We start from the raw sequence: 49,960 nt of genomic DNA on the forward strand, positions 1-49,960 counted from the left end.
GGTCCTCCTTGTATCTCATAATAGGCTGCCTCATACAAAATGCGGTTAATCTCGCGCTTACTTTTCTGTAACGCCTGAGTCACTGCCAGTGTGGGGCATTTACAGCCTAATTGAAACTGCCAAAGCAAATAGTCTTTAACCATACTGGTATCTTTGTTCCCTCTGGAAAAACTCCTCGATACTTATAATCAAGGATGATTACAAAACCTTGTTGCCTCACTATCTCGATATGCCCAGTCTTGCAGGTCCTCTTTATATCGCATAACGAACCGTACTTGCCAAGGTGTGGTTTATTAAGCGCTTACTGAGATACTTTAATCCGCGAATTTCTCCCATTGCTGCTATGGCTGCACGGGATCCTCCTCCGGAAAGACAAACCCCCACATTTCCCGGTGTACTGTTTTCAGAGAAATCGACGAAATCATTAACTTGCAGCCCCCCGGGTTCCGAAGTGCTAATGTACTTAACAGACCAAGGTTCTGATATCGTTGCAGAGGAAAATATGATTGAACTTTCTTCATAACTGTTCCAGGCGCAATACAGCTTATCCTGAAAAGAAGTCATGGACGGAGCCCCCCTAAAGGCCATTGTAGTATTATTTTGAGTGGAAGCGGTTTCTTTTAAAAGCGGGATGCAACACGCTGTTTCCCATTCCAATCCGTTCAGCGAGCATAAAATATTGAGGTATGGTTTTTCGTTTATCTCTACTTTATAACTGCAATACATGCGGTTATTTGTGCAAATCAGCACAGGAGGTTCAGAACGTAAACATGAGTTGTTCTGATCGAAAACCTGCGATCCTGTGATCTGTTGCACAGTGCTTACATGGTTCGGCAGTGAAAAATAGGAAGCGTTGATGCTGGTGTTCTCCTGATTCCAAATGAGATACAATAAATTTCCAAATACTGCTGCTGATGGTTGAAGACTTGTTTTTACAGATTTGATGTCCAACAAATCATAGTATTTCCATTCGGTATCTTCCCTGCGTGAAGCAAAACTGATCCGGGAGTCGCTGTTGGTCCAAATGCAAAAGAGTTTGCTTTCATACACAACCAGCACCGGTGACTGATTTCTGATTATCTTTTTTTGTGTTTTAATATTTTGCGGACTGCTCCAGGTTTTTTTTGAGAATGTACTAAAGGAGATTCCATTTGTGTCGTTCCAGGCACAACATAGTTCTCCGTTATATACTGCTAATGATGGAACACCGGTTATGTTAACAGAATTGAGGGCATCAGCTTTTTCCCACGTCAGGCCATCAGACGAATAGATTAACTGAATGGACGAAAGTTTTCCCCCTTTTTCAGCCCAGGCACAGTATAGCAGCTCGTCGAAACTTACCATGCACGGTCCGACACTTTTGTCTTGGAATTCAGATGTCGGGTAGGAAATGGTTTCAGGAAAATGTAATTTATCAGAAAATGTAAAAGAGAGATTGGTTGTTTTTGATTTGGTATCCACCCAGGTACAAATCAGTCGTTTTTTCAATCCCGCAAGTGCCAGGCCTGATATTTCATGGCTCAGGTTCAATTTGGGTTGGGTTTGCCAGGTTTCGCCGCTGTGTAAAATTACAATTCCGACTTGGTTAATGCTTAGGTTGCTGCGGGCTCTTGCACAATACAATTTCTGATTAATATTTTGCAAAACAGGCGGATATGCACGTCCATCAGTTTCCAGTCCTTCCAGTTTTGACTGGTTAGACCAAATTTTTCCATCAAATAAAGAATAAAACACACTTTCATTATGATAGCCATTCCAGGCGCAATATACGTCATTATTGAAACAGGCAATTGAAGGCGCCAGTTTTGTACCAATACCCGTCAAAACGGCTTCTTCTTTTTCAATCCACTTTTTACCGTCATTTGTCCACAGCAAATGGATGTGCTGTTCTTTTCCCGGCTCCAGGCATGCGCAATACAGACTGTTCTTGTCCGCTGCAAGGGAAGGAGATTGATCATTATTCCAATTTTCGGTATTTGGTATCTTTTGAGAAAGGCCCCAGGTCTCGCCGTCATAGACCGCATACCCAATTCCTTGTTCCGGACCAGCATTCCATGCACAATACAGCTTGTCATCGAAAACGGCTAAACCGGGAGAGCAGTCGGTATGAATATTTTCTAAATTTGCATAGGCATCAACCCATGCTTCTCCGTCAAGAGTCCAGGCAAGGATCAATGAGTGTGAGTCAAGGATTACAGTGTACAAACGATCATTAAACACAGCTAAAGGTTGTGGTTGATCAGGTTGAACGGCAGAAATCACACCAGGGATTTCCATTTGGCGAGATGCAAGCCAATCATTATCAGAATTTCTCATTTTCTTTTACCTTTATACGGAGTTAACAGAATTTGTTTTTTAAGGAATGGGTTTTAAATAACTTGCCCATTTCAAAACAAGCGACCATTGTAGGTTCTACGTTTGAAGATTCTAATTGGGCATCTTATTTCGTGCTCATTCCTAAACGTAAGAAACCGACTAATGCAAAATTAACTTCCTCAGATTCAAAAAAAGCGAATGCCAAAATCATAATAAGGCGAATGAAACGACAGATTGGATTTGATACGACCATGCCGGACAAAATAGTTCCCCATACCTGATTACAGGTATGGGGAACTACCCGTTGACACGTTATGATTAAGCGGTATGTACTTCAACTATGGTATCACCCACAGTTGTAAGGCAAAGGTTGATGATTGTAAGTGTGGCACCATACCAGTTATAAGTTACATCCCAGGTATTGCCACTTACATTTGAAAAATTAGGGACATCCTGATAGACGGGAGGAAGGTTGTCAGAAGGCGTATTCAATGCAATGAAATTGGGTTGACTTCCACCCTGAATGACTGCGACCAGCAATGAATTTGAAGTCCGGTTCGTCAGGCTCAGGGTCATGGGTGATGTTTTGGTTTTGATGCTGCACAATTGATACTGGCCCAGTTTCGCACTGGAAACAGGGTCCGTGACAACCTCGGGCATGCCAAAATATCCCACAAAGATATTTCCTTCGCTGGCCTGGCTGAGATTTTTAATTGTAACGGCATTGTTGTCCCACTTCTTGGAAATCGGATAAGGGATCGGTGTTCCGGAAGGAATCGGTTTTGAAAAGAACGTGGAACCATATTGCACCTGGTAATTGGCTGCAATATTGGTAGGCTGAACGGTAAAAATACTTGTAGACGCCACAGGAACAGGGTTATCTGAGCTTACGCTTCCATTGGGGCCGACCTCAATTGGGGGCCTGTTAAAGTATACACTAGCCATTTTCAATCTCCTAGGTTCGGTTAATTTAGACGGTTGGATTTTCCGGGTGAAATAATATCCGACGCAGTATCACTAAGCCGTGGTGACTTCGATGACAGTGTCTCCCACCGTGGTAAGGCACAGATTGATAACCGTCAGTGTGGCGCCGTACCAGTTGTGGTCAACACTCCAGTTATTGCCGGGCACACTTACAAAATTCGGCACATCCTGGTAAACCGGCGGAAGCGTATCGGAAGGCGTATTCAGCGCAATAAAATTCGGCTGGCTTCCGCCTTGAATCACCGCGACCAGCACGGAGTTGGAAGTCCGGTTGGTCAGGCTCAGGGTCATGGGGGCTGTGGTGGTCTTAATACTGCACAATTGATACTGGTCAAGGTTTGCACTTGTAACCGGGCGGTCCACATATTCCGGCATGCCAAAGTACCCGGCAAAGATCTCGCCTTCACTTTTCTGGCTCAGATTTTTGATGGTAACGGCATTGCTGTTCCATTCCTTGGACATGGGATAAGGGATCGGTGTTCCGGAGGGAATACTTTTTGAGAAGAAATTGGATCCGTATTGGACCTGGTATTCTGCGGCAATATTCGTGGGTTGAACCGTAAGAATGCTTGTGGATGCAACAGGAACTGGATCCGTTGAAGTGACGCTTTCATTGGGGCCAACATTCATCGGGTATCTGTTAAAGTATAGATTCGCCATTTTTGTTCTCCTTTATTACAGTCATTTTATTTCGTTGCGTTTAGTATATTGTGCATGCGTGTGATTTATCGCGGATAACCATTTAACGTTTACTAAGGCGCTCTGATCATATGACCTCCTCGTGTAAAGGGTGGTAAAACAGGGACAAAAAATCGGAGTGCCCCATCCTCGTGACACAGGGAATCTGTGGAGGGATAGTTTTATCAGCCTCAGAAAGACATGCCGGAAATTTTTTCAACAAAAAGAAAAAAGACAAAGAATGATGATGAAGACTTAATAAATGAATTGTACAAGCAGATCTGTCAGTTCAAAGTCCTGGAGACCCAGCAATACGTTTGAAAATACGTTTTGCATCGATGCCCTGAACAGGCTTTGGATATTGCTACACCCGAAATCTTTAACACAGATCAGGGTAGTCAGTATAAGGAATTTGAACTGTGGGATTGGGTAAAAATCAGACAGGTTGGTTGGAACAGTCAGGAAACTGCATATGCCGATATCTTGTCGGAGGGATGGGTAATCTTGAAATTATCAGATTACGGTCTCCATACAAGCTCAAATTTGGCCGGAAACTTATTTAAACAAATTTTAATGTGGTTAGGTTCAGGGCCTGCATGGGCACAGCAGCATTGGCACCACTATGGAATTTTCCCATTTTGCCTGATCAAGAACGGTAAAGAAATTTTAGAACAATAAAGGAATGTCAGAGCCTGCTTGGCTTGGAAATATAGCTCCGCACGGTCCTTTACAAAGAGAAGTGTTCTGAAGTTCATATAAAATTTTTTGGGAAAAATCAATATGTAATTTTCCTCTTAAAATGCCTCCTTTGTCCTGAAATATGTCACAACATTGGGGGTAGAAGAGAATGAACATAACTTTTTTGTCATTTGACACCACATTTGCGCGCACTATATTAGGACGAAAAATATTGTTCGTTCAGGGCCGGGCCTTTTCTGCGGCCCCCGAAATAATGGTCAAAAGCAGCAGTACAAAGGATTGGTACGTTATGGAAGAAATCACAAAGCAGATCGAGAAAGCCCATCTTCTGGTGAACCGTATCCGCAGTGAGGTGGGCAAAGCCCTGGTGGGCCAGGAAAAACTGGTGGACAGCCTGTTGACAGGGCTTCTCACCGGAGGGCATGTACTCATTGAAGGGGTGCCGGGCCTTGCAAAAACCTCGGCGGTCAAGGCGTTGGCCGCCGCTGTCCAGGCAGATTTCAAACGCATTCAGTTTACCCCGGATCTTTTGCCTGCGGATCTGACCGGCACCGAGATATACCGGCCCAAAACCACGGATTTTATCACCCGCAAGGGCCCGTTGTTCAACAATATTATCCTGGCCGACGAAATCAACCGGGCCCCTTCCAAGGTTCAGTCTGCACTTTTGGAGGCCATGGAGGAAAAACAGGTGACCATCGGCGACACCACCTATGCCCTGCCTTCCCCCTTTCTGGTGCTGGCCACCCAGAACCCCATTGAGCAGGAGGGGACCTATCCGTTGCCCGAGGCCCAGGTGGACCGCTTCATGCTCAAGGTGCTGGTGGAATACCCTACCCGGGCCCAGGAGCTTGAAATTCTTAAAAAGACAAGCTTTTCCGCCGTGGAAGAGATCTTGCCCGTTGTCTCTTGTGAGGAGCTTGCCGGATTAAAATGCCTGGTAGATCAGGTGTATGTGGATGAAAAACTCAAAGAATATATCGTTAACCTGATCTTTGCCACACGAAACCCGGAATCCAGCAACATGCAGACAGGCCATTACATCGAGTTCGGGGCCTCGCCCAGGGCAACCATTTTCCTGGCCAAGGCCGCAAGGGTTACTGCCTTTCTTGCCGGTCGGGCCTATGTTACGCCCCAGGACATAAAACTTGCCGGACCGGATGTGCTGCGCCACAGAATCCTGCTCTCCTTTGAGGCCGATGCCGAAGAGATCTCAACCGGGCAGGTGGTGGCGGACCTGTTCGACTCCGTGGAAGTACCATAAAAAATGGTTACAGAATAAATTGTTACAGGTGATCATGGAATGATTCCTGCCCATATTATAAAAAAGATCAAGCAGATTCATATAAAGTCCCGCAAAACCGTCAACACCCTGATGGCAGGACAGTACCGGTCTGTGTTCAAAGGCTCGGGCATTGAATTTGAAGAGGTGCGCGAGTACGCCCCGGGCGATGATGTCAAGTCCATTGACTGGAATGTTTCGGCGCGTACGGGCAAGGTGTTTGTCAAGTTGTTCAGGGAGGAGCGCGAATCCATTGTCATGCTGCTCATCGACATGAGCGCATCTTTGGATTTCGGCACCCACTGGGGCAGCAAACTTGAAAAGGTGGCGGAACTGGCATCGGTTCTGGCATTTAACGCCATTAAAAACAATGATAAGGTGGGGGTGGTTTTTTTCACGGACCAGGTGGAAAAATATATCCCGCCCAAAAAGGGTTCTGCCCATATCTGGCGGGTGATCAAGGAGATTTTTACCTTTGAGCCCAGGGGCGTGGGCACGGATATCGCCTGTGCCCTGGATTTCATGGCAAAAATCAGCAAAAAACGCTGTTTTGCTTTTGTGATTTCCGATTATCTCAGTCCTTCCTACGAAAAAAGCCTGGGCCTTTTAAACCGGCGGCATGAGGTGGTGGGCGTGCGTGTGTTTGATGAAGGCGCCTTTCATCTGCCCTTTGCCGGTATTGTGCGGGTAAAGGATTTTGAAACCGGGGAAGAGACGCTGATGGATGCAGGCAGTAAAAGGATGCGGCAATGGTATACGGATCAACGGCTCAAAATTCATACCCTGACAGAGTCGGTGTTTACCAAAGCCCGGGTGGATCTTGTGGATATCACCACCACTGACAGTGTATCCGACGTGTTGACCCGGTATTTCATGCTTCGGGAGAGCAGGCGCTGATGCTTGACGATATTCATGACATACGGCCTCCGGTGATGACAGGCCTGGACCCGGGACTGGTCCGGGGGCTTCTCTGGTTTGCCGGGGCAATGGTGCTTTGTGCGCTGATTGTCCTGGTTGTCCGGTACTGGCTTAAAAAAAGAAAGCATAAGAGACAAGAGGCCCTGGCCCTTCCCCTGCTTTCTCCATATGAAACCGCAGTCCGGGATCTGGAACAGTGCATGGCTGGCTTTGGCACGGATGCCAAAATTTTTTATTTTGAACTGGGCCGTATTGTGAAAGCCTATGTGTCTGGCACGTTTCAAATCAATTGTTCCGAAATGACCTCCCAGGAGATGGCCAGGGCCGTAAAAAAACTTCGTTTTTTGGATCCAGGGCTTAAAACAGAATTGATCCGGTTCCAGGACCAGTGCGATCCCATCCGCTACATGCCCCTGGCTGCCCAGGCCTCCCTGGATGCCGGGCGGATGCAGCAGGATTTGGCCCTTGCCGGCAGCCTTGTGGCCCGGATTGAACAGGCTGTGGCAGATGCGGCAACCAGAAGCGACGCGGAGGATGCCTGATGTTTCGATTTGCCTCTCCCTGGTTTTTGCTGCTGCTTATCCTGCCCTGGATCTGGCTGCTGGTTCACACGGCCAGACATACAAAACGGTTTTCATTTAAATGGATGTCCAACGCTTCGGGCCACAGTCTCCGGGTGTCAAGCCTGACCGGTACTTCCCGGGTGCCTTTCAGTTTCGCTGTTCTGGGGGCCCGTCTCATGCCCCTGGTGAAGGTGGTGGGCTTAAGCCTGATGATTATTGCCCTTGCCCGGCCCCAGGCCGGAGAGCGCAAGATCAATGTGGAGACCCAAGGGGTGAATATTGTGCTGGCCCTGGATCTGTCCGGATCCATGAAAGCCCTTGATTTCAAACGCGACAACAAGATTGTCACCCGCCTTGACGCGGTCAAGGGGGTGGTTTCCGACTTTATCATGAAACGGGAAGGGGACCGCATCGGCCTTGTGGTGTTCGGCACCCATGCCTTTACCCAGGTGCCGCTGACCCGGGACTACAACACCATTGCATTCATGCTGGACCATTTGAAGATCGGTGCGGCCGGACCCAGCACCGCCATTGGCGATGCCCTGGGCATTTCGCTCAAACGCCTGGAAGATATTCCGGCCAAATCAAACATTATTATCCTGCTCACCGACGGTAAGAGTAATGCCGGGGAGCTCTCCTGGCAGGAGGCCGCCAGGATCGCGGCCCAGAGAAAGATAAAAATCCACACCATTGGCGTGGGCTCCAGGGGCAAGGCGCCTTTCCTTGTGGAGGGGCTTTTTGGTCAGCAGTATGTGTACCGCCAGGTGGACATGGACTGGGATGCCCTTGATTCCATTGCCAAACAGACCGGGGGCACCTTTTTTAAGGCCAAGGACACGGACAGCCTTGCATCCATTTATAAAATGATTGATTCAATGGAAAAGACAACGGTGAAGATGGACAAATGGGTGGATTACAGGGAGCTTTATGCCCTGTTCCTGGTCCCGGGACTGCTGCTTTACCTTGGGTGTCTGGTTCTTGGCAGCACAAGACTGCTGGAACTGCCTTGAGGAGTTGAAAAGATATACATATGAAATTTGACCATCCGCATATTCTGTTTTTTCTGTGGGGGCTTGTGCCCCTGGCAGGATTGCTGGTGTATGGAATTTTCCGGCATAAAAAAATTCTTGCCCGGTATGCTGGGGTTTCCATGCTTGACCATATCCTGCCCGGATTCTCCCATGGCCCCAAATGGGCAAAAGCGGTTTTGGCCGTACTTGCCACAGGATTTGCCATTGTGGCCCTGGCAGGCCCCCTGGCCGGGTACCGCTGGGAAAAAACCACCCAGAAAGGGGTGGACATCATGATTGCTTTGGACTGCTCCCGCAGCATGCTGGCCCAGGATGTATCCCCCACACGGCTGACCCGGGCTAAACGGGAGATCATTGATCTGACCCGGCTGATGCATTCGGACCGGGCAGGACTTGTGGCCTTTTCCGGGGCTGCGGTGCTGCAATGCCCGTTAACCCTGGATTATAATGCATTCGGAATTTTCCTTGATGCCCTGGACCCTGATTATCTGCCGGTGGGGGGCACGGATTTGACCGCAGCCCTCGGGACCTGTTACAACGGATTCGATCCTTCATCCACTGCAGGAAAAGCCATCATTCTCATCACCGACGGTGAAGATACAGCCGGTGATGACGCCGCCCTGACCCAGGTGGTGGAAAAATTTTCCAAGGAGAAAATCCGCATTTTCGCCATTGGGGTAGGGGACCCGGCCGGTGCCCCGATTCCGGCCAAGGGCGGGGGATTTAAAAAAGATGCCGCAGGCAATATCATTTTGTCAAAAGTGAACGAAACCATGCTTAAAAAAATTACTGCCATGACCCAGGGCCGGTATGTACGGTCCGTGGCCGGGGACATGGACCTTGAACAGATCTATTCCGGAGATATCCTGGGCACCATGGAGCGAAAGGCGCTGACCCAGGGCCGCAAAAAGGTCTGGGAGAAACGGTTCCAGTGGGCCTTGCTTCCCTGTGTACTGCTGTTGCTTGCTGAAGCTTGCTTTCCCCGGGGGCCCCGCCGGAAATCAGGCGTAAAAAACGGACGGTCACTGATTTGCCTGGCCATTGCCATGGGTCTTATGACACCGGGTTTTGCCAGGGCCGGATTATGGACCTCCCCGGTAAAGCAGGGCATGCAGGCCTGGGACAACAAGCAGTTCCAGCAGGCAAAAAAGCATTTTATTGAGGCCCAGCTTGAAAACCCGGAAGACCCTCGTCTTTATTATAATATCGGTGCGGCTGCCTATGCAGCCGGCGAATATGACCTGGCTGAATCCAACTTTTCCCAGGCAATGAATGCAACGGACAGGGAACTTAAACACAATGCCCTGTATAACCTTGCCAACACCCGTTACCGTCAAAATCATCTGGACAAGGCCATTGAGGATTACCAGACCCTGCTCAAGGAATTTCCCGATGATGCCCAGGCCAAAGAAAACCTTGAATTTGTAAAGAAAAAACTTGAGGCGCAAAAACAGCAGCAGCAAAATCAGCAGGATAACGACCGGAAAGATCAGGATAACCCGGATAAAGACAAGCAAAACAAGGATCAAGACCAGAACCAGCAGGGCAGCAAGGATCAAAAAAATCAGTCCCCCAAACAGGATCAGGATCATAACCAAAACCAGAAAAATCCGGACCAGAAAAATCAGGAAGATATAAATCGGCAGACTAACCCTGGAAAAAATAACCAGCCGCCCAATCAGCTCCCGGAGAACCAGGATCAGAAAAATCAGGATCTGTCAGCAAAGGAATCCCAGGTCCAGGCAGGAAAAACCGGGCAAGGGCAGAAGGGACAGGATCACATGCAGCAGGTGCAGTCCAAAATGCTTGAAAACCGTCTCAACCGCCTGGAAGATAAACCCGGCATGGCCTTGATGCCCCAAACCGGAGTACAAAACAATGATAAAGACTGGTAATCTCACTAGGATGATCCGAACCTATTATATGGCAGGCTGGGCAATTGCCGTGCTGCTTTTCTGCCTGCCCGGCACTGCCCTTGCCTTTACCGCCACGGCCCAGGTGGACCAGACCCGTATTACGCCCCGGGATGTTGTGTCATTGCAGGTGATTGTGGACAGCGGTGAGGCCCAGGTGGATACATCCTGCATAACCGGGTTCCAGGTGACTCCGGCCGGCACCCAGTCCAGCAGAAGCTATATCAACGGCACATGGAGCCATCAGGTCATATACCGGTACATGCTGGTCCCTTTAAAAACCGGTGTGCTGACCATTCCGCCCATCACCTGTGTCCGGGACGGCGAATCCGTATTGACCCGGGAGATTAAAATCCTGGTGTCGGAACCTTCAGTGCAGACCGATGATGACAAGGGCGATTTTTTTGCCCAAGCCTCCCTGGGCAGCGACGGGATCGTGCCGGGGCAGCAGACTGTGTATACCCTGAAACTGTGTGTGGCAAAACAGATCAAGGGCGCTTCCTTTGATCCTCCCCGGTTCGAAGGCCTTACCGCCAAGCAGCTGACGGACTGGTCCAAGTACTCCCGGACCATCAATGGCCGGACCTTTATGGTGAATGAGGCAAAATATCTGGTCCAGGCGGATGCACCCGGGCAGTTTACCATTCCTCCTGCTGTTTTTGTGGCCCAGGTGCCCATGCAGCGGGCCGGACAACGTGATCCGTTTAATTCCCTGTTCAATGATTCGTTTTTCCGTGATCCCTTTTTTGATACCACACCGGCAAAGCCTGTGCGTGTGGTATCCAATTCCGTGGACCTGACGGTTTCCCCGCTGCCGGAATATAAAGGCGATCAGCCCTTTTCAGGCCTTGTGGGAAAATTTTCCATGTCAAGTGCTTTGGACAAAACCACGGTTAAAACAGGCGAATCCGCCACATTGACCGTTATTATTGAAGGTACGGGCAATATTATGGATGCGGCGTTGCCTGCCCTGAACCTGGATAGGGGCAGGTTCAAGGTGTATGAAGACACCCCGGCCCAGAATGTACAGGTCACTGAACAGGGTTTTGAGGGACATAAAGTGTTCAAGCAGGCCCTGGTCGCCTCTGTGCCGGGAAAGGCGGTTATTCCGGGGCTTTGTCTGGTATTCTTTGATACGGATTCAAAGACGTATAAAACCATCACCACAACCCCTTTAACCCTTGATGTCCAGCCGGGTGGCCCTGTGACTGTGGTGGACGGTGCACCTGCCGCAAATACGGGTCCAGGAACGCCAATGGCACCCAAGAACAAAAAATTCGAGGTTAAGCTGCAGAACAGAGATATTCTGGATATTAAAGAAGATATTGCAAGCATCCATTCACGGCCCTCTCTTTCCCTGTTCTGGTTTGCGTTTCTGGTCTGCCTGCCGGCTTTAGGATTTGGGGTGGCAAGCGCGGCCATACGCCTGGGCGCCAGGGAAAAGCCCCTGGAGGCGCAATACCTTGAAAAAGCATGGAATTATCTAAAAAAAGCCCGGAAAATATCTTCTGATGATCCCGGTTTTCTGCCGGTTCTGTCTTCCGCGCTTACCTATGCTGTCCTGGCCCGGGGTGGCAAAGGAGGGGAAAGCCTGACCCGGGATGAGGTCCGGCAGATTCTGTCCCACAGCGGCCGGAACCCGGAAACCGTAAACAAGGTCACCCAACTGATGGATACCATGGACGCGGCCCGTTTCGGGGGGAGACCCATGGATGCGGACACCGCCCGAACCTGCCTGGACCAGGTGGCAGCCCTGATCCGTACGCTTATGGTTGTGGCCTGTGTGGGTCTATCCCTTTTCATGTCCCGGGGCACGGGCATGGCTGCCCAGGAGCATGCCGGCGCCAACGCCCCAAAACAGGTGCTCGCCGTAAAAGACAAAGCCGGTGTGTTTGTGGATGCGGTGCGTGCATATAAGGCCGGGGATTATGCTGCTGCTGCCGCACAGTTTGAGTCCATTGCTGAAACCCGCGTGAATAATCCGGATCTTTTCTATAATACCGGTAATGCATATTTGAAAAGCAAGGATTTAGGCCGGGCCATCCTCTGGTATGAGCGGGCAAGAAAGCTTGCACCGTCAGACCCGGATTTGAAATTTAATCTGGATTATGCCCAAAGCCTTTTAAAAGATAAAAAAGAACCTGGGTTTTCCTTTTCCAGCATCCTCTATTTCTGGCAGGGCCTGGTTTCTTTGAAATGGCTGCAGTATGCCGCCATTTTACTCTCTTTTGCGTTTTTTATCTGGGCAACGGTTCAAAAGGCAAAGGGCCGGCAGATTTTTTCAGGGACCGGCATTTTTATTTTTTTGCTTTTTGCCGGCACAACCCTGGCTGCGGGCCTTGAATACAACCGGATTAACTCGGATGTAACGGCTGTTATTCTTGCGGACCAGGCTGGTGTACGTTCCGGAACCATGGATAACGCCACCCTCTTGTTTGACCTGCATGCCGGTACCCGGGTTCGGGTGCTGGAGAAAAAAGATAGTTACATGAAAATCCGCTTTGCCAAAGATAAGGTGGGATGGGTGGCATGCAAAAATGCCGAAATAATATAGAAAGGATAAAATGACTCAAAAAGTAATGGTTCCCCTGGCCCAGGGGATTGAGGAGATGGACTTGCCATTTAAGGCACTGGAGTTGAATCACTTTGGCAATTAATATATAAGTAGCTAACCTGATTTTAATAAATCAATAATTTAACTAATCAATCATCCGCCCGGACAAAATTTTACCGGGGCGGACAGGGACATACTGTCTATGGATATCATGAATGCGAAAATCGGCGTTGTCGGGGCAGGAGCCTGGGGAACAGCACTTGCTAAAATGCTTGCGGATAAAGGGTTTACCCTGGATCATTGGGCCTTTGAACCCGAGGTAAAAGAAGAAATTACCCTTTACCGGGAAAACAGAAGTTTTTTGCCCGGGTTCAGTCTGCCCCCGGGGATTGTACCCACCAATGACATTGAAAAGGCAGTGTCAAAAAAAGATCTTGTACTCATGGTGGTCCCTTCCCATTGTATGCGCGCCGTGGCCACACAGATGAAGCCTTTTGTCTCCCCGGGCACCATTCTGGTCAGTGCTTCCAAGGGGATTGAAAATAAAACCCACATGACCATGACCGATATTTTGTCCCAGATTCTTGATTTTCTGCCCGACCACAATTTCGGAGTGATCTCAGGCCCTAGTTTTGCCAAGGAAGTGGCTGCCGGAATACCAACTGTGGTGGCTGCGGCTGCACTGAAAAAGGGGGTGGCCGAATATATTCAGAATCTGTTTTCCGGGCCCAATTTCAGGGTCTACGTTAACCATGATATTGTGGGCACACAGATCGGCGGGGCCATGAAAAATGTGATTGCCATTGCCGCAGGGGCCTGTGACGGAATGAATATGGGGTTTAATCCAAGGGCTGCCCTGATTACCCGGGGCCTGACGGAAATGAACCGTTTGGGTACCCGCCTTGGCGCAGATCCCTTAACCCTTTCCGGGCTGGCCGGTGTGGGCGACCTGTTGCTGACATGCACAGGGTTTCTCAGCAGAAATTACACGGTTGGCAAACAGATCGGGCAGGGCAAGTGCCTGGATGATATTATTTCGGAAATGCGCATGGTGGCCGAAGGTGTCAAGACCACCCGCTCCATTTATAACATGTCGAAAAAGCTCAATGTCGATCTGCCCATCTGTGCTGAAGTCTACTCAGTCCTGTTTGAGAACAGCCCTGTGGAAAGAACCGTAGATAGGCTGATGGGACGGTCCCTGAAACACGAGCTGGCAGGCGTGATCTGATTTATTTTCATAGCTGACCGGCTGTCCCGGTCAGCTTAATTTACAAGCGTTCCGGACAAGTCCGCATCACAAAAATATTCCCGTCTTCAAAAAAATACTTGACATGATTATTTTTCGCTACTATTGTTAGTCATGCCTAAAATTAAATGTTATAAATTATAAATTTGGGAGGGCTTATGAGTACCGCATTGATTATTTACGGATCAACCACCGGAAATACCGAGTCTGTTGCCGATACTATTTCAACAGATCTGTCCAAGGCTAATTACATAGTCAAAAAGATCAATGTGTCCGATGTTGATGTAGATATCCTTAATGAGGCGTTTGATTTGTACCTGCTTGGCAGTTCCACCTGGGGAGATGATGACATCGAATTCCAGGAGGATTTTGCACCTTTTTATGAGAATATGAATGGGGACTTAAATTTATCAGGAAAGAGATTTGCCGTGTTCGGGTGCGGCGATTCATCCTATGAATATTTCTGCGGCGCTGTGGATGCCATTGAAGAACGCCTAGAAAAGCTGGGCGCCACCCTTGTATGTGAGTCTCTCAAAATTGACGGGGAACCCGAAGAATCCGAAATAAATGAATGGACACAGGATGTGATCAATGCCGCATAACCCCAAAAAATGTGTAAGATCCCTGTTCAAGGACATTGGTTCTTTGAACCGCACGGCCATGGCAGCCGGGAATGCCGGAGAATTTGACACGGCCTTTAAAAAGATGAACCAGGCCCTGGCGTTAACCCGTATGGTGAATAAAGACTGCCTGGTCGCAAAGCTTTTAAACAACCTGGGAAATTTATACACCCTGTCCGGGGAATGGGACAACGCGTTGCTGGCCTATGAACGGTCCATGTCCATTGTGACCGAGCATTACGGTATCCACAATATACTTTATAAAACCCTTCAGAAAAATTTGGTCTACCTTTTAACACAGGATATCGCGGTCGCCTGACAGCGGCATCCCTCTCTCCTGCTGCCGGGGCCTTTCCCGGCAGTTTTTTCAAGCCTATTTTAAGGGGTATAATAATTGTTACTGGGGTGTTTTTACAGGCGATTGCCTTGATCTGGTCAGGCCGATGACCTGTCCGTCGATTCGAAAAGAAGTATTTCCTCCAGCTTTTTGTCCTTTTCCTGCCAGGTCTGATTAAGCCATTCACAGAATTGTTGCTTAAACCCATCATTATTAAAGTAATCGCCGATCATCTGTTCTCCCACAGGGAATACATCCACATCCACAATGATTTTTTTTGTCTTTCCTGAAATGTAATCCCAGAACGTTGGTATCCCGCCCGGATAGGCAATGGCGACATTGATAATATTGTTAAGGTATTCGCCCATGGATCCCAGCACAAAGGCGATACCGCCTGCCCTGGGAAAAAGGAGCCGGTAAAAGGGTGATTTCTGGCGTTCATGTTTTTCAGGGGTGAACCGGGTGCCTTCCACAAAATTCATCACCGACACCGGGGTATGCTTGAATTTTTCACATGCCTTACGGGTGCTTTCAAGATCCTTTCCCTTCAGGTGGGGGTTGGCGGCGAGAAATTTTTTTGAATACCGTTTCATGAACGGAAAGTCCAGTGCCCACCAGGCAAGCCCCAGAAAAGGTACCCAGATCAACTCTTTTTTCAAAAAAAACTTCAGCATGGGAATTTTGCGGTTAAAGATTTTCTGCAGCACCAGGATGTCCACCCAGGACTGATGGTTGGATATGACAAGATACCAGTCCTTTTTTTTCAGGCGGCTCAATCCTTTCACCTGCCAGTCTATCCTGTTGAACAGATCGCAATTCATGCCGTTGATACTGATCCACAGGGTTGCAAGCCAGATAAGGATTTTGTCCAGTAATACAATCACGCCTTTAAAGGGTAAAACAAATTTTAAAAGGGCGGTTAAAATCAAAGGGACAGTCAAACAAATCGTATTTATTAAATATCCAACAAATGAAAGCACCCCCTTAACCGGGGAGGGAAGAAAATCCAGCATGAATGATGGGTCCTTTTTATAAAATTTTTGTGTAACGTTGCGCTAAATATTTTTTTATGGTCATTCATAATGTTTTTCCCGGCGTCAGGTCAATCATTCTTTCAAAAACCAAAAGTCTAAAGGAGAAGCTTGCGAAGTTGAGGTGTGATACGGCGGCTGGCGATGCAGGGTTCAGCCAGGCCTGTCAGGTAAAGTTTAAGCCGTTGGCCGGATACGGACTCAAATGCATTAATATAATTAACATTAACGATCATCCCGCGGTGAATGCGCATAAACTGATCCTGTGGAAGTAACTTTTCCCACTGGCGAAGGCTTCGCCAAACCATGCCTGAAATGCCGTCTGTGGCGTGCAACACGGTAAAATCTCCGCTCGCTTTAATCAGGCACAATTTTTTCAAGGCAAGCCAACAACGCCGTTTTCCATTTTGAACAAAGATAACGTCCTCCAGACTAAGGTCTTGGGCCAACGTTAAACGCGGCTGCAGCTTTTGCTGCTTGCGGCGTCTGCGTATGCTTTGGGCCAAACGGTCCTTGGCCACGGGCTTGAGCAGATAGTCCAGCGCATTGACCTCAAACGCCCGGATGGCATATTGGTTGAATGCCGTGACAAATACCACGGCTGTTTTTGAGTCCAGCCTGGGCACCAGGTCAAAGCCGCTTTCACCATATAATTCTATATCCAGGAAGACCAGATCGGCCCGGGTATCATTGATCAACCGTTCCGCCTCATCCACTGACCCGGCCTCGCCGCAAATCCTGATATCTGAAAAATCCAGAAGCATGCGTCTTAAAGCCTGTCTGGCAATGGGTTCATCATCCACTATAACCACGCGCAGACCAGTCATTCGGTACGCGCCGTAGATAGGGGGAAAGCCAGCCGGACAACCACCCAACCATCGTCTTCCCCGATGGTCATCCTGGCGTCCGTGCCATAATGATGGTCCATGCAGCGCTGTACATATTCCAAACCCAGTTGGATACCCAGGCCGGCCTGGTCGGATTGGCCAGCCTGGAACCATCGGCCGGAGTTGGCTACGGTGAATAGGCATTTTTCGCCCTCAATGCGGACGCTGATCCGAATTTTCAAAGGCTTGGCCCCTGATTTGCGGCCGTATTTGATTGCGTTTTCCACAATGGGCTGACCTGTGAAAACCGGTATGTTGACCTGTCCGGCAGCCGCATCCGCCTCCACAACAGTTTCCAGATTTTTGCCAAAGCGGATTTTCTGTATCTTGAGATACTTTTCAATACGGCTAAGCTCCTGGGATACTGTGGACAAAGGTTCAAAACGATGGGCAAGGCAAGAATGGTAAAAACCTGCCAGGGCCTCGATCATTTCCACCCCCTCATCAGGTGCGGTCAGGACCATTTCCCGAATAGAGTTGAGGGTGTTGAATAAAAAATGGGGATTGACCTGATAACGCATTGATTCAAGCTCGCTTCGGAGCAAAAGCGCTTCAGCCTCCCGGGCGCGTCTTGCTTTTGCCTCTGTTTTTCTCAGCTCCGTCACGTCCTTCACGTTGCCGTGTATCATTTTAATTTCTCCTTGGTCATCCAGTTCTACGCGGGCGTGCAAGACTACTTGCAGGCGAATTTTGTCCATGCGGATCCACTCGCATTCAAAGCCGCTCACTTCGCCTTCCGAACGGAGCCGCTCCAGGAATTGACCGCGCATGGAACGGTCGGCATAAAAAATTGCCGGGTCTTTGCCGATAAGTTCGTCCTCATTGGCTGAACCAATAAGCTTCACAAGCCTGGGGTTGGCTGCCATGATGCACCCGTCGCTGCTGGTTTGAAATATACCTTCCGCGGCGTTTTCAAATATCCCGCGGTACTTGCGTTCTGCCTCCTCTAAGGCACGATAGTCCTTCTGAAGCCGGGCGGCCATTTCGTTGAGATCCCGGGCCAGGCAGCCCACCTCGTCTTGGGTGTCCAGTTGCAGGCGTCGTTCCAGGTGGCCGCGGCATATCCCTTCGGAAAACGCCCGGCAACGCTCTATTCCCCTGACAACCGGGGCGGTCAGCAGGAAGATTGCGGCAATCAACAGGACGATGATACCAACCACCACAATGCTGGTAATCTTCCCCAGCAACTTTACCGGAGCCAGTATGTCTTCCATGGGCTGTGAGATCAATATCGTCCACCGGGGGGTTCTGAGTTGATCAAAGGCGACAAGGTGTTCCCCTTTGGAATCACGGTAGCGGAAAATGTCTGCGTCCCGGTTTTTAAAGGCTGTCCTAAGTTCCCCGGGCGGCGGTGAATAGTGTTCCCAATGGGAAGGCGCACTGAGCTTAAGACCGTTGGGAGAGGCAGCGGGCATAGAGGGATCGAAAAAATAAAGCTTTCCTTTCGGCTCCAGGGTGTGAAGCTTTAAGACCTCATGGCCGAAGCGCCCCAGATCCACGGCAGACCGGAGGATAGCGAGCACCTTTCCCTGATAACGGACCGGGGCGGTCAAAGGAACAAGGGGCCGAGCATCGGCAACACCCGGCAGGGTACGGCCGATGCTTGATATCCCGGAAAAGCCTGCCACGGCTCCCGGCCGTATGCTGATGACTTCCCGGCAGTGGGCCACGTACGTTCGTTGGGGATCGTTGCTGGCAACGCATTCTCCGTTTTTAAGCATCAAATTGATGCTGGAATACGATTCCCGGCGCACCACGGTGGAGAAATATTCCCTAAATGCGGACAACAGCCTGGGATTTTTGCAATCCCGGGCAGTCTTGATAACCAGGGGCATGGCGGCCCAGTATTCAAATTTGCTCAACTCGGTGTCAAATCTTCGCTGGAAAAATTCCGCCATGATAGCGGCAGTATTCTTGAGCCGCTGTTTGGCCCTTTGTTCCAACTCTCTGGCGGCAAATAGGTACACCATCGTTGAGGAGGCCAGTGCTGCGGTGATGACGATGCCGGTGAGTATTATTGTCAGTTTGGTCCTCAGATTCATAGAATTCCTAACTCAATCGGTATCTCTTTGCATATTTTCTATAGTATTTATCAACTGTGATGACAAGGACGGACTTGAGAACCCCGACCCCAGCCCATGGCCAAGAGACACACGTCGTCTCTGCCCTGCCGTTCACCGAAATTTTCCCTCCTTTCATCGGATATCGTCATACATGAAGTTTACTTGCCGTGGGAATAGGGCTATTTGAGTTTAAAGGCAATTGAATCGTTCTGATTGAACAAACCCGGAGGAATACCCCACATTTTTTGAATTGACAGGAAAAATTTTACACTAACAAATCGCGGGCATTTGCCATTCAACTTTTTGGGAAGTGCCGGAGCAGATGGGGTCAAAGCGATCTGATTTTTTCATATCCAAGACAAGGAGGCAAAATGAACGCATTAAAGGTAACCGGTTCGGATATCGTACAGGATATTGCATCTTCAGGCGCGGCCTATGCGCTGGACGCATTATTTGAAGGTGCGGAAGTCCCCCTCGATGGCATAGGCTCGGATGTCTCTGGCCTGATTATGTCTTTGCTGTTCAAGGGCGGGGGCAACCCAGACAATAAAATCCTAAAGGATCTGGATCAGATCCAATCCACCTTGGAAACCATTGAAACCCAGCTCGGCGTATTCGAAAAGCAGCTTGAGGCGCTTAAGGAACAGATGGCCATAGATACCTCTGATATTGAAAACAATAACGAAAAAGTGGCGTTGAATAAATATATCGACACTATTGACTATTCTTGGGAGTGTTTTTATGGCTTGCGGATCCAAAACAAAGACGGGAGCTGGAGTTGGACCTCGGATCTTAATAGCCTTAAGACGCTTGCCGACTCAATTCTTGGCAAAGATTCCAATGCGCAGAATATTCCCAGTCCGGATTCAGTTAGATATCCGTTGTTTTGCATTCACAATGGTCTCACCGGAGAGGGCGACACAGAGGGGAATTTGTTCCAGGACATTGCCAATAATGCGGTCCTCCATGTTGACGCAGGGGGTGACCGCCTGGGGTATTTTTACGTCATGGAAAATTATTTCGGAAAGATGCTCCATGTCCAGACCAAGGCGGCGACCCTGATTGTCGAGGCACATCGATATCGCGATGAATCCGATTCCGGCAAGGACGAGACTGTCAACGATGCCACAATCTTTATGGAGTGGTACCGCAGTCATATCGAGGACCAGGTGGAATGCTTCCTTAAATCAGTGGAGTACTACATCGTCAACACGGCAAGACTTTATAAGGGGTTTGCCGAATTCATCCCCAATGCCGATACCATGTTCCGGCGTGCGGACCTCAGTGCGGCCTGGCTTTCACGCAGGCACCGGCCAAACCCGGATCATGGGGCGGACGGGCAGCACATGGTCGCTTATAGGGCCATTGGCGGCCCACAGCGGTTGAGCCAGTATCCGGATCAATGGAAGGACAGTGTTCAAAAGGCGGACTGGAACAGGATGCTGTACAAGAAAACCGGCGAATCTGATTCATTTGACGTCCCCAAATATACAAATGCCAAAGTACACGACAACAAGAGCACCGCAACATACGTCCAATATCACTATGACAAGGAGAGGCAGGATTGTCTCAGCGATGCCAAAACGATTGCCGTGACAAAATTTTTTACCTCCGATTTTACAACAGCCCGGAAGGTCGGCGTGGACTTTTACCTCCACGACTTTCCTTACAGGCCTGGTGCCGAAACTCAGGTGGCATGGGTTAACGCGAAAGGGAATCCTCCGGAAGACGGTGAAAAAAGTATCCTGTACGGCCATATTCTGGACATCCAGCAATTGTGGGCGCTAGCCTGGGGCAAGTGGGATGTCAGCCATTCCCACAACTCTCATCACGGCTTGGACTCCATGGAACACTCCTGCAAGGGTGCTTCTCCACATGATTCCAGGGATTTGGACGGATGGAACAGCCTGGAGGTATGCGCCTATCCCAGCACTACAACAGACTTTATGTCAGAATACGGCGTGAAAGTCTCCGGCCATTTTTTTGAGGAAAACGCCAATGTGGGCCATTTCACATGGGTCGGGTCTTCCAAGGTATCGTTAAAGGCGCATTATTCGGCAGCCATAAAAGGAGACTGGGAGATGAAGCATAAAGCATACCCGGGAAACCATGAATGGGGGCTCTACGTCTGGCTTCAAAGCAGCGAAGGGCATGACAGCAAGGATTTTACCCGGAGTATCACCAAGGATCTGAAAAGCGCATCGGATAAATCCTTAGAGATCTCCATTCCGCCGAACCATTCCTTTTATATCTCCATTGGCTCAAGAATGAAAGGCAACTGGGAAGATATCGAGTGTACTGACGGTAACTGGCATCATTGGCACGGGAAATTAACCACCCATGTTAAAGATTTATTTTTTGTGGTGAAATAGGAGTCGGTACAAAAAACTTTCGGACAAAAAAAGGGATACTCCGGATCGATGCGTCATTTCGATGCGTCATTGATCCGGTTTTTTTATTTTAAGCCAAATGAGATGTGGGTTGCCGGTAACGCCGACAGTGCTCATTCCCTGGGTGCGGATGGAGATTACCTACTTTACTTCAAAGAAGTGAAACTAAATCCTGAATCGTTTCAGCTTTTGAGACATTTAAAACCTTCGCATCCGCACCCCCCGCCTTTTTCCCTGTCAGTAGTTCGATCAAAACAATCATAACACTTGGCTTCAGACCAGTGGTTCTTCATGGCGTATGGCAGCCTGAACCCACTGCCACGGGCTGACCTGACATATCGTCGTCCAGGTATAGCCCACAACAACGTAAGGAAGTCATTCATAATTTAAATGCGTTTGCCCTGAAACTTCCCCCCTTGCCGCTGGTATGTTGCAGGCGTTTGTATTATGATGCGTCGGTATTTTGGATAGAGTATAGGAATTTTCATTTCCTAAAACCTAAAACCTAAAACTTAACAACCCACCCGAAGGGCGATAACTTAACGGCGTTCAAGGAAATGGTATGGCCGTACCTTTAATGCATGTGGCAAAATATGAACATTGACCGATATATCAGATCCGTGGTCCGGCAGCGTCAGAATGGGGTGTATTGATGGGCATTCGCGTTTTTTATTATCTTCCCAATCTGTTTGCCGCGGTTCTGACAGCAATGATTGCCTATTACTTATGGCCCAAGCGGTCCATCAGGGGGGCGAACAGCCTGTTTTATTTTCTGGTCGGCACCACCATCTGGGCGTTGAGTGAGGCCCTTCTTTATTTTGACAATTCAATCCCGGCCAAAATACGGATTACCCAGCTTCAATATGTGGGCGTCTGCACAATTCCAATCAATAGTTTTATTTTTATCTGGCGGTATGTGGGATGGGATTCGTGGCTGGACCGGCAGGCGGTCAGGATGTTGTACTTTGCATCCGCATTCATGCTGGGCACTGCCTGGACAAACGACCTGCACGGCTGGGTCTGGCCGGAAATGGTCAGGGACGACAGCGGACCTTTTACCATGCTTGCGATTACCCACGGACCGGCCTTCTGGTTCTGGGTGACATTTTCATATTTTTGTATTGCAATTGTCTTTACGGTGATCATCCGGGCGTATCTTATATCCCCGACTCTTATCCGTGGGCAGTACCGTTTGCTGTTTGTCGGTCTTCTGGTACCGTTTATTGCCAATATTGCTTATATTTACAAACTGCTGCCGGTAGCGAATATGGATCCGACACCCATCTGTTTCTGTGTAACGGCGCTTTTGATGGGTTACAGCTTTATCCGGCATCGGATGTGTGATGTGATGCCCTTGGCCCGGGACGAGGTATTTTTCAGCCTCACCGACGGTATTATGGTTTTTGATAACCGTAATCGTCTGGCATTTATAAACCCCGAAGCGGAAAAAATACTGGGCCACAGCAATAACGATGTTGTAGGTAAAAAAATCCTTCAGTTTGTTGGTGAAGATCTGCTGCCCAGCCAGACTGAACAGGACGCCGGTTCTGAAATAAAATTTCCGGTCAACGGAAAGGAACGCATCTTTGATCTGAGATCCAACCCACTGATCAACGCCCATGGCGAACCTTTAGGCTGGCTGCTTGTCTGGCGGGACATTACCAAAAGAAAAAAACTGGAGGATAATTTACGATATCTTGCCACCACAGATCCCTTGACCGGGGCGTATAACCGGCGTCGTTTCATTAGAACAGGATCAGACGAGGTTGCGCGCTCCCTGCGTTTTCAAAAGAGCATGTGCGTGCTGATGGTGGATATCGACCATTTCAAAAAGATCAATGATGAATACGGTCATGATTTTGGAGACCTTGCTTTAAAGGCTGTGACTAAGGTATGCAAACAGACCATTCGAAATATAGACACCTTTGGCCGTCTGGGTGGTGAAGAGTTTGCCGTGATTATGCCGGAAACCAATATCCAGCAGGCGGTCACCGGGGCTGAACGCCTGCGTAAAGCAATTATGGCCCTGAGTATCCAATCTGCCGGGATGAGTGTAACCGTTACGGTGAGTATTGGTGTGGCCTGTTTAAATGACCAGGATCAAACCATCGAATTGATTTTAAAAAAAGCGGATCAGGCATTGTATCATGCTAAAAACAGCGGCAGAAACCGGGTTTGTTCCGCTGACGGGCAGGGTATATATCGAGGGGATTTCGGTCAGGCTCTGTAGTGACCTAATACCGCGGGCAGGCCATGGCAATCCCACCCCACCTGCGGTCCACAAACCGTCCCTGCATGGTGAAAAACCGCGGGATGGTGTCCTTGATATAAGAGGTGAGGATATGGCCGTAGTGAGGCATGCCCGTGGCAAAGAGCGGACCGTCGTAAAAAAAATATAGGGCGGTTTGTCTTTGGTTTTTTTCAAGGGATTTTTCAAAAATCCCGTTCTCTTTCCAGAAATTGAGGATCTCTTCCTCACAAAGGCTTGGGATAAAAGCGAAAAAAGGTTGGAAAATTATTGGGGGTGGCAAAAGCTACGAACTGCGTAAATGAACTGCTTCTTACGGGGCAATTTTACCCCTGAAAATGGCTCCTTAAGACTTCAAAACGGTTTTTATTGGGATGATATCGCTTTAATATCAATAAGATATATCTGTTCTACTCCGATAAAATCGATATATCCTGATCTCCCATGAAAATTATTTGACAAAAATAAATTCCTGTATAATAAAGTTATAAAAATCTAACAAGATTTGAATATAATAAGTTTTGGTGGCGATAATGAATGAGTCCAGATTGTTTGAGCAGTTTCAGTGCTATGGCCGACGCCCTGACAGGGAGGGCAACGAAACTGTGCTGACCCTGTCCCGGGCCATCGGAGAGGGGTACCGCAGGGAGATACCGCTGGGACCGGGGCTGAAACTGTATCTTGAGAATTATACCCTGAAAGAACAGCTCAGTGCCCGGGTGGTGCCGGAAAAATGCCCCCTGGGAATCTCCCTTTGCATATCCGGCCGGCTTAACTGGATTCCGGACCGGCCCGGACCTGTTCCGGCATACCGGACACTGTCCGGGCAGTTTGATATATCGGTATCCGGATCAGATATGGATGACGGATTCATTGAGTGCATGCCCCATGAACCGATTCGGCTCATCAGTCTTCTCATTGAACCGGACAGGCTGCCTTGCAGAGCAGTTCATGCAGATATCATGGAGAGCTTGCCATTTGCCTCACCAGCCAGCCGGACACAATTGTTTTCATATATGAAACACCACCTGAACCCTTCCATGGATATGGCGGCCCGGCAGTTGATGAACTGCCGGCTGACAGGAATCTCCAAAACCTTTTACCTGACCGCCAAATCCCTGGAGATCATTGCCCTGGCCCTGGGCAGTCTTGAAAACGCTTCCACATTTTTGTCCGCGTTGCCCCCAGGCCATGGCCGGCGTGTGGGCAGCCGGGAAAAAGAGGCCCTTTACCAGGTTCGCCACATCCTGGATCAACAATATCCTGACCCGCCTTCCCTGGCACAGCTTGCCCGGCAAACCGGGCTGAATCAAACCAAGTTGAAAAAAGGGTTCAAGCTCCTGTTCAATACCACCATCTCTTCCTATGTCCTGACCCGGAGAATGGAAAAGGGGCATGACCTGTTGAAAAAAGGGGAAACCACCGTGTCAGAGGTTGCCTATAAGGTTGGTTATGCCAACCGGGCCCATTTTACAAGGGCCTTTACCCGCCAGTTCGGATACCCGCCGGTGGACCTGCTCAGGCACGACCTCCGGGACAATCCCAGGGATTCTGTTTAATCCTTGGGAAAAAAGTTTCTTGTCTGCCGGGTTTATTATTGCATACCAGTCATGATGAAATGGCACCTGGTATAAATTGCATCGGTTCAGGGCACAACCCCTGTGAACATCGTATAGGTGAAAAATCCATAGTAGGCAGGGCTGGCCAAAATAAACCTGTCCGATTCCGGATCTGTCAGGGCCTTGTAAAGTGCCTGATCCCCGGGGCTCAGCCCGGGTAAGGATTTTCCCCAGCGCATGCAAAAAAGATCTGCCACGGCCCGCAGGATCCTGGGGTCCAGGGGGTGGTAAATATCTTGCAAAAAGGTCTTGCACCGGATGTTTTTAAGGCCCAGATCCTTTAATGCCCCGGCTGTGAACATGAAGTGGTGCTGGGGGGCCATGCCGCTTTCAAACGGGGCTGCCCCCTGGGGGGTTGCATTGAGACGGGCCTCCAGAATCGGGTATCCCGGCAGCAGTGCCTGGGAAGACCAGGCTGCAAGGATGATCCGGCCGCCGGGTTTTACCACCCGTTTCATCTCCGCCAGGGGTTCGCCGACCAAGTCCTTTGCATAGTTGATGCAGTCCAGGCTCAAAGCCCAGTCAAAGAGGTTGTTTTCAAATTCAAGACAGGTTACGTCTCCCTGCACAAACTCCGGGGGTGGGGGCAATCCGGTTGAGGACGAAAAGGTACGGACAATACGCCGGGCGATTTCGATAAATTCGGTTTCCCTGTCCAGGCCCACCACCTCCACCCCTTTCCCAAAGGCTTCCATGGCCGGAAGGCCGATGCCGCAGCCAAGATCAAGCCCTTTTCCTTTCAAGCCCAGAAAATCAAACATGGTGCACAACACCTGTTTTCTTAAGGGATGGGAACAGGCAAGGCTGCGAATATATCCGTTGGCGTGGCAGGACAAAACTTCAATGATTTCTTCATTTTCTGGCAATATCCACCTCCATTTCATTGGAGACCATGGGTACCTTCCGGGTGACCACCTGCCTGAAACCCGCCCGAAACAGGGATGGTGCCAGAAATCCCTCGCAGGGCAGCTCGCCCTGGCCCATGAGGGCATCGGGCAGCATGCTTAAGACCATGTCGTCCGGACCGGTCCTGTCTTTGGTTACCACCCCGTGGATTCCCACCAGAACGCCCCCGGGATTCAGGGCATTATAAATACGGGATCCAATCCTGTCCAGGTCACAACCCTGATAATAGAGGGTATCTGACGCCAGTACCAGGTCAAATTCTGTCCCTGGATCATCTTTTGTGTAATCCCCGGAACGTGTGGTGATCCGCCCGGAACAGCCAAACCGCTCAATATACTCCCGGGCAATGGCCACCACGGATTTCCTGTCAAACACCACACTTTCCAGGGTGTCATGGGCCTGGACAACGGCCACGGAGTTCAGGCCCGGTCCGCCCCCGAGATCCAGCATTTTTTTCATGGCCGGGAATTCGGGTAAATCCCGAATGATCCCCGCGGTTTTTGCCGCCACCCCGGCAAGCTCTGTCTGGGCATGGGCATGGGTATAGAATTCGCACATGGCTTCGGAGTTCATGTGTGCCCCGGGCTCATGTTGCATGGGGCCGTTTCTGACCAGTGTCTCAAAGTTGTTCAGGATGGGACCAAGCACCCGGGCTGCCCGGTCCAGCCAGCCGGTGATGCAGGTCTGGCTTTTTGAATTGAGAAATGCCCGGGATTCGCCGGTGTTTTCATATGTCCCGTCCTGATACAAGACCAGGCCGCAGGCCACCAGCCCCTTGAGCATCAGCCGGGTATTGTCCGGGTGGGTCTGAAGCTCTGCCGCTACCTCTTTATATGTCCTGGGCGTATCCAGCAGGTCAAAGACCTTGAGTTGAATGGCACAGCGCAATAGTTCGGGTTTAACGCCGCTGTAGATGATACGATCAATTTCCCGGTGGTTAAGGCCGGTGTCGGTAATGGTTTCCATAGTTCTCCTTAATTGAATTCGGGTAGTGTCCCTTTGATCAGGTATTCCTTTATATCGTTGCCGTTTTTTGAAAGGTTCAGGTCTGCTTTAATTTCTCCTTTGTCCAGAAGCAGTGCCCGGGAACAGGTTTTTGCCAAAAATTGCGCATCATGGGTCACCACCACCACACCATGCCCCATGGCGGTATATTCGTGGAGCAGGCTGGCAAGGCGATCCATATTCCCGGCGTCCATGCCAGAGGTGGGTTCATCCAGAATCAGGAAATCCGCCTGTCTGACAAGGGCGCATGCAATGGACAGACGCTGCTTTTGCCCCCCCGGACAGGGACTGGGGGTGGCGGTGTGCCAGCCGGGCAAGGCCAAGGTGATGAAGAACCCGTTCAACACTGAAAGATACGTTGTCCCCCTGCCCGGGTATGGCCAGAACTTCCTGGCGGACGCTGGCCGCGAACAGTTGATGATCTGCCTGCTGGAGTAACAGATGGCATATTTTGAGGCGCTGCCCGGCCGGCAGCAGGGTGCTGCCAAGGCTGATCGTTCCCTGGGTCTGCCTGAGCAGGCCTGAAACCAGCCGGATCAGGGTGGTTTTCCCCGAGCCGTTGGGGCCGCATACGCCAAGGATTTCACCTTGTGCAATGTGAAAACTGATTTTATTGATTACCGGGGTTGTCTTTTTTTTATGCCGGTATTCAAGATCTTTTATGATGAGATCCGGGCCTGGACCCGTGGTTCCGGAAGGGGCGTTGAATGCCAGTTGTGACAGATCGGTCCGGCGCAGGCCAAGGGCCTTGCAGGCTGACGCATCCATCTGTTCAACCCGGTGTTTGGGGTAACAGGCATGAATTTTTCCCCGGTCCATGAGCACCAGGCGGTCAACAAGACCCAACAGGTAATACAGGCGGTGTTCGGCAATCACAATGGTGTGGCCTGCCTCTTTGAGCCGGCGGATAATGCGCGAAAGCGCAAGAACCGAACCCGGATCCAGGTTGGACAAGGGCTCGTCCAACACATAGATCAAGGGGGCCATGGCCCATATGGAGGCAAATATTGCCCGCTGCTTTTCACCGTTGGACAGCTCAAATATATCTCTTGTCCCAAGGCCTGCCAAACCAAATCCGGAGATGGCCAGGTTCAGGCGCTCGGATGTTTTTTCCCTTTCAAATTGTAAGTTTTCGCATCCCCAGGCCACCTCATCATCTACCCGGGTGGTAAAAAACTGGGACCGGGGGTCCTGGAACACAGACCCCATGATCCGGGCCAGTTCATAGGGTTTGAAATCCTTCACATCCCTGTATGAATCCGGGTAATTCACCAGGACCCGGCCGGCCCGCCACCCTTTTTCAAAGTGGGGAATTAATCCGTTCACAGCCCGGGTCAAAGAGGTTTTTCCGCACCCGCTGGCCCCGCAGATCAGGATGCATTCACCGGGATGTGCAGTTAAATTGACATCTTTGAGTATCCAGCCGGTTTTATCCGGGTTGTAGGTGACGCTTAAATCTTTTATTCGGATCATATGCCCCCCATGGACCGGTCAAAAAAGAGAACAAGACAAATGTCTGCGGCCCACAGACCTGTCCAGGCCGCATCTTTGAATTTAAACCGGATATCGTAAAGGCTCACAGGCCGGCCCGGTGTGTCAAAGCCCCTGGCCAGGGCCGACCGTGACAGCTCTTCACCAATAAAAAGGCTGCGCATAAGCAAGGGGATCAACACCGATTCCGTCACCCGGACAGGATGGGCAATAACGGTTTTGGGGGACAGCACAAGGCCCCGGAAAGCCAGGGCATCCCGGATATGTGAAAATTCCCGGATAAAGGAAGGCATGAACCGCTAATAAAACAAGCTGGCATTGCCACTGGACACAGGCCAGGGAGGCGACTGCGGTGAGAAACGCCGTGGCCAGCTTGGCCCGTTCGTCCATGGAATTGATCAGAGCGTGAACCGGGGCTTGTATCCCGGACCGGAGCAATGCGTAAAAACGGTTCATATCATGCCTGCCGGTCTAAAGTGTCTGTTGATCAGTTTTCGGGCGATCAGGCTGCCGATAACAGCGGCCAGAAACGATACTGCTACCTGGGTGCAGAACAGCGGAATTGTGATTTTGTCAATGAGGCCGGCAAAAAAAGGGTCCACCCGGGCGGTCCGGGCCAGGGTCCGGCTCTCTGTCATTAAAAGCAGAGGGCAGCCGTTGGCAGCCGCTAACACGGTGGCGTAAAAGCAGTACCCGGCGCAAATCACGCGGAAGTTGTCCGCCCCCCAGGCCCGGATAAACCGGTCCGCAGCAATTCCGGCGGGCAGGGCAATCAAAGGAAGCTGCCAGAATCCCATGGACAGCCCCATAAATCCCCACACTCCGGCATTGATGGTCAGGGCCCGTCCGGGTATCTTGACCACCATGAGAATATACACCGTAGCCAGAAACAGGTTTTCAAAGGCCTGGTGAAAATAGGAGAGGATAAATAGCCCTGCCAGGGAATGGAGTGCATACAGGATATGGCTGAGCATCACGATCAGACTGTTGAAAATACCGGCCAGGATCAGGTGGGATACGTCCCGGCCTGTGCCCGAGGCAATTATCTGTGTGCTTTTGGGAATAAAGGGATGTTGTTCAAACGGGTTCGGCATATTCAATTCATTCCTGGGCGAAAATTTGTGTGGGGTTAAAAGCGCCATGCTACTGACAGTCCTGCACAGAAAGGCTCTGCATCCTGGACCAGCTCCATGCCGTCCCAGTCATATTTGATGGTGTGGTACGCTTTATCAAACAGGTTTCTGCCCCAGACGTAGATATCGAATTTTTCGGTTTCATAACCCAGTTTCAGGTTGACCAGGACATAGGCATCTTCTTTGACCGTATTGGCCTGGTCTCCGTAAAAAGCGCCCACCCCGTTGACATCGGCCCGCATGAAAAATCCGTTTGAAAACCGGTACTGGGCTCCCAGATTGAATGTGTACTCCGGCACATCCGGAAGCTTTTTACCCGAATAGTTGTTTTGGATGAAGCCAGTTCAAAAAGGTGCAGGTTCCGTTCCCGAAAAAGGCGTATCCTTTGTTGTCAATATCTGTGGCATCATTGGACATGGCAACGGCATTGGTCCGGGTAATCCTTGTCTCTTCCTTAAAGGCATAGACACCGACCAGCCATGTAAAAGGCGCATCTTTAACCGAGGACAGCCTGAATTCCTGGGTCAGGATCATGTCGTCATAGCCTGCCACCACCTCGCCCCAGTTATTCATGGGGTCTGCCGTGCAGTCATAGTCCTGCTGGTTTTTATTGATATAATCCCTGCGGCCGGTCACGGAAAGCAATTCAAAGGATGGGGCTGTGTATTTCAGCTTCAGGGCCTGGCCGTTTCCGTCTTCATCGGACCAGTCTGTCTCTTCGTGGCGGATGGTATGGGGATCTGTGGTGTAAGGACCGGTCTCAAACCGGTACACCCCGATGTGATCGCGGTTTTTCATGGCATCGGCCACCAGAACGGCTTCAAATGTCCGGGACGGGGTATATCGCAACGACACCCGGCCATTGTACCTGTTCATTTCGGAGGCGTCATCTTCATTGGTGTTAAGGTTGGTTGTGAATCCGTCGTTATCTTCCCACATGCCGGCGACACCAAAATAGAGACGGTCCTTCTGCACAGGGCCTGACAGGCTTATCCGGGTTTTGGCGATCAAGGGATCATCCCCAATGGACGGATAAGTTCCGGCTTCCATAAAAACTGTTCCGGAAAATTCATTGCCCGGCTGCCGGGTGATCACATTGATGACCCCGGATTCTGAATTGCCTCCATATAAAGCTCCCTGGGGGCCTTTAATTATCTCCACACGTTCCAGGTCAAAAAAGTCGATGTTATGCATGTAGTGCAGCGGCAAAAGAATATCATCCACATAAAAAGCTGTAGGAGAATAGACAGAGGTATCAAACGGGGTGATCCCCCGAATGGAGATCATGTTTTCCGATGTGGATTTTTTCATGTCAAGGGAATTGTCGATCATTGCATCTTCGATATGCTGATCGGAAAAAACAGATACGGACATAGGAATTTTCAGGACATCCTCTTCCACCTTCTGGGCCGTAACTATGATATTACCCAGGGACTGGATGTCCTTCACCTCAGATTCGGATATGGCCGGGCTGGCCATCATCAGGCAGGCTATGATGCCGGATGTATATTTAATTAAATTCATCATGGCTCCTCTTTTCATTTCGGTTGGGCTTATTATTTTGTATACAGCAACAAAATAAAGAAAGACGAACCATCTTAGGTTTATTGCGTACCCCTAAAGGTTTTTCAGGCAAAGTTCAGGATAAATTTTAAAATTAGTTGTCCGTAAGTCTTGATTATTCCCGGGGGCATCCTTACAAAAAAAGAGTGCGATGCCATTGCCGTCGCACACACGCTTCATGACATAGTTGATCCTGAAATAACAGAACCCCGGATCTGGGAAGTTACCTATGCCATCCCCTTTGAACTGCTTGAACAATATTGTCCTTTGGTACACGTATAATCAATGACTCCTTGTGTACCTGTTAATTTATAAAATCGGGCTTGACTGAATCCCGGACAGATGGTGAAATACAATATATCAATGACAAAATATCATAAGTTTATAAATTGATGAAAACAAAGAACCAATGGCCTGTGAGAATGTAAAGGTGTTTTTATGAGTGAAAATTCCCATCACCTGATTATGGGTGAGCTTGTTGATTTTTTAAGCGGGAAAACCCTGCCGGACACCCATGATGAACGGTACCGCCAGCAAATTGCCCGGCATCTGGTAAATGGCCTGGGGTTTGATAAATCAGATATTGAGGCGAATCGGGAAATAACCATTCACACCGCTGGGCGCAGTGCAACGGTGAGGGTTGATTTCCTGGTTTACAGGAACCGGCGCGCGGTCATGATGGTCAACTATGCCCCGGGATCCCTTGTGACCCGGCGTTTGTCGACCCTGGCATTGTCGCGGCTGATCTTTGATTACCAGATCCCTTTTGTGGTGGTCACCAATGGACAGGATGCTGAACTGATTTCAGGAACAAGCGGAAAGGTGGAAGGGGAGGGGATATCTGCCATCCCCGGGCCGGATCATCAGATTATAACGTCTTTACCTGATACCTTTGAAACGGTGTCCGCCAAAATGGTGGGTCAGGCAGAAAAGATTGTTTTTGCCTGCATGGTGGACGGATCCTGTATGGTGGAAAATTATTGTGACGAGTGTTAAATCACTCTGTTGTCCCTAAAACCCGGTTCAGGTAAAATCCGGTATGGGACAACGGTGCACAGGCCACTTGTTCCGGGGTGCCCTGGGCAATGATCTGCCCGCCCTGGTCCCCGCCTTCGGGTCCAAGATCAATGACATAATCCGCGCATTTAATGACATCAAGGTGGTGTTCAATAACCACCACGGTGTTGCCTGCATCCACAAGCCTGTCCAGAACAGTTAAAAGCCTTTTGATATCATCGGTATGCAGGCCTGTGGTGGGTTCATCCAGGATATAGATGGTTTTCCCCGTGCTTTTCTTGGATAGTTCCCGGGCAATCTTTATGCGCTGGGCTTCCCCGCCGGACAGTGTTGTGGCGGCCTGGCCAAGTTTGATATATCCCAGCCCTGTTTCCACCAGAGTGGAAAGGGGGCGCCGGATGGCGGATATATGATCAAAAAATTCAAGGGCCTGATTGATGGTCATGTCCAGAACCTGGGCCATGTTTTTTCCTTTGTACTTTATTTCAAGGGTTTCTCTGTTGAATTGTCTGCCTTTGCATACATCACAGGTCACATAAACATCAGGCAGAAAATGCATTTCAATTTTGACCGTGCCGTCCCCTGTGCAGGATTCACACCTGCCGCCCTTGATATTAAAACTGAATCGTCCGGATTTGTATCCCCGGGCCTTTGCTTCGGTTGTCTGGGCAAATAATTCCCTTATATGGGTGAGAACGCCTGTGTAGGTGCCTGGATTGGATCTCGGGGTTTTGCCGATGGCGGACTGGTCAATATGGATCACCCTGTCAATATATTCCATGCCTGAAATGGCCCGGTGTTTTCCCACGGGTTTTTCGGACCGGTTCATCCTGCTTGTGAGGGCCTGGTAAAGGGTTGACAGAACCAGGGTTGATTTTCCTGATCCGGAGACTCCTGTTACACAGGTTAAACACCCCAGGGGAAAGGATACATCAATGTTTTTCAGGTTGTTTTCGTTTGCCTCCAGGACAGTTAAAAATTTTCCGGTGCTGGTCCGTCTGGTTCCAGGCACAGGAATTTTACGTTTTCCGGACAGATACAGCCCGGTGAGGCAGGATGCTTTTGCCAGGTCTTCGGGCGGACCTGAAAACACAATATGTCCGCCGTTTACACCGGCCTGGGGCCCCACATCAATAATGTGATCTGCGGCCAGCATGGTCTCTTCATCATGCTCCACCACCAGCACGGTATTGCCAAGGTCCTTTAAGTGCATCAGCGTACTGAGCAGACGGGCATTGTCCCGCTGGTGAAGGCCGATGCTGGGTTCATCCAGAACATAAAGGACCCCGGAAAGTTTTGAACCGATCTGGGTGGCCAGCCGGATACGCTGGCTCTCTCCGCCTGACAGGGTTGCTGCGGACCGGTCAAGGGTCAGATAGTCAAGACCCACATCTTCCAGAAAACAAAGCCGTTGGGACAGTTCCGCAAGAATGGATTCAGACACGGCTTTTTCCCTGCCGGTCAAATGAAGTGTGTTCACAAAATCAGCGGCCTGTCTGACAGACATGGCTGAAATCTGTTGGATGGTTTTAGCTGCCACCTGAACAGCCGAAGCACCGGGGTTCAGGCGTGATCCATTACATTGAGAGCAGGTTGTATACCCCATGTATTTACCAAGGGTCTGTTTGACAGAAGGTGATTTTGTATCCCGCAAACGCCGGGCAAGTTGTTCAATCACACCTTCAAAGGGTTTTTCATAAACGATTTTTTTCCCGGCCTGTTCAACATAAAAGGGAATTTTACGGGTGCCGGACCCCCTGAGAATAATTTTTTGAAACTCCGGGGAAAGGTCTTTAAAGGGGGTGTAGATATCTTCATTATAATGGGTCACCAGGGCATCTAAAAACTCCATATGACGTACGGAATCCTTTCCGGCCCAGGGCAGTACCGCCCCCTGGCGCAGGGACAGATGGGGGTTCGGGACAATTTTTGCCGGATCAAATTCCCTTAGATGGCCAAGGCCGTCACAATGGAGGCATGCACCCTGGGGGGAATTAAAGGAAAAACTGGCAGGGGAAAATTGCGGATAAAAGATACCGCAGGTGTGGCAGGTGGCTTTTTCGCTGAAAAGGGTCTGTGTTTTTAGATCCAGGTTGTCTATGATCACCTGGCCTTGGGCAAGAGACAGTGCGGTCTCAACGGAATCGGTCAGCCTTTGTTCGATCCCCTGTTTTAAAATCAGCCGGTCCACCACAACCTCTATGGCGTGGGGTTTTCTTTTATCAAGGGCCGGTGCCTCTTCGATTAAGCAGACATGCCCGTCAATTTTAAGCCGTGCAAAGCCTTCCTTTTTCAGGTGATGAATAAGCTGGCCGTGTCCGCCTTTTTTATTGATGACCACAGGTGCCAGCACCATTATTTTTTGCCCTTTTTCAGGCATTGGAAAAAGGATGCTTTGTATGATCTGGTCTATGGATGCAGGTGAAATGGGGGTGCCGCAGATATGGCAGTGGGGCCTGCCGGCCCTGGCAAAAAGAAGGCGCAGGTAATCATAGATTTCCGTGACCGTTCCCACTGTGGATCTCGGGTTGTGGGCAGCGGTTTTTTGTTCAATGGCAATGGCCGGGGAGAGTCCCTCTATGGCATCCACATCCGGTTTGTCCATCTGGCCTAAAAACTGGCGGGCATAGGTGGATAACGATTCCACATAGCGTCTCTGGCCTTCGGCATAAAGGGTGTCAAAGGCAAGGGTGGATTTGCCGGAGCCGGAAAGGCCGGTAATCACAGTCAGGCTGTTCTTGGGGATGCTGACATCAATATTTTTCAGATTATGGGTTCTGGCGCCTTTGATTATGATCTGATCAATTGCCGTTGCCATTGCCATGCCTTTTTTGATTGACCGCCTGGACCGCCGCCATTTTAATGGCCTCTTTCATGCTTGTGGGATCAGCAATCCCTTTCCCGGCAATGTCATAGGCTGTACCGTGGTCCACGGATGTGCGTATGATGGGAAGTCCGATGGTGGTGTTAACCCCGTCCCTGAAATGTACAAGCTTAAAAGGAATCAGTCCCTGGTCATGGTACATGCAGATTACGGCGTCAAACCGCCCTTCAACCGCGTTGAAAAATACGGTATCCGGCGGGTACGGGCCTGCAATATCAACCCCTTTTTCCCGGGCCTGTATTATTGCCGGTAAAATGATATCCGCTTCTTCGTTACCGAACATGCCTTGTTCGCCTGCATGGGGATTCAAGCCTGCCACGGCAAGTCTGGGGGTGGGTATACCAAATCTTGTGATCAGGGTGTCCCGGGTCAGGTTGATGATTCTTGTTATTTCCCGGCAGGTCAGCTGCCCCGGCACCTGGGACAAGGGGATGTGAATGGTCGTTAAAACCACTTTCAGGCGGGTCCCCGCCATCATCATGGCAAAATTGTCAGTCCCTGTTTTATGTGCGATCAGCTCTGTATGCCCATGAAAGGATGACCCGGCCAGTTTCAGGCCTGTTTTGGTAATGGGGCCTGTGACCATGGCATCAATGGCACCGGACAGGGCAAGATCCACCCCGGTATTGATATAGGTTTCCATGGCTCTTCCGGTATCCGGGGTGGGGTGCCCAAGTTCAGTGACATTCGGGTTCAGGCTGGAAAGGCGGACCAGGCAACCCGTGGGAAAATTAGAGAAATCGCAGGATAAATCGTCTGTCGTAACTAACTTAGGAAGAACTGCGAAATTAATATCTGCTTTTTTAAGTATTTCCAGATCACCTAAAACAACAGGGGTACACAAATTGGTAATTTCAGGGTCTGTAAGGCTTTTAATTATTATTTCAGGGCCGATACCTGCAGGATCTCCCATGGTTATGCCAAGCACAGGCCGGTCTGAACGGGTATTCATAATTAGATATTGCTTTCATTTATTATGTTAAATTTGCAAAATATACTATTGACTCAACAGGGTGTAAATACAATTTAGGAACGAATTTGTGAAACTATGATGCATTTTAGGGTTGACCGTTTTTTTAGAGTTTTGTTTAATTGGGAGAAATTCAAAGATAATCGTCAAAAATCGAAGAAAAAAAATAAAAAATCTTTACGAATATTTATTTTTTTAAAAAATACCTTTTGAAAATAGGGATTTGTCGAACCCATTGTAATCAGTAAGTATTCTCTTTGTTTCACGAAAAATATCTTATTAAAACAGGCTGTTAAAAAAATATACCATGCATTATTCCAATCCTGACCGGACTATCTTTATTCCATTTGACCAATAAATTATATTCACATAAAAACAAGATCCAAATATTAAAATCACTATGGTCACCGTTAACCATTATTATTAATGTAAAACCACTTAGCCGCTTTGCTTTGGGCGTTGCTTTGTATTGTTTGGAAGGCTGTGTATTGTTCGATGGAGTCGTTCTTAAAAGAAGTTAAATTACATATTAAAGAATCAGTTCCGGACCATTGTTATCGAATGTGGATTGAACCTGTGGCCTTATCTGCCCATGATGCCGAGAGGATTGTCCTGTCAGCACCCAATGATTTTTATATCAAACGGCTCAAAGAAAACTATCTGGGCTATTTTGAAGAAGGCTTTTTGCGTTTGGGCCAAAAAGTCCGCATTGAATTTAAGGTAAACAACAAAAAAATAAGTTCAGGCTCCAAGCGGGCACAAAAAACAACCGGGGTGATGCCTGCCATCTCGACAGCCGTCAATATTCCGCCGGAATTTCATCCACAGTTGCCCGGCATGACACCGGCATTTCATTCCGGCCGCATGCTTAAAAAGAATTTTACATTTGACGATTTTGTTGTGGGGGACAACTCCAGCTTTGCATATTCGGCGTCTTTATGTCTGGCCCAGGGTAATCTTAACGGGACCGGCGTACTTTTTCTTCTGGGTAAAACCGGTCTGGGTAAAAGCCATCTGTCCCAGGCCGTGGGCCACCATATGATGGCCCACGACCGGACCCAGCGGGTTCTTTATGTCACGGCCGAAGACTTTACCAATGAAATGATCTATTCCTTGAGAAATAACAGTATTGACCAGTTCAAGGAAAAATACCGTATTAAATGTGATGTGCTGATCCTGGAAGATGTCCATTTTCTGACCGGCAAGACCGCCACCCAGAAAGAGCTTGCCATGACCCTGGACTATCTGATTGATGCGGATAAGAAAATTATTTTTTCAGGCAACGAACGGCCTGATGAGATCCCTAAATTAAATGAAAGTCTGAAATCCAGGCTGAATATGGGGATCGTCACGGAGATCAAGACACCTGATTTTGGAACCCGGGTTAAGATTTTAAATAAGAAATCCAAGGTCATACAATGTCTTTTGCCCACGCCCGTGACTGAATATATTGCCCAGGAAGCGCGTGATGATGTCCGCCAGCTTGAAAGTGCGCTTATCAGCGTTGTTACCCGGGGCCGGCTGATGAACCGGAAAATTGATGTTGAGCTTGCCAGGAGTGTGCTTGAAAAAATGACTGGGACGCGCAAACGCATCACCATTGATCTGATCAAAAAACTGGTCTGTGAAGCGTTTGATGTTTCCGAACAGGAGCTTGTGTCTAAATCCAGGAAACACCGCATTGTCAAACCCCGCCAGGTGGCGATTTTTCTATCAAAGCAGTATACGGACCAGCCCATAAAGGCAATTGGTGCCAGTTTTAAGCGTTACCATGCTACGGCCATCTATTCGGTCAATGAGGTTGAAAAGGAAATGAAACAAAAAGGTCAACGTTACGAGCAGATTAAGTATCTGTCCGACAAGCTTGAATCCGGCAGCTTTTAAATGACGCTTTCTGGGAACATAAAGAATCAGTTGGGTTTTATGGCATAATCATTGTAAATTAAAAGTTTTTCCAGAATATCAATTTTGGGGTGCCGGGTCTGCATAATGCAGCATTTTATGGATATTGCGCAATAATCGAAACAGAGTCGGCAGTTTTTATCAAATTCCCCAAAGCACTCCGGAATATCCATTGAGTCTTCTTTGATCATCTCTTCTTCAAATAGCCGGTCCAATTGTATTTTCATATGAAATTCCAAGGCAATTGATTTTTATATTAAAAATATAAAAAATAAATAAAGTATGTGTCGCTTTTTTTCAACCATGTTTTACTAAAAATTAATCCTGGGCCTTACACCATGGCTTCAAGTTTTTCAACCAGCGGGGCAAGACTTGCCTTATCACATGCTGAAATCAGAATCCCCTGGTTTAAAAGCCAGGGTGAATCAAAATTGTTCAAATCAGCCTGGTCCATTTTATTGAACACATACAGGGTGGGAATTTTATGCAGGTTCAAGGATTTCAGCAACTGGTCCACAGTCTCTTTTTGCTGCATGTACCTGGGGTTTGAAATGTCAATGACATGAAGAATGACATCTGCCTGCTCAAGTTCCTCCAAGGTGGCGTGAAAGGCTTCTAAGAGTTCCTTGGGCAGGTTCTGGATAAATCCCACGGTATCTGTGATGATAACTTCCTTGTCCCGGGGGAACCGCAGCCTTCGAGACGAAGGATCCAGGGTGGCAAACAGCCGGTTTGCGGCGATAATGCTGCTCTGGGTCAGGGTATTGAGCAATGTTGACTTGCCGGCATTGGTATACCCCACAATGGAGATGACCGGCAGGTCCCTCCTTTTTCGCCGTGCTTTCTGCTGTTTGCGCTGCTTGCGGATTTTCTCGATCTCTTTTTTCAGCCGGGTGATACGCTCCCGGGCACGACGCCGGTTGACCTCCAGCTTGGTTTCCCCGGGGCCCCTGCCGCCAATTCCGCCTGTCAGCCTGGACATGGCCGTATTTTTCGTGACCAGGCGGGGCAGCATATATTCAAGCTGGGCCAGTTCCACCTGGTATTTGCCTTCACTGGATTTGGCTTGTTTGGCAAAAATATCCAGTATCAGCTGGGTGCGGTCAATGACCTTCATCTCCACAAAATCGGTGATGGAACGTATCTGGGAGGGACTGAGTTCCCGGTCAAAGACAAGCAATGTGGCATAATTCTGGATGGCCTTGATGATCAGTTCAGATAATTTGCCTTTGCCCACCACAAATTTGGGGTCAATGTTTTTTCTCTGCTGGATGGCCGTGCCCACCACATTGATGTGGCTTGTCTTGCACAATTCCTTGAGCTCATCCATTGATATATGGGCAGAACTGATATTTTGCGTTTCCGCATTGATCAAAAATGCATTTTCCCGGCCGGTTTCCGGGCTGTGCCGGCGGTTGTGCCGGGAAAGTTCGGATTCAAGTTCCAGAATTTGAGCCTGGCAGTCTGTATCCAGATCGTCAAGGGATGTACCGGGCAGGATCCTGTAAGGATCTGCTTCAGGGTCAGGCAGAATATGCGCGGAGTACACAGGGCCAGGTGTTCCGTCAGCATTCAGGCAGATGGCAGTGATATAATCCAGGCGCAGAAGGGCAAGGTCGGTGAGATCATCCCGTGTCAATGCCTCGTGGGACAGATGCGTATGAATGCAGCGCAGCCCCTTAAGGCGGCCCGGTCCGGGCCGAAAATCCGGTGTTACCGGAATAACAATCCGGTGGGGTTCTCCTGCAATGACACAGATCACTTTTCCGTTGCGGTCCAGAAGAAGGCCGATCTGGCGGCGGATATCCCGGCTGATGGCAACCATTTCCATGGCGGCTTGAAGGGAAAGGATATATTCCGGCGGCGATTTGAGATTGTAAAGATTTTCGATCCGGTTGATCTGGGCTTTGTTTAACCCGTCAAGGGTGCCGTAGACGATGCGTTTCATTTAAATCCCTGGTAGGCCTCGGGGGCCAGTTCCTCAAACCGGGTGTACTGGCCGTTGAACACCATGTGTGCAGTACCGATACTGCCGTTTCTATTTTTGGCAACAATGATTTCTGCTGTTCCTTTTTTGGGATTGTCCGGCTCTTTATTATAAACCTCGTCCCGGTAAATAAAGGAAATAATATCCGCATCCTGCTCAATGGCGCCTGATTCGCGTAAATCAGACATCATGGGCCGTTTGTCCGAACGCTGTTCAAGGGCGCGGTTAAGCTGGGATAACGCGAGAACCGGGATCCTGAGCTCCTTGGCAAGGGATTTCAGTGCCCTGGATATCTCGGCAATTTCAAGATCCCTCCGGTCGGAACGGATGGATGATTTCATTAACTGCAGGTAATCAATGACCACTAATCCAATATCTTTATTAATCTGGAACAGTTTCCTGGCCTTGGCCCGAAGGTCCATGACCGATATGGCCGGGGTATCATCAATGAAAATGGGCATCTCATTGAGAACGCCCGCAGCATCCGTGAAATTCTGCCAGTCTTCGGGACTGAATACCCCGCTGCGCAAGCGGTTGGCATCCACCCGGGCCTCGGATGTCAACAGCCGCATGGATAATTGTTCCTTGGACATTTCAAGGGAAAATACAGCCACGGGTTTGCGGTAGTGAAACGCCACATTTCTGGCGATGTTCAGGGCAAAGGCGGTTTTTCCCATGGAGGGGCGGGCCGCCAGAATGATAAGGTCCGAACGCTGCAGTCCGGATGTAATTCTGTCAAGCCTTGGATACCCGGTTGACAGCCCTGCAAGTCCGCCTTCCTTGCCCTGCAGGTCTTCTAACTGGTCAATGTTCAGATTGATGAGTTCCGAAAGGGGCTTAAAAGAACCGCCGGACTGACGGTCGGCAATTTTCAGGACGGCTGCCTGGGATGCATCAAGTATGTCTTTATAATCACCCCTGTCCTCAAGACAGCGCTCAATGGTCTCAGAACAGGCATTAATAAGCTGCCGCAACGTGGATTTTTCACGGATGATCCTGGCATAATGCACGGCATTGACGGCCACCGGTGCTGCATCGGAAATGGCCGCAAGAAAAGCAGGCCCGCCAACCCCTTCTAATTCATTTTTTTCATTCAGGTGATTGGCAACTGTGACAAGATCAGCAGGTTCCTCTTTTCCGGAAAGTTCTGTGATGGCCCTGAAGATCTTTTTGTGCGCACCTTTGTAAAAATCATCGGGTTTGAGGATTTCAATAATGTCAAACAGGCTGTCATTATTAATAAAAATGGCGGACAGAAGCGAGGCTTCTGCATCTGTATCATGGGGGGGGGTGCGATTGAGCAGGTGATCTGAATTAACGGTTTCTTTTTTTGCCATTATGGGCCTTTAAAAAAATACCTGCAGACCCAAAGAACATTAGATCTGCAGGCATCGGAACTATTTTTCCTGTTTTTCTTCGGCAACAACCGTCACTGTGATTTCCGGTTCCACATCCTTATATAAACGGATGGGTACCTTGTATTCACCGGTTTCCTTGATGGGTTCTGCAAGCAGAATGCACCGGCGCTCAACGTCAATATTCTGTGCGTCCAGGGCTTCCTTGATGTCATGGCTGGTTACAGACCCGTAAAGATAAATTTCTTCACGGACCTTGGCCTTGATTTTGATAGCAACTTCTTTGACTTTTGCTGCCATCTCTTCGGCAATCTTTCTTTCTTTGGCAATCTGAAGTTCAAGTTTCGCGCGGGCCTGTTCCATCACCTTGCGGTTGGCAGGGGTGGCAAGAACCGCTTTACCCTGGGGCAGCAGATAATTGCGTCCATAGCCTTCTGCCACCTTGCACTCAGTACCTGCTATACCCAAAGTGTCGATGGTTTCCTTTAATATTACTTTCATTGTAAACCTCCAATCCGGCCGCTGTTTTTTACGGTCCGGCATAGTTTTATTTTCGTGATGCAGAAAGTTTCCTGAAATCAATCCAGTTGTCAAAAAAACCAAGACCAATGACAAGGATTAAAACGTACACCTGTACGGCAATCAGAAAATAACAAAATCCTTTCAGAGCCATGGGTGTGTTTTTTTGCTGGAAAAAAAAGGAGACAACTGCAATTCCTTGAAAAAAATAGACAAGCATTAAAACGATCAGGCAGTTGATGCCAACGATTTTCACAGGTCCCAGGGGAATCATCAGTGCCGTTGCACAGCCGATAACTGCCCAGACCAGCATTTCCGGTGCTTTATAAAGATTCAGGTGTTCAATGCTTTTGATCATGATACCCTTGCGCGTTAACAGTTTCCTGATAAGCAGGATATTCATCCACAGGGTCGTCATAAACGAGACCATGAACATGGCCGGCATGACAATCATCATGGATGATATCAGTTTTTGGGTCATGTCCGGATCCATTCCGATCTCAGGAGAGAGCTGCTTGGCAATACTCAAAGACTGATTCATGTAATCCGTCATTATGACGGATAGTGTGCGTCCCTGGCTGATGGTGTAGACCATAAGCGCTGCAATGATAACGCCTGCAGCCATTAAAGTGGTCAGTCCCATGGTTTTTTGAATACTTATATGCCGTTCAAGGCATTCTCCTAAAACCATACCGGTTGCCAGGAGCAGTCCAAAGTAAAGTGTGTCAAACGCGACGCCTTTGGTCATGAGTACGAGTATAAAAAAGCTTACCGCTGCAATCAGAAGACCGCTGTTTCTGCCAAGTTTAAGGCGGTAAAAAAGAACCGGCAGGGGTAGAAACAGTAGAACAAATACACCAAGAAGGGGAAATGCAAACACCACTCCATAAATCAACAGACAGAAAATAATGCCTGTCAACGTTTCCCTGATGAAAATCGGGTGTGTGATGGATAACGGCATATGCCAAAAACCTGTGAAAACCTGTTTTGTTTTAATTTAAGGGGCGACCCACAAACGGCAGAAGTGCAATCTGCCGGGCCTGCTTGATGGCCACAGTCAGCTTGCGCTGGTGTTTGGCACAGGTTCCGGTGATACGGCGGGGAATGATTTTGCCCCGTTCAGTAATGAACTGCTTGAGTGCTTTGGGATTTTTATAGTCGAGTTCCATGGTGCTGTCCACGCAGAACCTGCAAATTTTCCGGCGCTGATAGAATCTGTTTTTGCCGCCGCCTCTTTGACCTTTATACATACTTGATCTCCTTTGTGCTTGAATTATTCCTTGGATTCTTCGGCAGGTTCAGATGTCTCTTCGGATTCGGGCTGTTGCGCATCATCCTGGTCATCTGCATTATTTTCATCCGTATCGGTTTTTTCTTCCGCGTCATCTTCTTCCTCGGGTGCGGTTTCTGCCGCTTCCTTGGCTGCTTTTTGAACCTCTTCAGCTTCTTGTTTAAGAGATTCTTCGGTGACGTTTTCCGTAATAAGGATGGTCATGAATTTCATGATAAGATCGCTTAAGCGAAAATTTCTTTCAAGCTCTGTGACAAGCGCTCCGGTTCCGCCGTAAGTCAGGCAGACATAATGCCCGCGCAGTTTCTTTTTGATCTCATAGGACAGTTTCTTTACGCCCCAGTCATCAAAGTTCAGAATAATACCATTTTCCCTGCCAATGATATTTCTAACTCTTTCGAACAGCTCTTCACGGGCCTGGTCTGACAGGTCAGGATCAGAAATAAATACGGTTTCGTACTTCCTCATTTTTCCTCCTTGTGGATATAAAGCCCCGGATCAACCTTATTGTATAACCCGGAGCAAGGATAAAATAATTATGCTTATTGTCCAGCCTAGGACAATAAAACCATTCTCTATATCATTTCAGATGTATGCGGTCAAGATAAACAGCGGTTCGAAATTTGATGGAAACTTTAAAACATTATGCTTCAATTCCAGATATTTCATGCGGTTAACGCTTTGGCCGCAGGCAAATCAGGACGTTTTTTCCCTTGCCTTTTATCGGTTGATTGGGATAGTTTTATCAGCTTAAAATCTGTTCAATAAAAAACAATGAAACAGGAACCAACAGATGACCCACCCCGTATATATTAATGATTTGTCCGTTTTTTTACCCAACCAGCCGGTCTTGAACAGTCAAATTGAAGATGTCCTTGGCCGGATCAACGAGATTCCCTCCCTGAGCAAGGGAAAAATGCTGGCCAATAATAAAATTGAGAAACGGTATTATGCCATTGACCCATTGACTGGAAAATTTACCCATAATAATGCCCAGCTCACGGCCCAGGCGGTTCGGAAGCTGTGTCCCTATCCCGGATTTACACCCGGTGACATCCGTGTTTTGTGCTGCGGCACCACAAGCCCGGACGTGATCATGCCCGGGCATGGCATGATGGTGGCCGGAGAACTTGCGGTGCCTCCCTGTGAAGTGGTTTCAACCTCGGGCATATGCCTGAGCGGAATGACCGCGTTAAAATATGTGCAGATGTCTGTGGCAAGCGGTGCGTCCGAAAATGGTGTCTGTACCGGTTCGGAACTATCCTCATCTTTCATGCGGGCTGATTTTTTCAACCTGGCAGTGGATCCTGATGCAGATATTTCCAATGCCCCGATCCTTGCGTTCAATGCCGACTTTCTTCGCTGGATGCTTTCCGACGGTGCCGGTGCCGCGTTTGTTTCCAATACGCCGAATCCCCGGGGTATTTCGTTAAAAATTGAATGGATCGACATGATCTCCTATGCCGGGGAACTTGCCACCTGCATGTATGCCGGGGGCAAGCAGAATAAAGACGGTTCCATTTCCGGGTGGCGGGAGGCTGATTCCTGCAAAGATGCCGTGAATGAAAATCTGCTTGCCGTTAAACAGGATACCCGGCTGCTGGGCCGCCACATTGTTCAAACCATGGGACAAGCCCTGGGGCAAATTGCCGCAAAACGGCAGTTAACACCCGAAGATGTGGACTGGTATCTGCCCCACTATTCATCACACTATTTCAGGGATAAATTTTACCAGGCCATGAAGGAGACCGGGTTTGAGGTGCCCTATGATAAATGGTTTACCAACCTGTCCTATACGGGAAACGTAGGCTCAGCATCCATTTACATCATCATGGAAGAACTGTTTAAATCAGGAACGTTGAAAAAAGGGGAAAAACTGCTCTGCTTTATCCCTGAAAGCGGACGGTTCTCCCATTGTTTCATGCTGCTGGCCGTGGTGTAGAAGGTGCTTCATTATCTATTCATAACAGCGGTCCTTGTGGGTCTATACATGACAACCTTTGTCAATTATCTGCTGTTTCACAGCCTTGTTGAAATATTCAGCATCGTTGTGGCATTTTCTGTTTTCATGATCACCTGGAATTCAAAAAATTATATAAAAAATCAATATCTTCTGTTTATTGGTATCGCTTACTTGTTCATCGCATTTTTGGACCTCCTTCATACTCTGGCATACAAGGGAATGCCTATATTCACCGATTATGATTATTATGCCAACCAGCTGTGGATAGCAGCCAGATATATGGAGAGCATCACGCTTCTGTTTGCTTTTTACTTTCTCGGAGCAGATAAGACCTTGAAGTTTAAGCCCGAGATGATTTTCATTGTTTACATGGTGTTTACAACCATTTTTGTGTTGAGTATTTTCATCTGGAAATTTTTTCCGGTGTGTTTTGCGGCGGATGTAGGACTTACAACCTTCAAAAAGATCAGTGAATATATTATTTGCCTGATTCTCGTGGGCAGCATACTGCTCCTGCATAACAACAGAGCCAGATTCGAAAAAAATATTTATCGTCTCCTCTCCTTGTCGATAGGGTGTACAATCATCTCCGAACTGGCATTTACGTTCTATGTGAGCAACTATGGGATATCAAACCTGATCGGTCATTACTTCAAGCTTTTTTCATTTTATCTGATTTACAGGGTCATCATTGAAACCGGTATTCGCAATCCATACGAATTGATTTTTAAAGAACTTCTTGCGTCGAACAAGAACCTTAACGAGGAAATTTTTGCACGGATAGAAATTGAAAAAGAGCGTGAAAAACTCATTCAGAAACTCCAACACGCTTTATCCGAGGTGAAAACTTTAAGCGGGCTCCTTCCCATTTGCTCCCATTGTAAAAAAATCCGGGATGACAAAGGATATTGGAACTCAATTGAAAGTTATATCCGCGAGCACTCAGAAGCATTATTCAGCCACAGTATCTGCCAGGAATGTGCAAAAAAATATTATCCTGATTATGACCTCTATGACGAAGCGCCTGAAAAAGATTGAATCAGAAAAACTTTAATGAAAACCATCGTCCATTAAGGTGATGAGGGGAACAGACCCTGTCTACATCATCGCCCTGTTGAGCCACAGGTGGCATAAAATACTTAAGGCATAGCCCAGAGCGATCACCGGGGTCCATTTCAGATGGCCCCCGAAGGTGTAGGTCCCCCGGGCAGTTCCCAAAAGCGCCACGCCGGCCGCAGAGCCGATGGCGAGCATACTGCCGCCGGTACCGGCCGTCAGGGTGACCAGGAGCCACTGGCCGTGGGACATGGCCGGATCCATGGTGAGAACGGCGAACATCACCGGAATATTGTCAACAATGGCCGACAGGACACCCACAAAGGTGTTGGCCCAGGTGGCCCCGAGATCCAGGTACATAAATTTGGAAATCAGCGCAAGGTATCCGAATTGGGCCAGTCCGCCCACACAAAGGATAATGCCATAGAAAAACAGCAGGGTGTCCCATTCAGCCCTGGATATTTTTTTCATGATGTCAAAGGGAATAAAGTCAGGTGAAGGGGTGGCGTCCGTATCACGGACCCCGAGAATGGGGTCGTATTTCATGCTTTGGTTCTCACGGCGCTTGATATGATAAGAAAACATCCCCAGATATCCAAGCCCCAGCATCATGCCGGTTGCCGGGGGCAGATGCAGCATATTGTGGAAACAGACGGCTGTCACAATCGTTGCCAGAAACAGCCCCATAATAACCCAGGCCCCATACTTCATGGTAACGGATTCGTCCAGGGCCTCGGGAACATCCTTGCCCACAAACAGGCTCATGACCACGGCCGGCACCAGCCAGTTTACCAGTGAGGGGATGGCGATGGAAAAAAATTCGGAAAAGGCCACCTTGCCTTTCTGCCAGACCATCAGGGTGGTAATATCGCCAAATGGTGAAAACGCACCACCGGCATTGGCCGCCACCACGATATTGATGCAGGCAAGACTGATGAAGCCTTTGTTTTTTCCGCCCACAGCCATGGCCACCGCCCCCATGAGCAATGCCGTTGTCAGATTGTCTGCCACCGGGGAGATGACAAAGGCAAGAATCCCGGTAATCCAGAAAATCTGCCTTAAAGAAAAGCCCCGGGAAACCAGAATCGCCCGCAGACGCTGGAAAACATTGCGTTCTTCCATGGCGTTAATGTAGGTCATGGCCGCCAGCAGGAACAAAAACAGTTCCGCATATTCAACAAGGCTGTGTTTTATGCCATCATGGGCGGTGTGCGTATCTCCGATACCGGCATAGGCCAGCGATACCAGAACCCATATCACACCGGCAGCCAACAGCACGGGCTTGCTCTTTCTTAAATGGATATTATTTTCCAGGGGGACCAGGGCATAGGCCACGATAAAAAAAATTACCGCAAAATATCCGTAGGCAGTGTCTGTCAGTCCGGAGGCCGCAGCAGAGGAGGCCTCAGCCTGGGCAAAAACCATGGCCGGAAGCACCAGCAATGCGACCGTAATGAGCATCAATTTCACAGCATCTTTCATAAACGTCATTTCCTTGTTTTAATATCACCATATTTCCCCGACATCATCATCGGGTGACCGGCTGTTTACAAACCGCATTAACCTCCGGTCAAAACCGTGGACCCTCTTGCAGGCTTCATGATAGGCTGTCCACATATTAAAATTTGAGCAGCAAAGAGAAAACAGATCATAACGGGCTGAGTTTATTCGGTCAAATAGATAATATAGTGATTACTATTCGAAAAAAGCGAATAAAATATGGAATGGCTTAATTATCATCATCTTTACTATTTCTGGATAGTTATGAAGGAAGGCAGCATTACTGCAGCCAGCACCAGGCTCAGACTGGCCCAGTCAACCATCAGTGCCCAGCTCACTAAATTAGAGGCGTCTTTGGGGGGAAAACTGTTCAACCGGCAGGGGCGGAAACTGGAAGCCACGGATCTGGGACAGATGGTGTTCCAATATGCGGACAAGATATTTTCTTTGGGACGGGAATTGATGGATCAGGTTCACAGCCGGCCAGTGGTCGGGCCGCTTTCACTTAAAGTCGGAATCGTGGATGTGGTGCCTAAACTCATGGCCAGAAAACTCATTGAACCGGCCCTGGGTATGGGGAAAACCGTCCGCCTGGCCTGTCACGAAGGCAAGGAAAAAGACCTGCTTGCGGATCTTGCCCTGCACAATCTTGACCTGGTGATTTCCGACGGTTTGCCCCAGCCCGGCCTCAGCGTGAAAACCTACAACCATTTTTTAGGAGAATGCGGCATCACTTTTTTTGCCGAAAAAAAACTGGCCCAAAGCCTGCCTGAAAAATTTCCGGACTGTCTGGATAACGCCCCCATGTTAATGCCCATGACCATGTCATGGCTTCGGGGCGCTGTCGATCAATGGTTCGAGGCGTTGTCCATTCGGCCGGTGGTGGTCGCTGAGTTTGAGGATAATGCCCTGCTGACGGTTTTCGGGCAGGCCGGAGACGGTGTATTTATTGCGCCCACTATTATTGAATCGGAGGTTAAAGACCAGTACCAGGTGGACATCATAGGCCGGTGCGACAATATCAAGGACCGGTTTTATGCCATCTCTGTTGAACGAATTCTTAAGCACCCGGCGGTTGTGGCCATCACCGACACCGCACGTCATTCAGTGTTTTCCAGGTAAAATAAAAGGGTCACCCACTAAAGGCCGGGTCTGCTCTTGACTCATGATGAGTAATCTTTGATGGCTACCGGTTTAAGCCGGCCCCCCCCTTAAAACAAGGCTTCTCCGGAACCCCCGATTCATGAGGTTCAGGTGCTGCAAAATTTTCATCACCGGGTCAAAATGTCCCGCGTTATGTCGGTAGCCTTAACGCCAGTCATAACCGGGCGCAAAAAAAAGAAGAACCTTAGCCATATAATCTCTTGTTCATTCAGTTCTTGAAGTAATTTTAATATGTATTTTGACTCTGAATATTCGATTGTACCTTCATCGACCCCATTAGCCACAACATTGGCAACATACTTTCTACGTTCATCTGTTAATGATCGAGATGCTTGAACGAAACCCTCTTCAAATACACCGGAGAGGGCCGCCTTTTGGCCCGAATCCGGTGGAGCAAAAGGTTAGCCACGAAAAGCCTCTCGGGACTTCGTAAATAGATGGAGGTAAGGCATGCCAACCTCAATCAGACGACTAATCGCATTTTCAACTTGTGGCACAACCCTCGCTTCCGCCACCTCTTGCGAGATCGGTTGCATCTTTGCCTGAATTTGTTCCGTAAGCGCTTAATAAACCACACCTTGGCAAGTACGGTTCGTTATGCGATATAAAGAGGACCTGCAAGACTGGGCATATCGAGATAGTGAGGCAACAAGGTTTTGTAATCATCCTTGATTATAAGTATCGAGGAGTTTTTCCAGAGGGAACAAAGATACCAGTATGGTTAAAGACTATTTGCTTTGGCAGTTTCAATTAGGCTGTAAATGCCCCACACTGGCAGTGACTCAGGCGTTACAGAAAAGTAAGCGCGAGATTAACCGCATCTTGTATGAGGCAGCCTATTATGAGATACAAGGAGGACCGGCGAGTTTAGTCTT

Annotated in this window: 44 protein-coding genes; 19 read left to right on the top strand and 25 right to left on the bottom strand. The window is 48.9% G+C overall.

Annotation, left to right across the window (positions count from 1 at the left end; all coding sequences use genetic code 11):
* Positions 1-252 precede the first annotated feature (252 nt).
* The 3 genes from Q366_RS15255 to Q366_RS15270 form a co-directional block, all read right to left on the bottom strand.
* The gene (locus Q366_RS15255; protein WP_035240584.1) at positions 253-2,316 is read right to left on the bottom strand and encodes a hypothetical protein; all 2,064 of its coding nucleotides are present in this window, start codon (positions 2,314-2,316) and stop codon (positions 253-255) included.
* Between the two features lie 318 nt (positions 2,317-2,634).
* Positions 2,635-3,261 (bottom strand): hypothetical protein, encoded by a 627-nt coding sequence (locus tag Q366_RS15265; protein ID WP_035240586.1) that lies wholly within the window; start codon positions 3,259-3,261, stop codon positions 2,635-2,637.
* A gap of 72 nt (positions 3,262-3,333) precedes the next feature.
* On the bottom strand, positions 3,334-3,960 hold the full coding sequence (locus tag Q366_RS15270) for a hypothetical protein (protein WP_035240587.1): 627 nt from the start codon (positions 3,958-3,960) through the stop codon (positions 3,334-3,336).
* 372 nt (positions 3,961-4,332) lie between these two features.
* Here Q366_RS15270 and Q366_RS15275 point away from each other — a divergent pair, with 372 nt between their 5' ends.
* From Q366_RS15275 to Q366_RS15320, 10 genes are all read left to right on the top strand, one after another.
* A complete protein-coding gene (locus Q366_RS15275) occupies positions 4,333-4,656 on the top strand; it encodes a hypothetical protein (protein ID WP_156968190.1) in 324 nt (107 codons plus the stop codon).
* Between the two features lie 310 nt (positions 4,657-4,966).
* Positions 4,967-5,941 (top strand): AAA family ATPase, encoded by a 975-nt coding sequence (locus Q366_RS15280; RefSeq protein ID WP_035240635.1) that lies wholly within the window; start codon positions 4,967-4,969, stop codon positions 5,939-5,941.
* 39 nt (positions 5,942-5,980) lie between these two features.
* A complete protein-coding gene (locus Q366_RS15285) occupies positions 5,981-6,856 on the top strand; it encodes a DUF58 domain-containing protein (RefSeq protein ID WP_035240589.1) in 876 nt (291 codons plus the stop codon).
* Positions 6,856-7,419, top strand: a complete 564-nt coding sequence (locus Q366_RS15290) for a hypothetical protein (protein ID WP_035240590.1) — start codon at positions 6,856-6,858, stop codon at positions 7,417-7,419. The genes Q366_RS15285 and Q366_RS15290 overlap by 1 nt, the downstream gene beginning before the upstream one ends.
* Entirely contained in the window at positions 7,419-8,450 is a 1,032-nt protein-coding gene (locus Q366_RS15295) for a VWA domain-containing protein (protein WP_035240591.1), read from the top strand. Before Q366_RS15290 ends, Q366_RS15295 begins: the two co-directional genes overlap by 1 nt.
* A 20-nt stretch (positions 8,451-8,470) precedes the next feature.
* Positions 8,471-10,366 (top strand): VWA domain-containing protein, encoded by a 1,896-nt coding sequence (locus Q366_RS15300; protein WP_035240592.1) that lies wholly within the window; start codon positions 8,471-8,473, stop codon positions 10,364-10,366.
* Positions 10,350-12,938, top strand: coding sequence for a BatD family protein (locus Q366_RS15305; protein WP_035240593.1), 2,589 nt, complete (start codon positions 10,350-10,352; stop codon positions 12,936-12,938). Before Q366_RS15300 ends, Q366_RS15305 begins: the two co-directional genes overlap by 17 nt.
* A 202-nt stretch (positions 12,939-13,140) precedes the next feature.
* Positions 13,141-14,166: an NAD(P)H-dependent glycerol-3-phosphate dehydrogenase gene (locus Q366_RS15310; protein WP_035240594.1), complete on the top strand. Its 1,026-nt coding sequence runs from the start codon at positions 13,141-13,143 to the stop codon at positions 14,164-14,166.
* 176 nt (positions 14,167-14,342) lie between these two features.
* On the top strand, positions 14,343-14,786 hold the full coding sequence (locus tag Q366_RS15315; RefSeq protein WP_035240595.1) for a flavodoxin: 444 nt from the start codon (positions 14,343-14,345) through the stop codon (positions 14,784-14,786).
* The gene (locus Q366_RS15320; protein ID WP_035240596.1) at positions 14,776-15,123 is read left to right on the top strand and encodes a tetratricopeptide repeat protein; all 348 of its coding nucleotides are present in this window, start codon (positions 14,776-14,778) and stop codon (positions 15,121-15,123) included. The genes Q366_RS15315 and Q366_RS15320 overlap by 11 nt, the downstream gene beginning before the upstream one ends.
* A 116-nt stretch (positions 15,124-15,239) precedes the next feature.
* Here Q366_RS15320 and Q366_RS15325 read toward each other — a convergent pair whose 3' ends face one another.
* From Q366_RS15325 to Q366_RS15335, 3 genes are all read right to left on the bottom strand, one after another.
* Positions 15,240-16,154, bottom strand: coding sequence for an acyltransferase (locus tag Q366_RS15325; RefSeq protein ID WP_035240597.1), 915 nt, complete (start codon positions 16,152-16,154; stop codon positions 15,240-15,242).
* Positions 16,155-16,270: 116 nt separating this feature from the next.
* Positions 16,271-16,999 carry a LytR/AlgR family response regulator transcription factor gene (locus Q366_RS15330; RefSeq protein WP_035240598.1) on the bottom strand — a complete coding sequence of 243 codons (729 nt, stop codon included), beginning with the start codon at positions 16,997-16,999 and terminating at the stop codon, positions 16,271-16,273.
* The gene (locus Q366_RS15335; protein WP_035240599.1) at positions 16,996-19,101 is read right to left on the bottom strand and encodes a histidine kinase; all 2,106 of its coding nucleotides are present in this window, start codon (positions 19,099-19,101) and stop codon (positions 16,996-16,998) included. The genes Q366_RS15330 and Q366_RS15335 overlap by 4 nt, the downstream gene beginning before the upstream one ends.
* Positions 19,102-19,493: 392 nt before the next feature.
* Between Q366_RS15335 and Q366_RS15340 the strand changes: the two genes are divergently transcribed.
* Together Q366_RS15340 and Q366_RS20440 are read left to right on the top strand one after the other, a co-directional pair.
* On the top strand, positions 19,494-21,494 hold the full coding sequence (locus Q366_RS15340) for a hypothetical protein (protein ID WP_035240600.1): 2,001 nt from the start codon (positions 19,494-19,496) through the stop codon (positions 21,492-21,494).
* A 670-nt stretch (positions 21,495-22,164) separates the two neighbouring features.
* Positions 22,165-23,742 carry a histidine kinase N-terminal 7TM domain-containing diguanylate cyclase gene (locus Q366_RS20440; RefSeq protein ID WP_051958088.1) on the top strand — a complete coding sequence of 526 codons (1,578 nt, stop codon included), beginning with the start codon at positions 22,165-22,167 and terminating at the stop codon, positions 23,740-23,742.
* A 4-nt stretch (positions 23,743-23,746) separates the two neighbouring features.
* On the opposite strand, the gene Q366_RS15350 is transcribed toward Q366_RS20440, so the two are convergent.
* Positions 23,747-24,043: a class I tRNA ligase family protein gene (locus Q366_RS15350; protein WP_035240601.1), complete on the bottom strand. Its 297-nt coding sequence runs from the start codon at positions 24,041-24,043 to the stop codon at positions 23,747-23,749.
* Positions 24,044-24,293: 250 nt separating this feature from the next.
* Between Q366_RS15350 and Q366_RS20445 the strand changes: the two genes are divergently transcribed.
* Entirely contained in the window at positions 24,294-25,319 is a 1,026-nt protein-coding gene (locus Q366_RS20445) for a helix-turn-helix transcriptional regulator (protein WP_051958089.1), read from the top strand.
* A gap of 86 nt (positions 25,320-25,405) precedes the next feature.
* Here the strand turns inward: Q366_RS20445 and Q366_RS15360 are convergent, their stop codons facing one another.
* From Q366_RS15360 to Q366_RS15390, 8 genes are all read right to left on the bottom strand, one after another.
* On the bottom strand, positions 25,406-26,245 hold the full coding sequence (locus Q366_RS15360) for a class I SAM-dependent methyltransferase (protein ID WP_051958090.1): 840 nt from the start codon (positions 26,243-26,245) through the stop codon (positions 25,406-25,408).
* A complete protein-coding gene (locus Q366_RS15365) occupies positions 26,232-27,251 on the bottom strand; it encodes a methyltransferase family protein (protein ID WP_035240602.1) in 1,020 nt (339 codons plus the stop codon). Before Q366_RS15365 ends, Q366_RS15360 begins: the two co-directional genes overlap by 14 nt.
* A gap of 8 nt (positions 27,252-27,259) precedes the next feature.
* Positions 27,260-27,613 (bottom strand): ATP-binding cassette domain-containing protein, encoded by a 354-nt coding sequence (locus Q366_RS22415; protein ID WP_169742973.1) that lies wholly within the window; start codon positions 27,611-27,613, stop codon positions 27,260-27,262.
* Complete coding sequence (locus Q366_RS15370) at positions 27,498-28,763, bottom strand: ABC transporter ATP-binding protein (RefSeq protein WP_051958092.1); 1,266 nt, start codon at positions 28,761-28,763, stop codon at positions 27,498-27,500. Before Q366_RS15370 ends, Q366_RS22415 begins: the two co-directional genes overlap by 116 nt.
* Complete coding sequence (locus Q366_RS15375) at positions 28,760-29,074, bottom strand: CbiQ family ECF transporter T component (RefSeq protein ID WP_035240603.1); 315 nt, start codon at positions 29,072-29,074, stop codon at positions 28,760-28,762. Before Q366_RS15375 ends, Q366_RS15370 begins: the two co-directional genes overlap by 4 nt.
* A 159-nt stretch (positions 29,075-29,233) precedes the next feature.
* Positions 29,234-29,875, bottom strand: a complete 642-nt coding sequence (locus Q366_RS15380) for an MptD family putative ECF transporter S component (RefSeq protein WP_035240604.1) — start codon at positions 29,873-29,875, stop codon at positions 29,234-29,236.
* Between the two features lie 35 nt (positions 29,876-29,910).
* Positions 29,911-30,213 carry a TonB-dependent receptor domain-containing protein gene (locus Q366_RS15385; RefSeq protein WP_035240605.1) on the bottom strand — a complete coding sequence of 101 codons (303 nt, stop codon included), beginning with the start codon at positions 30,211-30,213 and terminating at the stop codon, positions 29,911-29,913.
* Positions 30,214-30,226: 13 nt separating this feature from the next.
* Entirely contained in the window at positions 30,227-31,441 is a 1,215-nt protein-coding gene (locus tag Q366_RS15390) for a TonB-dependent receptor (protein ID WP_169742974.1), read from the bottom strand.
* Positions 31,442-31,588: 147 nt separating this feature from the next.
* On the opposite strand from Q366_RS15390, the gene Q366_RS21360 reads away from it, so the two are divergent.
* Entirely contained in the window at positions 31,589-31,759 is a 171-nt protein-coding gene (locus Q366_RS21360) for a hypothetical protein (protein WP_156968191.1), read from the top strand.
* Positions 31,760-31,915: 156 nt separating this feature from the next.
* Positions 31,916-32,473 carry a type I restriction enzyme HsdR N-terminal domain-containing protein gene (locus tag Q366_RS15395; RefSeq protein ID WP_035240609.1) on the top strand — a complete coding sequence of 186 codons (558 nt, stop codon included), beginning with the start codon at positions 31,916-31,918 and terminating at the stop codon, positions 32,471-32,473.
* Between the two features lies 1 nt (position 32,474).
* On the opposite strand, the gene uvrA is transcribed toward Q366_RS15395, so the two are convergent.
* A complete protein-coding gene (uvrA, locus tag Q366_RS15400; protein ID WP_035240610.1) occupies positions 32,475-35,312 on the bottom strand; it encodes an excinuclease ABC subunit UvrA in 2,838 nt (945 codons plus the stop codon).
* On the bottom strand, positions 35,296-36,330 hold the full coding sequence (pdxA, locus tag Q366_RS15405) for a 4-hydroxythreonine-4-phosphate dehydrogenase PdxA (RefSeq protein ID WP_035240611.1): 1,035 nt from the start codon (positions 36,328-36,330) through the stop codon (positions 35,296-35,298). The genes uvrA and pdxA overlap by 17 nt, the downstream gene beginning before the upstream one ends.
* A gap of 513 nt (positions 36,331-36,843) precedes the next feature.
* Between pdxA and dnaA the strand changes: the two genes are divergently transcribed.
* Complete coding sequence (dnaA, locus tag Q366_RS15410) at positions 36,844-38,232, top strand: chromosomal replication initiator protein DnaA (RefSeq protein ID WP_035240612.1); 1,389 nt, start codon at positions 36,844-36,846, stop codon at positions 38,230-38,232.
* A 26-nt stretch (positions 38,233-38,258) separates the two neighbouring features.
* Here dnaA and Q366_RS15415 read toward each other — a convergent pair whose 3' ends face one another.
* The 7 genes from Q366_RS15415 to rpsF all read right to left on the bottom strand — a co-directional run bounded on the left by Q366_RS15415 (position 38,259) and on the right by rpsF (position 43,870).
* Entirely contained in the window at positions 38,259-38,477 is a 219-nt protein-coding gene (locus Q366_RS15415; protein WP_035240613.1) for a hypothetical protein, read from the bottom strand.
* A gap of 104 nt (positions 38,478-38,581) precedes the next feature.
* Positions 38,582-40,198 (bottom strand): GTPase HflX, encoded by a 1,617-nt coding sequence (hflX, locus tag Q366_RS15420; RefSeq protein ID WP_035240615.1) that lies wholly within the window; start codon positions 40,196-40,198, stop codon positions 38,582-38,584.
* A complete protein-coding gene (gene dnaB, locus Q366_RS15425; RefSeq protein ID WP_035240617.1) occupies positions 40,195-41,574 on the bottom strand; it encodes a replicative DNA helicase in 1,380 nt (459 codons plus the stop codon). Before dnaB ends, hflX begins: the two co-directional genes overlap by 4 nt.
* Positions 41,575-41,634: 60 nt before the next feature.
* Positions 41,635-42,093 (bottom strand): 50S ribosomal protein L9, encoded by a 459-nt coding sequence (gene rplI, locus Q366_RS15430; protein ID WP_035240646.1) that lies wholly within the window; start codon positions 42,091-42,093, stop codon positions 41,635-41,637.
* Between the two features lie 46 nt (positions 42,094-42,139).
* Positions 42,140-43,072 carry a DUF2232 domain-containing protein gene (locus tag Q366_RS15435; RefSeq protein WP_035240619.1) on the bottom strand — a complete coding sequence of 311 codons (933 nt, stop codon included), beginning with the start codon at positions 43,070-43,072 and terminating at the stop codon, positions 42,140-42,142.
* 31 nt (positions 43,073-43,103) lie between these two features.
* Entirely contained in the window at positions 43,104-43,361 is a 258-nt protein-coding gene (gene rpsR / locus Q366_RS15440; protein ID WP_035240621.1) for a 30S ribosomal protein S18, read from the bottom strand.
* Between the two features lie 23 nt (positions 43,362-43,384).
* On the bottom strand, positions 43,385-43,870 hold the full coding sequence (gene rpsF, locus Q366_RS15445; protein ID WP_035240622.1) for a 30S ribosomal protein S6: 486 nt from the start codon (positions 43,868-43,870) through the stop codon (positions 43,385-43,387).
* A 325-nt stretch (positions 43,871-44,195) separates the two neighbouring features.
* On the opposite strand from rpsF, the gene Q366_RS15455 reads away from it, so the two are divergent.
* Entirely contained in the window at positions 44,196-45,344 is a 1,149-nt protein-coding gene (locus Q366_RS15455) for a beta-ketoacyl-ACP synthase III (protein ID WP_035240627.1), read from the top strand.
* Positions 45,345-45,392: 48 nt separating this feature from the next.
* A complete protein-coding gene (locus Q366_RS15460) occupies positions 45,393-46,403 on the top strand; it encodes a membrane-associated sensor domain-containing protein (RefSeq protein WP_051958093.1) in 1,011 nt (336 codons plus the stop codon).
* Between the two features lie 60 nt (positions 46,404-46,463).
* Here Q366_RS15460 and nhaD read toward each other — a convergent pair whose 3' ends face one another.
* Entirely contained in the window at positions 46,464-47,903 is a 1,440-nt protein-coding gene (gene nhaD, locus Q366_RS15465) for a sodium:proton antiporter NhaD (protein ID WP_035240630.1), read from the bottom strand.
* Positions 47,904-48,140: 237 nt separating this feature from the next.
* On the opposite strand from nhaD, the gene nhaR reads away from it, so the two are divergent.
* Entirely contained in the window at positions 48,141-49,043 is a 903-nt protein-coding gene (gene nhaR, locus Q366_RS15470) for a transcriptional activator NhaR (RefSeq protein ID WP_035240633.1), read from the top strand.
* Positions 49,044-49,960: the final 917 nt, after the last annotated feature.

The organism is Desulfobacter vibrioformis DSM 8776 (assembly GCF_000745975.1).
GTDB lineage: Bacteria > Desulfobacterota > Desulfobacteria > Desulfobacterales > Desulfobacteraceae > Desulfobacter > Desulfobacter vibrioformis.

Excerpts from the sequence above, each read along its gene's own strand:
- Q366_RS15255 (WP_035240584.1), bottom strand. The coding sequence starts at position 2,316 with ATGAGAAATTCTGATAATGATTGGCTTGCATCTCGCCAAATGGAAATC.
- Q366_RS15265 (WP_035240586.1), bottom strand. The coding sequence starts at position 3,261 with ATGGCTAGTGTATACTTTAACAGGCCCCCAATTGAGGTCGGCCCCAAT.
- Q366_RS15270 (WP_035240587.1), bottom strand. The coding sequence starts at position 3,960 with ATGGCGAATCTATACTTTAACAGATACCCGATGAATGTTGGCCCCAAT.
- Q366_RS15280 (WP_035240635.1), top strand. The coding sequence starts at position 4,967 with ATGGAAGAAATCACAAAGCAGATCGAGAAAGCCCATCTTCTGGTGAAC.
- Q366_RS15285 (WP_035240589.1), top strand. The coding sequence starts at position 5,981 with ATGATTCCTGCCCATATTATAAAAAAGATCAAGCAGATTCATATAAAG.
- Q366_RS15290 (WP_035240590.1), top strand. The coding sequence starts at position 6,856 with ATGCTTGACGATATTCATGACATACGGCCTCCGGTGATGACAGGCCTG.
- Q366_RS15295 (WP_035240591.1), top strand. The coding sequence starts at position 7,419 with ATGTTTCGATTTGCCTCTCCCTGGTTTTTGCTGCTGCTTATCCTGCCC.
- Q366_RS15300 (WP_035240592.1), top strand. The coding sequence starts at position 8,471 with ATGAAATTTGACCATCCGCATATTCTGTTTTTTCTGTGGGGGCTTGTG.
- Q366_RS15305 (WP_035240593.1), top strand. The coding sequence starts at position 10,350 with ATGATAAAGACTGGTAATCTCACTAGGATGATCCGAACCTATTATATG.
- Q366_RS15310 (WP_035240594.1), top strand. The coding sequence starts at position 13,141 with ATGGATATCATGAATGCGAAAATCGGCGTTGTCGGGGCAGGAGCCTGG.
- Q366_RS15315 (WP_035240595.1), top strand. The coding sequence starts at position 14,343 with ATGAGTACCGCATTGATTATTTACGGATCAACCACCGGAAATACCGAG.
- Q366_RS15320 (WP_035240596.1), top strand. The coding sequence starts at position 14,776 with ATGCCGCATAACCCCAAAAAATGTGTAAGATCCCTGTTCAAGGACATT.
- Q366_RS15325 (WP_035240597.1), bottom strand. The coding sequence starts at position 16,154 with ATGCTGGATTTTCTTCCCTCCCCGGTTAAGGGGGTGCTTTCATTTGTT.
- Q366_RS15330 (WP_035240598.1), bottom strand. The coding sequence starts at position 16,999 with ATGACTGGTCTGCGCGTGGTTATAGTGGATGATGAACCCATTGCCAGA.
- Q366_RS15335 (WP_035240599.1), bottom strand. The coding sequence starts at position 19,101 with ATGAATCTGAGGACCAAACTGACAATAATACTCACCGGCATCGTCATC.
- Q366_RS15340 (WP_035240600.1), top strand. The coding sequence starts at position 19,494 with ATGAACGCATTAAAGGTAACCGGTTCGGATATCGTACAGGATATTGCA.
- Q366_RS20440 (WP_051958088.1), top strand. The coding sequence starts at position 22,165 with ATGGGCATTCGCGTTTTTTATTATCTTCCCAATCTGTTTGCCGCGGTT.
- Q366_RS20445 (WP_051958089.1), top strand. The coding sequence starts at position 24,294 with ATGAATGAGTCCAGATTGTTTGAGCAGTTTCAGTGCTATGGCCGACGC.
- Q366_RS15365 (WP_035240602.1), bottom strand. The coding sequence starts at position 27,251 with ATGGAAACCATTACCGACACCGGCCTTAACCACCGGGAAATTGATCGT.
- Q366_RS15370 (WP_051958092.1), bottom strand. The coding sequence starts at position 28,763 with ATGATCCGAATAAAAGATTTAAGCGTCACCTACAACCCGGATAAAACC.
- Q366_RS15375 (WP_035240603.1), bottom strand. The coding sequence starts at position 29,074 with ATGCCTTCCTTTATCCGGGAATTTTCACATATCCGGGATGCCCTGGCT.
- Q366_RS15380 (WP_035240604.1), bottom strand. The coding sequence starts at position 29,875 with ATGCCGAACCCGTTTGAACAACATCCCTTTATTCCCAAAAGCACACAG.
- Q366_RS15390 (WP_169742974.1), bottom strand. The coding sequence starts at position 31,441 with ATGATGAATTTAATTAAATATACATCCGGCATCATAGCCTGCCTGATG.
- Q366_RS15395 (WP_035240609.1), top strand. The coding sequence starts at position 31,916 with ATGAGTGAAAATTCCCATCACCTGATTATGGGTGAGCTTGTTGATTTT.
- uvrA (WP_035240610.1), bottom strand. The coding sequence starts at position 35,312 with ATGGCAACGGCAATTGATCAGATCATAATCAAAGGCGCCAGAACCCAT.
- pdxA (WP_035240611.1), bottom strand. The coding sequence starts at position 36,330 with ATGAATACCCGTTCAGACCGGCCTGTGCTTGGCATAACCATGGGAGAT.
- dnaA (WP_035240612.1), top strand. The coding sequence starts at position 36,844 with ATGGAGTCGTTCTTAAAAGAAGTTAAATTACATATTAAAGAATCAGTT.
- Q366_RS15415 (WP_035240613.1), bottom strand. The coding sequence starts at position 38,477 with ATGAAAATACAATTGGACCGGCTATTTGAAGAAGAGATGATCAAAGAA.
- hflX (WP_035240615.1), bottom strand. The coding sequence starts at position 40,198 with ATGAAACGCATCGTCTACGGCACCCTTGACGGGTTAAACAAAGCCCAG.
- dnaB (WP_035240617.1), bottom strand. The coding sequence starts at position 41,574 with ATGGCAAAAAAAGAAACCGTTAATTCAGATCACCTGCTCAATCGCACC.
- rplI (WP_035240646.1), bottom strand. The coding sequence starts at position 42,093 with ATGAAAGTAATATTAAAGGAAACCATCGACACTTTGGGTATAGCAGGT.
- Q366_RS15435 (WP_035240619.1), bottom strand. The coding sequence starts at position 43,072 with ATGCCGTTATCCATCACACACCCGATTTTCATCAGGGAAACGTTGACA.
- rpsR (WP_035240621.1), bottom strand. The coding sequence starts at position 43,361 with ATGTATAAAGGTCAAAGAGGCGGCGGCAAAAACAGATTCTATCAGCGC.
- rpsF (WP_035240622.1), bottom strand. The coding sequence starts at position 43,870 with ATGAGGAAGTACGAAACCGTATTTATTTCTGATCCTGACCTGTCAGAC.
- Q366_RS15455 (WP_035240627.1), top strand. The coding sequence starts at position 44,196 with ATGACCCACCCCGTATATATTAATGATTTGTCCGTTTTTTTACCCAAC.
- Q366_RS15460 (WP_051958093.1), top strand. The coding sequence starts at position 45,393 with ATGACAACCTTTGTCAATTATCTGCTGTTTCACAGCCTTGTTGAAATA.
- nhaD (WP_035240630.1), bottom strand. The coding sequence starts at position 47,903 with ATGAAAGATGCTGTGAAATTGATGCTCATTACGGTCGCATTGCTGGTG.
- nhaR (WP_035240633.1), top strand. The coding sequence starts at position 48,141 with ATGGAATGGCTTAATTATCATCATCTTTACTATTTCTGGATAGTTATG.